The organism is Streptomyces sp. NPDC006372, assembly GCF_040612515.1.
Lineage (GTDB): Bacteria > Actinomycetota > Actinomycetes > Streptomycetales > Streptomycetaceae > Streptomyces.
Map to the genome: position 1 here is coordinate 54925 of NZ_JBEXQJ010000035.1, position 42603 is coordinate 97527.

The 42603-nt window shown below is 70.0% G+C and carries 41 protein-coding genes (1 of these 41 only partly in view); 14 read left to right on the forward strand and 27 right to left on the reverse strand.

Going from position 1 to position 42603, the window contains the following annotated elements; genetic code table 11:
* The 4 genes from mshB to ABZ016_RS35185 form a co-directional block, all read right to left on the reverse strand.
* On the reverse strand, positions 1 to 200 hold the beginning of the coding sequence (gene mshB, locus ABZ016_RS35170) for an N-acetyl-1-D-myo-inositol-2-amino-2-deoxy-alpha-D-glucopyranoside deacetylase (protein WP_356920768.1). The gene continues 661 nt to the left of window position 1, outside the view; the window shows 200 of its 861 coding nt (coding positions 1-200); it begins with the start codon at positions 198 to 200; its stop codon lies off the left edge, out of view.
* A 49-nt stretch (positions 201 to 249) separates the two neighbouring features.
* Positions 250 to 867 (reverse strand): Uma2 family endonuclease, encoded by a 618-nt coding sequence (locus ABZ016_RS35175; protein WP_356920769.1) that lies wholly within the window; start codon positions 865 to 867, stop codon positions 250 to 252.
* A gap of 52 nt (positions 868 to 919) precedes the next feature.
* The gene (locus ABZ016_RS35180; protein ID WP_356920770.1) at positions 920 to 1864 is read right to left on the reverse strand and encodes a helix-turn-helix domain-containing protein; all 945 of its coding nucleotides are present in this window, start codon (positions 1862 to 1864) and stop codon (positions 920 to 922) included.
* Between the two features lie 227 nt (positions 1865 to 2091).
* Positions 2092 to 2577, reverse strand: coding sequence for an ATP-binding protein (locus ABZ016_RS35185; protein WP_356920771.1), 486 nt, complete (start codon positions 2575 to 2577; stop codon positions 2092 to 2094).
* Between the two features lie 154 nt (positions 2578 to 2731).
* On the opposite strand from ABZ016_RS35185, the gene ABZ016_RS35190 reads away from it, so the two are divergent.
* Both ABZ016_RS35190 and ABZ016_RS35195 read left to right on the forward strand, forming a co-directional pair.
* Positions 2732 to 3616, forward strand: coding sequence for a helix-turn-helix transcriptional regulator (locus ABZ016_RS35190; protein WP_356920772.1), 885 nt, complete (start codon positions 2732 to 2734; stop codon positions 3614 to 3616).
* Entirely contained in the window at positions 3613 to 3822 is a 210-nt protein-coding gene (locus tag ABZ016_RS35195) for a DUF397 domain-containing protein (protein ID WP_356920773.1), read from the forward strand. The genes ABZ016_RS35190 and ABZ016_RS35195 overlap by 4 nt, the downstream gene beginning before the upstream one ends.
* Positions 3823 to 3891: 69 nt before the next feature.
* Here ABZ016_RS35195 and ABZ016_RS35200 read toward each other — a convergent pair whose 3' ends face one another.
* Positions 3892 to 4086, reverse strand: coding sequence for a hypothetical protein (locus tag ABZ016_RS35200; protein WP_003992731.1), 195 nt, complete (start codon positions 4084 to 4086; stop codon positions 3892 to 3894).
* Positions 4087 to 4263: 177 nt separating this feature from the next.
* Here ABZ016_RS35200 and ABZ016_RS35205 point away from each other — a divergent pair, with 177 nt between their 5' ends.
* A complete protein-coding gene (locus tag ABZ016_RS35205; RefSeq protein ID WP_356920774.1) occupies positions 4264 to 6390 on the forward strand; it encodes a prolyl oligopeptidase family serine peptidase in 2127 nt (708 codons plus the stop codon).
* Positions 6391 to 6557: 167 nt separating this feature from the next.
* Here the strand turns inward: ABZ016_RS35205 and ABZ016_RS35210 are convergent, their stop codons facing one another.
* The 7 genes from ABZ016_RS35210 to ABZ016_RS35240 all read right to left on the reverse strand — a co-directional run bounded on the left by ABZ016_RS35210 (position 6558) and on the right by ABZ016_RS35240 (position 17380).
* Positions 6558 to 7706 (reverse strand): dipeptide ABC transporter ATP-binding protein, encoded by a 1149-nt coding sequence (locus tag ABZ016_RS35210; protein WP_356920775.1) that lies wholly within the window; start codon positions 7704 to 7706, stop codon positions 6558 to 6560.
* Positions 7699 to 8757 (reverse strand): ABC transporter ATP-binding protein, encoded by a 1059-nt coding sequence (locus ABZ016_RS35215; RefSeq protein WP_356920776.1) that lies wholly within the window; start codon positions 8755 to 8757, stop codon positions 7699 to 7701. Before ABZ016_RS35215 ends, ABZ016_RS35210 begins: the two co-directional genes overlap by 8 nt.
* Positions 8758 to 8768: 11 nt before the next feature.
* On the reverse strand, positions 8769 to 9737 hold the full coding sequence (locus ABZ016_RS35220) for an ABC transporter permease (protein WP_356920777.1): 969 nt from the start codon (positions 9735 to 9737) through the stop codon (positions 8769 to 8771).
* Positions 9730 to 10656, reverse strand: coding sequence for an ABC transporter permease (locus ABZ016_RS35225; RefSeq protein ID WP_003992725.1), 927 nt, complete (start codon positions 10654 to 10656; stop codon positions 9730 to 9732). The genes ABZ016_RS35220 and ABZ016_RS35225 overlap by 8 nt, the downstream gene beginning before the upstream one ends.
* Before the next feature lie 146 nt (positions 10657 to 10802).
* Positions 10803 to 12443, reverse strand: coding sequence for an ABC transporter substrate-binding protein (locus tag ABZ016_RS35230; RefSeq protein WP_356920778.1), 1641 nt, complete (start codon positions 12441 to 12443; stop codon positions 10803 to 10805).
* 600 nt (positions 12444 to 13043) lie between these two features.
* Positions 13044 to 14951, reverse strand: a complete 1908-nt coding sequence (typA, locus tag ABZ016_RS35235; RefSeq protein ID WP_356920779.1) for a translational GTPase TypA — start codon at positions 14949 to 14951, stop codon at positions 13044 to 13046.
* A 197-nt stretch (positions 14952 to 15148) separates the two neighbouring features.
* Entirely contained in the window at positions 15149 to 17380 is a 2232-nt protein-coding gene (locus ABZ016_RS35240; protein WP_356920780.1) for an ABC transporter family substrate-binding protein, read from the reverse strand.
* A gap of 288 nt (positions 17381 to 17668) precedes the next feature.
* On the opposite strand from ABZ016_RS35240, the gene ABZ016_RS35245 reads away from it, so the two are divergent.
* The 4 genes from ABZ016_RS35245 to ABZ016_RS35260 are packed head-to-tail and all read left to right on the forward strand — an operon-like array spanning position 17669 to position 21580.
* A complete protein-coding gene (locus ABZ016_RS35245; protein WP_356920781.1) occupies positions 17669 to 17959 on the forward strand; it encodes a hypothetical protein in 291 nt (96 codons plus the stop codon).
* A 54-nt stretch (positions 17960 to 18013) separates the two neighbouring features.
* A complete protein-coding gene (locus tag ABZ016_RS35250) occupies positions 18014 to 18850 on the forward strand; it encodes a hypothetical protein (RefSeq protein ID WP_356920782.1) in 837 nt (278 codons plus the stop codon).
* Between the two features lie 16 nt (positions 18851 to 18866).
* The gene (locus tag ABZ016_RS35255) at positions 18867 to 20807 is read left to right on the forward strand and encodes a fumarate reductase/succinate dehydrogenase flavoprotein subunit (protein ID WP_356920783.1); all 1941 of its coding nucleotides are present in this window, start codon (positions 18867 to 18869) and stop codon (positions 20805 to 20807) included.
* Positions 20804 to 21580, forward strand: coding sequence for a succinate dehydrogenase/fumarate reductase iron-sulfur subunit (locus ABZ016_RS35260; RefSeq protein ID WP_356920784.1), 777 nt, complete (start codon positions 20804 to 20806; stop codon positions 21578 to 21580). The genes ABZ016_RS35255 and ABZ016_RS35260 overlap by 4 nt, the downstream gene beginning before the upstream one ends.
* On the opposite strand, the gene ABZ016_RS35265 is transcribed toward ABZ016_RS35260, so the two are convergent.
* The 9 genes from ABZ016_RS35265 to ABZ016_RS35305 all read right to left on the reverse strand — a co-directional run bounded on the left by ABZ016_RS35265 (position 21555) and on the right by ABZ016_RS35305 (position 31830).
* Positions 21555 to 22550: a phosphotransferase gene (locus ABZ016_RS35265; RefSeq protein ID WP_356920785.1), complete on the reverse strand. Its 996-nt coding sequence runs from the start codon at positions 22548 to 22550 to the stop codon at positions 21555 to 21557. The two genes, ABZ016_RS35260 and ABZ016_RS35265, sit on opposite strands and share 26 nt — an antisense overlap.
* A complete protein-coding gene (locus ABZ016_RS35270) occupies positions 22547 to 23692 on the reverse strand; it encodes a hypothetical protein (RefSeq protein WP_356920786.1) in 1146 nt (381 codons plus the stop codon). The genes ABZ016_RS35265 and ABZ016_RS35270 overlap by 4 nt, the downstream gene beginning before the upstream one ends.
* A 115-nt stretch (positions 23693 to 23807) precedes the next feature.
* Positions 23808 to 26444, reverse strand: a complete 2637-nt coding sequence (locus tag ABZ016_RS35275; protein WP_356920787.1) for a SpoIIE family protein phosphatase — start codon at positions 26442 to 26444, stop codon at positions 23808 to 23810.
* Positions 26445 to 26696: 252 nt separating this feature from the next.
* On the reverse strand, positions 26697 to 27128 hold the full coding sequence (locus tag ABZ016_RS35280) for an ATP-binding protein (RefSeq protein ID WP_356920788.1): 432 nt from the start codon (positions 27126 to 27128) through the stop codon (positions 26697 to 26699).
* 136 nt (positions 27129 to 27264) lie between these two features.
* On the reverse strand, positions 27265 to 27699 hold the full coding sequence (locus ABZ016_RS35285; RefSeq protein ID WP_356920789.1) for a (deoxy)nucleoside triphosphate pyrophosphohydrolase: 435 nt from the start codon (positions 27697 to 27699) through the stop codon (positions 27265 to 27267).
* A gap of 67 nt (positions 27700 to 27766) precedes the next feature.
* The gene (locus ABZ016_RS35290; RefSeq protein ID WP_356920790.1) at positions 27767 to 27961 is read right to left on the reverse strand and encodes an SPOR domain-containing protein; all 195 of its coding nucleotides are present in this window, start codon (positions 27959 to 27961) and stop codon (positions 27767 to 27769) included.
* 339 nt (positions 27962 to 28300) lie between these two features.
* Positions 28301 to 29053, reverse strand: a complete 753-nt coding sequence (locus tag ABZ016_RS35295) for a GntR family transcriptional regulator (RefSeq protein ID WP_356920791.1) — start codon at positions 29051 to 29053, stop codon at positions 28301 to 28303.
* Positions 29054 to 29200: 147 nt separating this feature from the next.
* A complete protein-coding gene (locus ABZ016_RS35300) occupies positions 29201 to 30331 on the reverse strand; it encodes a DUF4190 domain-containing protein (RefSeq protein WP_356920792.1) in 1131 nt (376 codons plus the stop codon).
* Positions 30332 to 30816: 485 nt separating this feature from the next.
* Positions 30817 to 31830, reverse strand: a complete 1014-nt coding sequence (locus tag ABZ016_RS35305) for a MerR family transcriptional regulator (RefSeq protein ID WP_356920793.1) — start codon at positions 31828 to 31830, stop codon at positions 30817 to 30819.
* Positions 31831 to 31991: 161 nt separating this feature from the next.
* On the opposite strand from ABZ016_RS35305, the gene ABZ016_RS35310 reads away from it, so the two are divergent.
* From ABZ016_RS35310 to ABZ016_RS35325, 4 genes are all read left to right on the forward strand, one after another.
* Complete coding sequence (locus ABZ016_RS35310; RefSeq protein ID WP_356920794.1) at positions 31992 to 32597, forward strand: sigma-70 family RNA polymerase sigma factor; 606 nt, start codon at positions 31992 to 31994, stop codon at positions 32595 to 32597.
* 119 nt (positions 32598 to 32716) lie between these two features.
* A complete protein-coding gene (locus tag ABZ016_RS35315) occupies positions 32717 to 33544 on the forward strand; it encodes a DUF4397 domain-containing protein (protein ID WP_356920809.1) in 828 nt (275 codons plus the stop codon).
* Positions 33537 to 34229 carry a class F sortase gene (locus tag ABZ016_RS35320; protein ID WP_356920795.1) on the forward strand — a complete coding sequence of 231 codons (693 nt, stop codon included), beginning with the start codon at positions 33537 to 33539 and terminating at the stop codon, positions 34227 to 34229. Before ABZ016_RS35315 ends, ABZ016_RS35320 begins: the two co-directional genes overlap by 8 nt.
* Positions 34226 to 34666 (forward strand): hypothetical protein, encoded by a 441-nt coding sequence (locus ABZ016_RS35325; protein WP_356920796.1) that lies wholly within the window; start codon positions 34226 to 34228, stop codon positions 34664 to 34666. The genes ABZ016_RS35320 and ABZ016_RS35325 overlap by 4 nt, the downstream gene beginning before the upstream one ends.
* A gap of 121 nt (positions 34667 to 34787) precedes the next feature.
* On the opposite strand, the gene ABZ016_RS35330 is transcribed toward ABZ016_RS35325, so the two are convergent.
* Positions 34788 to 35690: a helix-turn-helix transcriptional regulator gene (locus tag ABZ016_RS35330; protein ID WP_356920797.1), complete on the reverse strand. Its 903-nt coding sequence runs from the start codon at positions 35688 to 35690 to the stop codon at positions 34788 to 34790.
* 134 nt (positions 35691 to 35824) lie between these two features.
* Here ABZ016_RS35330 and ABZ016_RS35335 point away from each other — a divergent pair, with 134 nt between their 5' ends.
* Both ABZ016_RS35335 and ABZ016_RS35340 read left to right on the forward strand, forming a co-directional pair.
* Positions 35825 to 36145, forward strand: coding sequence for a carboxymuconolactone decarboxylase family protein (locus tag ABZ016_RS35335; protein WP_356920798.1), 321 nt, complete (start codon positions 35825 to 35827; stop codon positions 36143 to 36145).
* Positions 36146 to 36199: 54 nt separating this feature from the next.
* On the forward strand, positions 36200 to 36631 hold the full coding sequence (locus tag ABZ016_RS35340; RefSeq protein WP_356920799.1) for a cupin domain-containing protein: 432 nt from the start codon (positions 36200 to 36202) through the stop codon (positions 36629 to 36631).
* Positions 36632 to 36712: 81 nt separating this feature from the next.
* Here ABZ016_RS35340 and asnB read toward each other — a convergent pair whose 3' ends face one another.
* The 5 genes from asnB to ABZ016_RS35365 all read right to left on the reverse strand — a co-directional run bounded on the left by asnB (position 36713) and on the right by ABZ016_RS35365 (position 41851).
* Positions 36713 to 38548, reverse strand: coding sequence for an asparagine synthase (glutamine-hydrolyzing) (gene asnB, locus ABZ016_RS35345; protein ID WP_356920800.1), 1836 nt, complete (start codon positions 38546 to 38548; stop codon positions 36713 to 36715).
* 70 nt (positions 38549 to 38618) lie between these two features.
* Positions 38619 to 38807 (reverse strand): ferredoxin, encoded by a 189-nt coding sequence (locus ABZ016_RS35350; protein ID WP_356920801.1) that lies wholly within the window; start codon positions 38805 to 38807, stop codon positions 38619 to 38621.
* A gap of 41 nt (positions 38808 to 38848) precedes the next feature.
* A complete protein-coding gene (locus tag ABZ016_RS35355; RefSeq protein ID WP_356920802.1) occupies positions 38849 to 40060 on the reverse strand; it encodes a cytochrome P450 in 1212 nt (403 codons plus the stop codon).
* A gap of 34 nt (positions 40061 to 40094) precedes the next feature.
* Positions 40095 to 41144: a ketoacyl-ACP synthase III gene (locus ABZ016_RS35360; protein WP_356920803.1), complete on the reverse strand. Its 1050-nt coding sequence runs from the start codon at positions 41142 to 41144 to the stop codon at positions 40095 to 40097.
* On the reverse strand, positions 41105 to 41851 hold the full coding sequence (locus ABZ016_RS35365) for an alpha/beta fold hydrolase (RefSeq protein ID WP_356920804.1): 747 nt from the start codon (positions 41849 to 41851) through the stop codon (positions 41105 to 41107). Before ABZ016_RS35365 ends, ABZ016_RS35360 begins: the two co-directional genes overlap by 40 nt.
* Before the next feature lie 267 nt (positions 41852 to 42118).
* Here ABZ016_RS35365 and ABZ016_RS35370 point away from each other — a divergent pair.
* The coding region (locus ABZ016_RS35370) for an alcohol dehydrogenase catalytic domain-containing protein (protein ID WP_356920805.1) at positions 42119 to 42603 on the forward strand (485 nt) is incomplete at its 3' end.

Sequence of the window (42603 nt, forward strand, 5' to 3'; positions counted from 1 at the left end):
CGGTGCCGGCCCAGGGCGGCACCGGTCAGGTGGGCGAGCTCGGGCGGGATGACCTCGCCGCGCTCCCCCAGGGTGCAGGTGACCAGGGTGACGTGGGCACCCTCGGCCGCGTACCTGGCCATGGTGGCGCCGTTGTTGATCGACTCGTCGTCGGGGTGCGCGTGCACCAGCAGCAGACGACGTGAGGGCAGTTCCGTCATGGGACCACCCTATGAGGCACCGGCCCGCCGCCGGCCGCGCCCCGGGCCGTCACACCTCGCCGCCGGGCTCGTCGTCGCCCTGGTAGCGCGGCAGGCCACTCGTGGAGATGGTCCACTCACCGATGGTGACGTCCTCGCCGTAGACGAAGTTCTTGCGCACCGCGTAGCGGGGGCCGTCCGAGGTGGAGTGGATGTCGGTGAAGACGGCACCGCTGCCGGTACGGGGATCGAAGATCGCGTAGATCGGAATGCCGAGCAGCGGGTAGTCGCGCATCTTGCCCACCCAGTCGTTCTCCGGGTTGGACCGGGAGACGATCTCGATGGCCGCGACGACCGTGCGGGGGTCGATCGAGCCTTCGACGTCGAGGTCGGCCCAGGCGATCACCATCACGTCCGGGTGTCGCATGATGCCCTCGGGGACGTCTTCCACGTCGGGCGTGCCGTTGTGAGCCAGCAACTCGTCGGGCATCACTCTCTCCAGACGGCGGCTGACGTGCGCGGCCGTGACCTCGTGCGGTCCCCCCGGCGACATCATGTCGTGCACGATCCCTTCCTTGGTCACTTCGAACTTCCCGGGGAGGGTGTCGTCCATCGACTGCACGACATCCCTCATGGACCGGTACAGATGGGAGCCGTCCCGCCGCGCGTTGCCGGATGCGATGGCCATGGCGCTCGCTCCTCGTCGTCTGTGCCCAGGGGCAAGGATCGTCACGTTCATGCTAGGCGGCCTCCTGGAGGTCGGAGCGGCAGTCGCGGCAGCGGGTGCTGGGGGTGGGTGAGCGGAAGGCTCGGTCGCAGCCGTCGCAGTTCCGCATCGGGTACCGGGGCGGGGGCGGGTCGGCCGGTGCCCGGAACGGGGGCGGAGGCGGGAGCTGGGCGGCGAGGCGGTGGGCCAGGAGGGCGGCCGGGCGGCGTACGCCCTCGGGCGGCAGGTCGGCGGTCAGGGCACCGCGTACGGCTGCCGGGGTGACGTCCCGCTCCAGCCAGGCGGCGACACCGGGGGCCAGGTGGGCTGTGTCGCAGGCGGACAGGAGCAGCCGGGAGTCGTGGCGGCGGAGGTCCGCGAGGAGGTCGGTGGCGGCTTGGAGGAGTGCGGGGGCGGGGTGCGCGGGGGTCGGTACGGCGGGGAGGGGCTTGCGGGGCGTTGCCGCGGCCCCGTTCCGCCCTCGCTTCTCACGTGCCGTCGGGGGGTGGTGCGTCCCGCTGTCCTCGCACGCCTCACGCCGCTGCGGTACCGCCGTGGCCGGAGTTTCGGGACGGTGGTGGGCCGACGCCGGCTGGTTGCAGGAGATCGTGCGCGTGATGATGCGGCCGGTGGCGGTGCGGACGCGTTCGCGGCGCAGGTAGCCGTGGGCCTCCAGCTCGCGCAGGGCGGCGGCGATGCGGGTGGCGCCCTCGGGGAACCGGGCGGCGAGGGTCTTGATGTCGGCGGGGGCGCCTTTCGGCAGCGACTGGAGATGCGTGCCGAGCCCGATGGCGAGGAGCGAAAGCTCCCCGTGCTGGGCCAGGTGATTGCCGATCACCGTGAAGCGGGTGGTGTGACGGGTGTTGTCGTGCTGGAGCCCGCCGGTGCGGTGGACCGCGCCGGGCCGCCGGTTCGGGTGCTTGTTGCCCGCAACGCGGGTCTGGGCGTGCAGGGGCACGCTAGGGTTCTGGGTACCCATCGGGAAGCCCTATCTTCCTCGGTGGTCAGGCCCTCGCACTGGGATTGCCGTCCCGGCGGGGGCCGTCGCATGTCTGCGGTTGTGGTGGTGCGTTGGGCTGAGCGTCGGGCCTCGGGTGCTGTGAAATCCAGCCGGTTCGGGGAGGTTCACCCGCGCGAGTGAGCACGGGACGCGGGCGGGAGGGGTGGGGCTTGGCAGGGTTCTTTCCCCCGGAGGTTCTTCGCCTTTCAGTCGCCGACGGCACCGGAGCGCGAGGGCACGGGTTCCGGCGGCGTGAAGGTCAGTTCGGCCCAGACGGTCTTGCGCGGGAAACGCCCTTCGGTCACACCCCAGCGGTCGGCCAGCGCCTCTACCAGCAGCAGGCCCCGGCCCGACTCGGCCACGTCATCGACGGCTCGGAGCACGGGCAGCCGGTCGCCGCGCGTGTCGGTGACCTCGATACGGAGCGTGGCGCCGACCACGTAGAGGGTCAGGCGGAAGCTGCGGCCGGGCAGACGGCCGTGGGTGGCCGCGTTGGCCGCCAGTTCGGCGACGACGTGGCTCGCCCTCTCGTGCGGGAGCCCCCAGCTCCGGAGCGCGTCCACGGTGAGCAGGCGGGCGAGACGGGCACCGCGCGGAGTGGACGACAGCAGCACGGTGAAGTTGCGTACCTCGCCGCCGGATCCGGGGCGCGTCCCGGGCTCGGCGACGACTTCCTGAGTTTCCTGATTCACGTCACTCAGCGTGGCCGACCGGCCGTACCGTGATGCGTAATTGCCTCGCTACGTAGAGCTACCGTCCAAGGCTTGTCCGGTGCTGTCCGGACTGTCCACGCGGTTCCGGCGGGCGGGGCGCAACGGTACGAGGCGGCACCAAGGAGGGGCGCGCATGTCGGTGAACGGCGAGGCTGTGCGGGTCAGGACCGAGGCGGAGCAGACGGAGGAGCCGGGCTGGGAGGTGGACCCGGACGACGACTGGGCGCTCGCGGTGGTGGCCACCGTGGGACGGCAGTTGAGGCTCCGTCGGGAAGCGGCCGGCATCCGGGTCGGCGAGTTCGCACTGGCGGTCGGGTACGGCGAGGACCTCGTCTACAAGATCGAGAGCGGCAAGCGGATCCCCCGGCCCGAGTACCTGGACACGGCGGACGAGGTGCTGGGCGCCGGGGGGCTCGTCGCGGCGATGAAGGAGGACGTGAAGAGGGTCAGGTACCCCAAGAAGGTGCGGGACCTGGCGCAGTTGGAGGCTCGGGCGGTGGAGCTTCAGCTCTACGATCCGCTGCACATCCACGGCCTGTTGCAGACTCCGGAGTGCGCGCGCGCCCTGCTGTCGATGCGACGCCCGGCCTACTCGACGGAGGAAGTGGAGCGGTTCATCGCTGCACGCGTGGCCCGCAAGGCGATCTTCGAGCGGGACTCGGCACCCGACCTCAGTTTCGTCCTGGAGGAGTGGACACTTCGGCGGCCACTGGGAGGAAGGGCGGTCCTGCGCGGCCAACTTGAACACCTGCTTGAGGCAGGGCACATGCGTAACGTCGAGCTTCAAGTGATGCCGATGGAACGCGAGGAGCATGCTGGGGTGGACGGCAGCATCGAGGTGCTCAAGTTCGAGGACGGTTCAGCGATCGGACGTTCACCAGCAGTGGCCAACGGACGACCGGTTTCCGACCTGCGGCAACTCCGTATCCTGGAACTTCGGTATGGCATCATCCGGGCTCAGGCACTCACACCACGTGAGTCCACTGCCTTCATCGAACAACTGCTGGGGGAGACATGATCCGCAAGACCTGGTCCGGGGACGCCTCCGGCCTGTCGTGGTTCAAGAGCAGCTACAGCAGCGGCAGTGAGGGCGATTCCTGCGTGGAGCTCGCCACCCAGCCCGGCACCGTCCACGTCCGTGACTCGAAGGACGTCGAGGGTCCCCGGCTGGCCTTCACCCCTGCCGCGTGGGCCGACTTCGTGCCGTACGCGGTCGGGTCCTGAGGCGAAACGAGGCATGCGCTCCGGCCGGGGGCCCCGGGTCCCCGGGCTCTCGGCCGGAAGCCACGGCGCTCAGAACTTGATGCTGCCGATCATGCCCGCGATGTTCGTCGTCAGCTCGCTGATCGTGGGAGCGACGGTCGAGGAGGCGAGGTAGAAGCCGAGCAGCATGCAGACGATCGCATGACCCGCCTTCAGTCCTGATTTCTTGATCAGCAGGAAGACGATGATCGCCAGCAGCACCACCGCCGAAATCGAGAGTGCCACGGCGGTTCACCTCCAAAGATCCACAGGGGCGCGGGGGGTCGGACTATGGGGGCATTAAATCCGTACAGCAGCCAGCAGGTTCATACCCACTATGCGACATTGATCATAACTATCCGTCCGTGCGCATCGATCGGCGCATGGCCGCACAAGGGGGCGCATGGCCAATATGGTCAGGGCATGACGACCGAGCCTGACTCCTTCCCCCGACGGCACGCCCGTACCCAGCGCTTCACGCTCGGCGCGCCGCGTTCGTTCACTGTGGCGCCCGACGGTTCACGAGTCGTGTTCCTTCGCTCTGGTTCCGGTACGGACCGGGCGAGTTCGCTGTGGGTCCTCGACACGGAGCAGGGCCGCGAGCGCGTCGCCGCAGACCCGCGCGACTTGCTGGGCGGCGCCCCGGAGGATCTCTCGCCCGAGGAACGCGCCCGGCGGGAACGCAGTCGCGAGGGCGGGGCCGGCATCGTCGGGTACGCCACCGACACGGCTGTCGAGTTGGCCTCTTTCGCCTTGTCAGGGCGGCTTTTCGCGGCCGAGCTGCAGGCCGGGACGGCGCGTGAACTGCCCGCTCCGGGGCCGGTGATCGACCCGCGCCCGTCGCCCGACGGGCGGTACGTCGCCTATGTCGCCCAGGGTGCCCTGCGCGTCGTGGGCGCCGAGGGGGACGGCGACCGGGCGCTCGCCGAGCCGGATTCCGAGAATGTCTCATATGGACTGGCCGAGTTCATCGCGGCCGAGGAGATGGACCGGTCGCGCGGCTTCTGGTGGGCCCCCGAGTCGGACCGGCTGCTCGTGGCACGCGTGGACGACACGCCGGTGCAGCGGTGGTGGATCTCCGACCCGGCGCACCCGGAACGCGAGCCGCAGCGGGTGGCGTACCCGGCGGCGGGCACGGGCAACGCGGACGTACGGCTGTTCGTCATCGGCCTGGACGGGGCGCGTACGGAGGTCGCCTGGGACCGGGCGCGGTATCCGTATCTGGCGCGTGTGCACTGGTCAGCGGCGGGCGCGCCGCTGCTGCTCGTACAGGCGCGCGACCAGCGCGGTCAGCTGATCCTGGCGGTGGATCCGGAGTCGGGCGCGACGCGGATGGTGCACGCCGACGAAGATCGAATTTGGCTTGATCTTTTCCCCGGGGTGCCGTGCTGGAGTCCGGCGGGGCAGCTGGTCCGGATCGCGGACGAGGGCGGTGCGCGGGTGCTGGCGGTCGGGGAACGGCCGCTCACGGGTGCGCAGTTGCATGTCCGGGCCGTGCTGGACGTCTCCGACCACGACGTGCTGGTCTCGGCGTCGGCGGGTGAGGAGGCCGCGGAGGCGGAGACGGGCCAGGTGCATGTGTACCGGGTCAACGAGCTGGGTGTGGAGCGGGTGTCGCAGGAGCCGGGCGTGCACGCGGCGGTGCGCGCCGGGGGCGTGATCGTCCTGGTCTCGGCGACGCTGGATCGGCCAGGTTCGCGGGTGCGGGTCCTGCGTGACGGAAAGCCGATCGCGACTGTCCCCTCCTATGCCGAAGACCCCGGTATGTCCCCCCGCGTGACGCTCACCGAGGGGGGCGCACGCCGCATTCCGTGCGCCGTGCTTATGCCTCGGGACTACGCCGGTGACACCCCCCTGCCGGTACTGATGGACCCGTACGGCGGGCCGCACGGCCAGCGGGTGCTCGCGGCCCACAACCCGTACCTCACCTCGCAGTGGTTCGCGGACCAGGGGTTCGCGGTGATCGTCGCGGACGGCCGGGGCACACCGGGCCGCTCACCCGCCTGGGAGAAGGGGATCCACCACGACTTCACCCTGTCCCTGGACGACCAGGTCGAGGCCTTGCAGGACCTCGCGAAGCGGTATCCGCTGGACCTGAACCGGGTGGCGATCCGCGGCTGGTCCTTCGGCGGCTGGCTGGCGGGCCTCGCGGTGCTGCGCCGGCCGGACGTCTTCCACGCGGGGATCGCGGGGGCTCCGGTGACGGACTGGCGCCTCTACGACACCCACTACACGGAGCGGTATCTCGGGGACCCGGCGCAGCACCCGGAGTCGTACGCGGCGAGCTCCCTCGTCACGGCCGAGGGGCTGTCCTCCCCCGCCGAGCCGCACCGCCCGCTGATGGTCGTGCACGGCCTCGCCGACGACAACGTGGTCGTCGCCCACGCCCTGCGCCTCTCCTCGGCCCTCCTGGCCGCCGGCCGCCCGCACGAGGTACTGCCCCTGTCCGGGGTCACCCACATCACCCCGCAGGAACAGGTCGCGGAGAACCTGCTGCTCCTCCAGGTCGACTTCCTGAAGCGCTCCCTGGGCATCGGCCGCCCGTCCTGAGCACGGCAACGGGCCGGGGCGACATGATGCGCCCCGGCCCGCTTACGGCACCCGCACGGCCGTACGCTGACCAGCCTGACGCGTCCGTATATCGGGACCGGGTCAGCTAAGTTGCCTGCGTGTTAACGCAGTTCGCGCGGGTTTGTGCACGTGCGCGACCTCGTGGATCAGGCCGCGTGGACCACGTCCTTCTCCTCCGCGAAGTGGCAGGCCGACTCGTGGGCCGCCGGGGTGTCGGAGGACTGGAAGCGTTCCGGGATGGCCAGGAGAGGGGTCTCCTGGGCGCACTTGTCCTGGGCCTTCCAGCAGCGGGTGCGGAAGCGGCAGCCCGACGGCGGGTTGGCCGGGGACGGGACGTCGCCGGTGAGGATGATCCGCTCGCGGCCCTCGCGGGACTCCGGGTCGGGGACCGGGACAGCCGACAGCAGCGCCTGGGTGTAGGGGTGCGTCGGGTGCTCGTAGATCTCCGTGTCCGTACCGATCTCGGCCATCTTGCCCAGGTACATCACACCCACCCGGTCCGAGATGTGCCGGACGATCGACAGGTCGTGCGCGATGAAGAGATACGAGAGGTTGAACTCGTTCTGCAGCTTCTCCATCAGGTTGATGACCTGCGCCTGGACGGACACGTCCAGCGCGGAGACCGGCTCGTCACAGATGATGATCTCGGGGTTCAGGGCCAGGCCCCGGGCGATGCCGATGCGCTGGCGCTGACCGCCCGAGAACTGGTGCGGGTAGCGGTTGATGTACTCCGGGTTGAGGCCGACGACGTCCAGCAGATCCTGGACCTTGCGCCGCCGGTCGCCCTTCGGGGCCACCTCGGGGTGGATCTCGAAGGTCTCCCCGATGATGTCGCCCACCGTCATACGGGGGTTCAGCGAGGTGTACGGGTCCTGGAAGACCATCTGGATGTTGCGGCGTACGGCCTTCAGGGCGCGGCCGGACAGCTTGGTGATGTCCTGGCCCTTGTAGAAGATCTCGCCCGCGGTCGCCTTCTCCAGCATCATCAGCAGCTTGGCGACCGTGGACTTGCCACAGCCGGACTCGCCCACGATGCCGAGGGTCTCGCCCTGGTAGAGGTCGAAGGAGACCCCGTCCACGGCCTTGACCGCGCCGATCTGACGCTTGAACAGGATGCCCTGGGTCAGCGGGAAGTGCTTGACCAGGTTGCGCACCTGAAGGATGGGCTCACCACGCTCGACCGGCGCCTCGATGGCGGCGACGGCCTCCTCGTCGGTGGCGGCCTCGACCGTCTCGACCTCGGTGACGTTGGGGGTGGCGTCCATGGACTCGTCCGTCTTCTCCAGGTCAGCCATGGATCGTCTCCTTCCAGAAGTGGCACGCGCTGCCGCGGCCGGCCAGCTCGCTGCCGTCCCGCTCGGTGACCGGGAGCAGCGGCGGGACGTCCGTACGGCAGATGTCCTGCGCCATGGGGCAGCGCGGGTTGAAGGCGCAACCGGAGGGGATACGCGTCAGGTTGGGCGGCAGGCCCTTGATCGCGTACAGGTCCTGGCCCTTCTGGTCCAGGCGCGGGATCGACTCGAGCAGGCCCTTGGTGTAGGGATGCGCGGGCCGCTTGTACAGCTCGTGCACCGGCGCGGTCTCCACGATCCGGCCCGCGTACATCACCGCGATCTTGTCCGCGACGTCGGCGACGACGCCGAGGTCGTGGGTGATCAGGATCAGGCCCATGTTGTACTCGCGCTGCAACTCCGCGAGCAGGTCCATGACCTGGGCCTGGACCGTCACGTCGAGGGCCGTGGTCGGCTCGTCGGCGATGATCAGGTCCGGCTCCAGGGCGAGCGCCATCGCGATCATGATGCGCTGGCGCATACCGCCGGAGAACTGGTGCGGATAGTCGCCGACGCGCTCCTTCGCGGCCGGGATCTTCACGCGGTCCATCAGCTCGATGGCCTTGGCCTTGGCTTCCTTCTTGCTCAGGCCCTGGTGGACGCGGAACATCTCGCCGAGCTGGTAACCGACGGACAGCACCGGGTTCAGCGCGGACAGCGCGTCCTGGAAGATCATGGCGATCTTCCTGCCGCGGACCTTGCGCCGGGCGTCGCCCGACATGGTGAGCATGTCCTCGCCGCGGTACAGGATCTGGCCCTGCGGGATCCGTCCGGGCGGCATGTCGAGGATGCCCATGATGGCCTGGGCGGTCACGGACTTGCCGGAACCGGACTCACCGAGCACGGCGAGGGTCTCGCCGGAGCTGACGGTGTAGTTGACGCCGTTGACGGCCTTGGCCACACCGTCACGGGTGTGGAACTCGACGTGCAGGTCGCGCACTTCGAGCAGGGGGACGTCACCCTCGGCCGCGCCGCGCGGCTCGGGGACGTTCCGGGTCTTGTCGATGGTGGTCACGTACGCCCTCCTCAGCGCAGCTTCGGGTCGAGGGCGTCGCGCACCGCGTCGCCGAGCATGATGAACGCGAAGACCGTGAGGCTGAGCATTCCGGCCGGGAACAGCAGCGTGTGCGGGTTGTCCCGGATCACCTTGCTGCCCTCGGAGATGTCGATGCCCCACGAGATCGTCGGGTCGCTGAGGCCGAGGCCGAGGAACGACAGCGTCGCCTCCGCCGAGATGTAACCGCCGAGGGCGATCGTGGCCACGACGATGGTCGGCGCGACGGCGTTCGGCATCACGTGGCGGAACAGGATCCGCGTGGTGCCGGCGCCCAGCGCCCGGGCCGCCGTCACGTAGTCCGCCTGCTTGGCCGTGATCACCGAGCTGCGCATGACGCGGGCGATCGAGGTCCAGCCGAGGAAGGCCAGGGCCAGGATGACCACGTACACCTTGCGCTCGGTGAAGGCGTTCAGGACGACCATCGTGCCGAGCAGGAACGGCAGACCGAAGAAGATGTCGACGATCCGGGAGATCACCGAGTCGATCCAGCCGCCGAAGTAGCCGGCCAGCATGCCGAGCAGCCCGCCGATCAGCGTGACGGCCGCGGTGACGCAGACGCCGACCAGGATCGAGGCCCGGGTGCCGTAGATGACACGGGCGTAGATGGAGCGGCCCTGCTGGTCGTATCCGAACCAGTCCGGCTGGAAGAAGTGCCCCAGCTCCGGCTTGCTCAGGTAGTGGCGAACCAGGTCGCCGTCACGCGGGTCGACGCTGGTGAACATGCCGGGGAACGCGGCGATCACCAGCAGCAGGACCAGCAGCACCGAGGAGATCCAGAACATGGGCCGGTGCCGCAGGTCGTACCAGGCGTCACCCCACAGGGAGCGGGGCTTGTCGCTCTTCTGCGCGCTCTGCTTGCCGGGAGCGTCGACGGCCGGCGGGGCCACGGCGTCCACGGTCGCGGAGTCGGTGGTCTGGGCCTTGGTCACGTCAGGCATACCGGATCCTCGGGTCCAGGACCGCGTACAGCAGGTCGATGAGCAGGTTGATCAGGAGGATGACGAGGACGAGGACCGTCACCACACCCGTGACCGTCGAGCCCTCGCTCGTCTGGATCGCCCTGTAGAGGAGGTTGCCGACACCCTGGATGTTGAAGATGCCCTCGGTGATGACCGCGCCGCCGATGAAGCCGCCGACGTCGGTGCCGACGAAGGTGACCACGGGAATCAGCGAGTTGCGCAGCAGGTGGACACCGATGATCCGGCGCCGGGGCAGGCCCTTGGCGAGCGCGGTCCGCATGTAGTCGGCCCGCAGGTTCTCGGCGAAGGTCGTCCTAGTCAGCCGCGCCACGTACGCCATGGAGAGCATGGCCAGGACGAACGCGGGCAGGAACAACTGCGAGTAGTCCGTGGAGTCCTGCACGTTGGGCGGCAGCCAGCCGAGTTCGTCGGCGAAGATGAACCGGGCGATGAAGCCCAGCACGAACACCGGGATGGAGATCACCGTCAGGGTGAAGACCAGCACGCCGGTGTCGGCGGCCTTACCGGCCCGCAGACCGGCCCACGCACCCAGGCCGACACCGATGATGATCTCGATGGTGATGGCCAGCAGCGTCAGCCGCAGGGTCACCGGGAAGGCCTCGGCCATCAGGTCGGCGACCGGGCGTCCGGCGAGGTTGCTGCCGAAGTCTCCCTTGAGGAGATTCAGCATGTAGTGGAAGTACTGCTCGAGGACGGGCTTGTCGAAGCCGTACTCGCGCTTGATCTGCGCGATCTGTGCGGGATCGGGAGCCTTGTCCCCGTAGATGGCCCGGACCGGGTCGCCCGGCAGGATGTGGACCATCAGGAAGATCAACAGAGTTGTCCCGATGAAGATCGGGATCATCTGGAGCAGTCGCCTGGCGGCGTAGCGCCCCATCTTGCGCCTCCATGCCGTGAGGGGTCGGCGAGGCCTGCGCACTCATCTCTACCGCAGGTCGGGGGGTGAGGTGGAGGCCTGTGCCTACGGGCCGGTGCCACCGCTCCCCTGGTCGGGAGGGGCGGCACCGGCCTGCGGTCGTCTTCTTACTTCTGCTTGACCTGGATCGTGTCGAAGATCGGGTCACCGTCCTGGCCGTACTTGATCTTGCCCAGGATGTGCCTGGACTGACCGCTGTTGACCTTGTAGAACCAGAGCGGAATCGCCGGCATGTCCTTGGCGAGGAGCTGCTCCGCCTCCTGGTACTTGGCCACGGTCTCGTCGATCGAGCCGGCCTTGTCCGCCTCGGAGCTCAGCTTGTCGAAGTCCTTGTTGGAGTAGCCGCTGGTGTTGCCGGCCGACGTGGTGCCGTACAGGTCGCGCATGAAGTTCGAGTTGACCGGGTAGTCGAGCACCCAGCCACCGCGGTACATGGACTTGACTTGGTCCTTGTCACGGGCGTCGAGGTCGGCCTGGAAGGTCGGCTTCGGGTCGCCGGTGCACTCCACGCCGGTGACCTTGCGGATCGAGTTGCAGACCGCGTCGACCCACGGCTTGTGGTCCTGGTCGGCGTTGTACTGGATCTGGATCTTGTTGCCCGGGACGCCGCCGCCCTCCTGGACGAGCTTCTTGGCCTGGGCCGGGTCGAACTTGACGACGTCGCCGAGCGCGCCCTTCTTGTAGCCGAGCACGCCGGGGGCGACGTAGGAGTCGGCCGGGGTACGCGTGCCCTGAAGCACGGTCTTGGTGATCGTCTGGCGGTCGATCGCCATGGACAGACCCTGGATGACCTTGGGGTCGATGTCCTTGAACTGCTTGGTGTAGAACGCCGGGACGATCGACTGGACGGCCGAGTACGGCTGGTCGATGGCGCGGTCGCCGAGGTCCGACTTGTAGTTCGTCAGCGCGGTGGTGGGGACCTGCTCGATCCAGTCCACGTTGTCGGAGCGCAGGTCCGAGTACGCGGCGTCGGCGGTCGTGTAGTTCTTGAAGTCGATACCGCCGTTCTTGGCGGCGTTCGGGCCCTTGTAGTCCGCGAACTTGCGGACCTTGATGAGCTTGTTGTGCTCCCAGGACACGAACTTGTACGGGCCGTTGCCGATCGGCTTCTGGCCGAAGCCCTTCGGGTCCTTGAAGAAGGCCTCGGGCAGCGGCGCCCACACGTCGTAGCCCAGCTTGTACGCGAAGTACGAGACCGGCTGCGTCAGCTTGACGGTGAAGGTGTTGTCGTCGACGACCTTCAGGCCCGACATCTTGTCGGTCTTCGGGTCACCCTTCTCCGGGTGCACCTGGTCGAAGCCCACGATGTCGGCGAACCAGCTGGAGTTGGTCTGGTTGTTCTTGATGTTGGCCGACCAGTTCCAGGAGTCCACGTAGGACTTGGCGGTGACCGGGGTGCCGTCGTGGAACTTCCAGCCCGGCTTGAGCTTGACGGTCCACTCGGACGAGTCGTCGTTCGGCGTGACCGACTCGGCGTTGACGTACTCGAGCTTGCCGGTGCCGGGCTCGTAGTCGACCAGACCCGCGAAGATCGTGCGCAGGACACGGCTGCCCTGGCTCTCCTTGGCGTTGGCCGGCTGCAGCGGGTTCTGAGGCTCGCTCAGCTGCGCAGTGACGATGCCGTTCGGGTCGGCCTTGCCCTTGTTCATGTCGTCGCTGCCGCTGTCGTCGCCGCCGCCGCAGGCGGTGGCGGCCAGAGCGACGACTATCGCCCCCGCGACCCACTTGGCGCTCTTGGCACCGCGCATGGGTTCCTCCTATGAAGTCATTGGTTCACCGCGAAGGGAGCACAGGACGGATCACCGCCACAGCCCGTCGCCGGTGCCGGTTTCGTCAGGTGCCCCCGCGCTCGTGAGTCGGCGCCGCCTCCAGCGCATGACCCGTTCATCCGAGCTCTACGCGCCTAACTATCTGCCAAACGCCTGGACCGAACCACACTCTCGAGGTCTCGGTTCGATCACAGCTCTCGCCTACATCTTCCAAAATCCGGACAAAGGGTTTGGTGAAAGATCCCTGCGAAACGGACTTGTTACACATCTATCGGTGGGGGCTGTCCGCATTCCGGACGCGAGAGTGAGATAAACCGCTTGCGACGGGGCAGACTCCCGTGCAGGGTGCCCTGGTGCCTGTCGCGCGCTCAAGAAGCCTGTGCGGCAAGGCCGTTGCGCGAACCCCGGAGCCGGAGCGGCGCGGCGCTTCCGGAAAAGGGTAGTGGGAACAGGGCGTTCCGGACGCCGCTCCCGGGCAAATCGAGGGTTTTCCCTAACCCTGCCCTTGACGTTCTGTCTTCTTCACGACGACACCGGGCACCCCGCCTCGCGGGGTGCCCGGTGTCGTCGTGGTGCGTGTCAGCCGTGCTTGGCGCGGCTCGCGGCGCGGGCGCGCTCGCGGGCGTCCAGGTTCACCTTGCGGATGCGCACGGCCTCCGGGGTGACCTCCACGCACTCGTCGTCGCGGCAGAACTCAAGGGACTGCTCCAGCGACAGCTTGCGCGGCGGGACGATCGACTCGGTCACGTCGGCCGTGGACGACCGCATGTTGGTGAGCTTCTTCTCCTTGGTGATGTTGACGTCCATGTCGTCGGAACGGGAGTTCTCGCCGACGATCATGCCCTCGTACACCTCGGTGCCCGGCTCGGTGAACAGCACGCCGCGCTCCTGGAGGTTGGTCATCGCGAAGGCGGTGACCGCACCGGCGCGGTCGGCGACCAGGGAGCCGTTGTTACGGGTCTGGAGCGCGCCGAACCAGGGCTCGAAGCCCTCGTGGATGGAGTGGCCGATGCCCGTGCCGCGGGTCTGCGTCAGGAACTCGGTCCGGAAACCGATCAGACCGCGGGAGGGGACGACGAACTCCATGCGGACCCAGCCGGAGCCGTGGTTGGACATGTTGTCCATACGGCCCTTGCGCACGCCCATGAGCTGCGTGACCGCGCCCATGTGCTCCTCGGGCACGTCGATCGTCATGCGCTCGACGGGCTCGTACGTCTTGCCGTCGACCTCCTTGGTGACGACCTGGGGCTTGCCGATGGTCAGCTCGAAGCCCTCCCGGCGCATCGTCTCGACCAGGATGGCCAGCGCCAGCTCGCCGCGGCCCTGCACCTCCCAGGCGTCCGGCCGCTCGGTGTCGAGCACGCGGAGGCTGACGTTACCGATCAGCTCGCGGTCGAGGCGGTCCTTGACCTGGCGTGCGGTGACCTTGCGGTCCTTGACGGCCGCCTTGTTGTCGGCGCCCTTGCCGGTGGCACCGCGGCCGACCAGCGGGGAGGTGTTGGTGCCGATGACCATGGAGATGGCGGGCTCGTCGACCGTGATCAGCGGCAGCGCGACCGGGTTCTCCGGGTCGGCCAGGGTCTCGCCGATCATGATGTCGGGGATACCGGCCACGGCGCAGATGTCACCGGGGCCGGCCATCTCGGCCGGCTTGCGGGTGAGCGCCTCGGTCATCATCAGCTCGGAGATGCGGACGTTGCTGACGGACCCGTCGCGCTTCATCCACGCGACCGTCTGGCCCTTGCGCAGCTCGCCCTGCTCGACGCGGAGCAGCGCGATACGGCCGAGGAAGTTGTCGGCGTCCAGGTTGGTGACGTGCGCCTGGAGCGGGGCGGCCTCGTCGTAGGTCGGGGCCGGGATGTGCTCCAGGATCGTGGTGAAGAACGGCTCCAGGCTGGTGGAGTCGGACGGGACCGTGCCGTTGTCCGGCTTGGTCAGCGAGGCGATGCCGTCACGGCCGCAGGCGTAGACGATCGGGAACTCGATCTGCTCCTCGTCGGCGTCCAGGTCGAGGAAGAGGTCGTAGGTCTCGTTGACGACCTCGTCGATCCGGGAGTCCGGGCGGTCCGTCTTGTTGATGCACAGGATGACGGGCAGGCGCTGCTGGAGGGCCTTGCGCAGCACGAAGCGGGTCTGCGGGAGCGGGCCCTCGGAGGCGTCCACGAGCAGGACGACGCCGTCGACCATCGACAGACCGCGCTCGACCTCGCCGCCGAAGTCGGCGTGGCCGGGGGTGTCGATGATGTTGATGGTGATGACATCCCCCCCGTCCTTCGGGTGGTACTTCACCGCCGTGTTCTTGGCGAGGATCGTGATGCCCTTCTCACGCTCCAGGTCGTTCGAGTCCATGACCCGGTCGTCGACGGAGTCGAGCTGATGGGCGGCGAAGGCACCGGCCTGCTTCAGCATGCCGTCGACGATGGTGGTCTTGCCGTGGTCGACGTGGGCGACGATGGCGACGTTACGGATGTCGTGGCGCGTGGCCATATTGAGGCGTACTCCCGGAGTGGTGAGGAATGCCCTGCGCGTACGTCACTGGTGCGCGGGCCCTGCCGGGCTCAACATGCCACGGCCTCACCCCATGGTACGGGTATGCGCCCGATGGGGTGAGCCGGGATACGTCGGTGCAGGTCAGGCCTGGTAATGAGGTGCTCGGCGGCCGTGCCTGGGCCGGTCGGACCGCGTCAGCTGTTGCTCGCCGAGGGGCCTCCGGCCGCTTTCATGCCCTTCTTCAGGAAGCCCATGTCCTCGAAGGCCGGGGTGCCGAGGCCGAACGCGCCGGTGTTCACCAGGTTCTTGCGGGCCGCCATGAGCTGGGGGCGCTGGTAGAGGGGGATCGAGCCGGCCGCGGCCCAGATCCGGGAGTCGGCCTTGCGGATGAGGGAGCGGGACTCGCCCTCGTCGAGGGTGGCCACGGCCTGGTCGAAGAGCTGGTCGACCTGGTCGGTGCCGACGCGGGTGTAGTTCTGCTCGATGTTCAGCGAGCCGTCGGCGGCCGGGACCGGCTTGGCGTAGACGGGGCGGGCGTCGGTGGCGGGGAAGGCGGTGGTGGGCCAGGAGTACAGGGCGAGGTCGTACTGGCCGGACGCGATGTGGTCCTTGAAGTAGGACTCGTCGGAGACCTTGGAGATCTCCGTGCCGATGCCGACGCTTTCCAGCATGCGGGAGATGCGGTCGGCGACCGTGCGCAGCGTCTGGGAGCCGGGCCCGGAGGGGAGGACGAAGCGGAGCGTGAGGGCCTTGCCGTTCTTGGCGAGCGGGGCGGCCTCACGGCCCGCCGGGGCGGCGGTGCCCTGGGGGGCGTACGCGCCGGGGGCGCCGTCCTGGTACTGCTTGCCGTCCTGGGCGGGCCGGCCGGCCGGGTCGTGACGGCGGTGTGCCTTGCCGTCCTCGGCGCTGTTCTTCTCGGCGCTGTTCTTCTCGGCGCTCTTCTTCTCGCCGCCGTTCTCCTCGCCGCTTTCCTCCTCGCCGACGATGTACGTGCTGTCGTCGCCGTCCGACTCCTCGTCGGAGGACTTGCCGGCCTTCTTGCCCTCGGCGCCGGCCGCCTTCTCCCCCTTCTTCTTCTCCTCCTTCACGGGTCCGCCCCGTACCCATCCGGCGTCGGCGAGCAGGGCCTGCGCCTCCTTGGTGTCCTGGTCGCCGAGGGCGCCGCTGTTGTCGGCGTAGGCGGCCTGGCCGGACAGGGCCAGGTGGCTGCCGACCGGTACGGCGGGCAGGCCGAGCGGTTTGAGGACGGTGGCGACCAGTTCCTTGCGGTCCAGGGCCCGGGCGACGGCCCGGCGGACGCGCTCGTCGGCGAGGGGGCCCTCGGCGCCGTTCAGGGCGAGCTGGGTGTAGGCGGGTTCCAGGGACTTGCGCACCTCGAAGCCGCGCAGGGCCTGCTGCTGCCGGGCGTCCTTCGCGGCCGCCTTGCTCCGCTTCTCGTTCCTGTTCTTGTTCTTGCCGGAGGCGGTCTTCTCGTCGGAGCCCTGCTCCCCGTCCGCGGCGGAGGGGCTCGCGCTGGGGCCCATCACCGGGCTGCCGGAGCTGCGGGGCTGGGCGGTGACCGTGATGCGGCGGGCCGCGGAGGGGTCGACCTCGGCCAGGTCGAGGGTGCCGGCGGCCAGCTCGTCGGCCCGCTTGTCGCGCGGGACCGAGCGCAGCACGATCTCGGAGAGCTTGGCGGGCTCGCCCCACCAGCGTGCGTTGCGCGCGAGGGTGATCTCGTCGTCCTTGCGGTCGACCTTCTTCACGGTGAAGGGACCGGCGGTGACCTTGAGCTTCTTGCGCGCCCCGTCGTTGAAGGCGTCCGGGGTGCCCATGACGTCCTTCGGGTACAGCGGCGAGAACAGCGACCGCCAGTCGGCATAGGGGCGGCTGAAGGTGACCCTGACCTCCAGGGCGTTGTCGCCGCGCTCGATCTTCTGGACGCGGTCGTAGCCGGCGTTGCGGGCGGTCCAGTAGGCGGTGTCCTTGCCGGACAGGGCGCGCCACTGGGCGGCGAAGTCGGCGGCGCCGATCTCCCGGCCGTCGCTCCACACGGCCTGCTGGTTGAGCTTGTACAGGACGACCTGCTTGGGCTCGGTCTCGACGACCTCGGCGGACTCCAGGTAGTCGGGGTTGCGCTCGGGCCGGCCTTCGGCGTTCATCCGGAACATCGACGGCAGGACGGCCTGGGCGACGCGGGTGGTGGTGGCGTCGGCGTCCGACTGGAAGGTGTTCAGGGTGTCGGGCACGGAGTCCACGGCCCAGCGCAGGGTGCCGCCGTCGGCGATCCGGGCGCGGGCGGCGGGCTGGATGTCGGGGGCGGCGAGCGGCTTGCCGGCCGGGTCCTCGGAGCCGCATCCGGCGAGCGCGGGCACCGCGAGCACTCCCGCGGTGAGGAAGGCGACCGAGCGCGAGACCGCACGCGGGCCGACGCCGTGCTGGGACATCTGTGCTACCTCCGGGAAGCCGCGGGCGTTATGATCACTTTTGGCGGTATTTGGCTTTCATCTGATGTATGCCGCCACTGAAGAGGAAAGGGTTCGGCAACACAGGGCGACACGGCGGCCACAGGCGGGAAGTCACCCGACCGGCGCAATGCACGGCGCGGTGCACCCACACGCCTCGGCCAATCGATGCACATCCCTTCACAGCACAAGGTGTGACGCGCAACACTCGCAGGCGCATGAGCATTGCCGCCTTGGGCCTCGAAGGACCTGCGGAAGTGAGGACAAGTCATGTCCGTGCACGACGAACTGACGTCAGTCCAGCGCAGTCTCGACGAACTGTTCCGATCAGTGGGACGCCTCGAGAAGCAGCTCGGCACCGGCGGCCTGGAGATGCGCCGCGTCCGTGCCGACGCCAACCACCTGCGCGAGAGCGTCGCCCTGCTGCGCGACGCCGCCGCGTCACCGGCCGCACCGAAGCGCCCCGAGCTCGTCACGATCTCGGACGACCCGTACGACTCCGCCCTGTGGCGTGACTCGGACGACGAGGGGCTCGGCGCCCGGGACCGGCGCGCTCCCTGACCGGGGAGGAGTCGAACGACCGGCCCCTCCCCCGAACCCGACCGGAGTCGTCACATGACCACTGGTACGGAACCTCCCGCCACAGAACCCAGACACCCGAGCGGCGGCGTACGGGCGGGTACGCGCGCCGCGATCGACGCCCCGCACCTGCGTACCGACCGGTGGTGGCTGGCTCCGGCCTGCACGGCCGCCGGCCTGCTGGCCTTCATCGTCTACTCGACCTGGCGGGCCTTCGCGAACGCCGACTACTACGCGGCGCCGTACGTCTCGCCCTTCTACTCCCCCTGCCTGGCGGAGAACTGCGAGACGATGAGGGGCGGCCCGAACTGGGAGATCTTCGGAGGCTGGTGGGGCATCTCCCCCGCCATCATCATCCTGATCTTCCCGCTCGGCTTCCGCCTGACCTGCTACTACTACCGCAAGGCGTACTACCGGGGCTTCTGGGCGTCCCCGCCCGCGTGCGCGGTGGCCGAGCCGCACAAGAAGTACACCGGTGAGACCCGCTTCCCGCTGATCCTGCAGAACATCCACCGCTATTTCTTCTACGCCGCGCTCCTCGTCGCCGGGATCCTCACGTACGACACCGTGCTCGCCTTCCGCGACGAGCACTACGCGTGGGGCCACATGGGCCTGGGCACGATCGTGTTCCTGGTCAACATCGTGCTGATCTGGGCGTACACGATCTCCTGCCACTCCTGCCGGCACATCGTCGGCGGCAAGCTGAAGCACTTCTCCAAACATCCCGTGCGCTATCGGATGTGGCAGTGGGCGGGGAAGCTCAACGCCCGGCACATGCAGCTCGCCTGGGCGTCGCTGGTGAGCGTGGCGCTCGCCGACTTCTACGTCTACCTGGTCGCGTCCGGCGCCTTCGACGATCCGCGGTTCTTCTGATGAGTGGAGCGTTCTGATGTCCGTGGTCGACCGGCAGGAGTGGGACGTCGTCGTGGTGGGCGCCGGTGGCGCGGGCCTGCGCGCCGCCATCGAGGCCCGCGAGCGGGGCGCCCGTACGGCCGTGATCTGCAAATCGCTGTTCGGCAAGGCGCACACGGTGATGGCCGAGGGCGGCATCGCCGCGGCGATGGCCAACGCCAACGAGAACGACACCTGGCAGACCCACTTCCGCGACACCATGCGCGGCGGCAAGTTCCTCAACCAGTGGCGGATGGCCGAGCTGCACGCCCAGGAGGCGCCCCAGCGGGTGTGGGAGCTGGAGACCTGGGGGGCGCTGTTCGACCGCACCAAGGACGGCCGGATCTCCCAGCGCAACTTCGGCGGTCACGAGTACCCGCGCCTCGCCCACGTCGGCGACCGCACCGGCCTGGAGCTGATCCGCACCCTTCAGCAGAAGATCGTCTCCCTCCAGCAGGAGGACTACAAGGAGACCGGCGACTACGAGTCCCGGCTGAAGGTCTTCCAGGAGTGCACGGTCACCCGCGTGCTCAAGGAGGACGCCCGGGTCTCCGGGGTCTTCGCCTACGAGCGCGAGTCGGGCCGCTTCTTCGTCCTGGAGGCGCCCGCCGTGGTGATCGCGACGGGCGGCATCGGCAAGTCCTTCAAGGTCACGTCGAACTCCTGGGAGTACACGGGCGACGGCCACGCGCTGGCCCTCCTCGCCGGCGCTCCCCTGCTGAACATGGAGTTCGTGCAGTTCCACCCGACCGGCATGGTCTGGCCGCCGTCGGTGAAGGGCATCCTCGTCACCGAGTCGGTGCGCGGCGACGGCGGTGTGCTGCGCAACTCCGACGGCAAGCGGTTCATGTTCGACTACGTCCCCGACGTCTTCAAGGACAAGTACGCGGAGACGGAGGACGAGGCCGACCGCTGGTACGACGACCCGGACCACAACCGGCGCCCGCCCGAGCTGCTCCCCCGCGACGAGGTGGCGCGGGCGATCAACGCCGAGGTGAAGGAGGGGCGCGGCTCCCCGCACGGGGGCGTCTTCCTCGACGTGTCGACGCGCATGCCCGCCGAGGTCATCAAACGACGGCTGCCCTCGATGTACCACCAGTTCAAGGAGCTGGCCGACGTCGACATCACCGCGGAGGCCATGGAGGTCGGGCCCACCTGTCACTACGTGATGGGCGGTGTCGCGGTCGAGTCCGACACGGCGGCGGCGCGCGGGGTGCCGGGCCTGTTCGCGGCCGGTGAGGTGGCCGGCGGCATGCACGGCTCCAACCGGCTCGGCGGCAACTCGCTGTCCGACCTGCTGGTGTTCGGGCGCCGGGCCGGCTGGCACGCGGCCGAGTACGCGGCGGGCTCGGCCGGGGCACGCCCGGCCGTGGACGACGTCCAGATCGACTCCGCCGCCGCCGAGGCGCTGCGGCCCTTCTCGGCCGAGGCGGAGATCGAGGAACCGGCCGGCGGCCCGCCGGAGAACCCGTACACCCTGCACCAGGAACTCCAGCAGACGATGAACGACCTGGTCGGCATCATCCGCCGCGAGACGGAGATGAAACAGGCCCTGGAGAAGCTGGCCGAGCTGCGGGTACGGGCACGCCGGGCCGGGGTCGAGGGGCACAGGCAGTTCAACCCGGGCTGGCACCTCGCCCTGGACCTGAGGAACATGCTGCTGGTCAGCGAGTGCGTGGCGCGTGCCGCCCTGGAGCGCACCGAGTCGCGCGGCGGGCACACCCGCGAGGACCATCCGGTGATGGACCGCAAGTGGCGCCCGGTCAACCTGCTCTGTGCCCTCACCGACCCGACGGGCGGCCTGGCGGCGACGGACCCGGTCCGCGGCCAGATCACCCTCACCCGCGAGACCACCGAACCCGTCCGTGCCGACCTGCTCGCCCTCTTCGACAAGGAGGAGCTGGTCAAGTACCTGGCCGAAGAGGAGCTGTACGAATGAGCGGCTACACAGCCCACTTCAAGGTGTGGCGCGGGGACGCGGGCGGCGGCGGCCTGGAGGATTTCAAGGTCGAGGTCAACGAGGGCGAGGTGGTGCTCGACATCATCCACCGCCTCCAGGCCACCCAGGCGCCCGATCTCGCCGTGCGCTGGAACTGCAAGGCGGGCAAGTGCGGTTCCTGCTCGGCGGAGATCAACGGCCGGCCGCGGCTGATGTGCATGACGCGCATGTCGGTGTTCGACCGGGAGGAGACCATCACGGTGACACCGCTGCGGGCGTTCCCGGTCGTCCGCGACCTGGTCACCGACGTCGGCTTCAACTACATCAAGGCCAGGGAGGTCCCGTCCTTCGTGCCGCCGGCCGGTGTCGCTCCCGGCGAGTACCGGATGATGCAGGAGGACGTGGACCGTTCGCAGGAGTTCCGCAAGTGCATCGAGTGCTTCCTGTGCCAGGACACCTGCCATGTGGTCCGTGACCACGAGGAGAACAAGCAGGCGTTCGCGGGTCCCCGTTTCCTGATGCGGGTGGCGGAGCTGGACATGCACCCGCTGGACGCGGCGGCGGAGTCGGGCCTGGACCGCAAGACCACCGCCCAGGACGAACACGGTCTGGGCTACTGCAACATCACCAAGTGCTGTACGGAGGTCTGCCCCGAGGGCATCAAGATCACGGACAACGCGCTGATCCCCCTGAAGGAACGGGCGGTCGACCGCAAGTACGACCCGCTGGTGTGGCTGGGCTCGAAGATCAGGAGACGGTCCTCAGCAGGCTGAGCGCCTCCTGGAGGTTGTGTTCGGCGATCTCCCGCATCCGCTCCGGGTGCGGGAAGTCGCCCTCGATGAGGGTGAGCGGGCCGGAGACGAGCCCGATGTGCATCGACAGCCGGTACAGGTTCAGGCGGGCCTCGTCCAGCCCCGGGGCCCGCAGGGCGTCGTAGTGGGGGCCGAAGCGGAGCCGGAGGAAGACGTGCTCCTGCTCCACGTCGAAGTACATCAGGCCCTCGATGTCGATGAGGGCGGGCTGTCCGTCGGGGGCGAGCAGGACGTGGTCCGGTCCGAGTTCGCCGTGGACGAGGGTGTGGCGGTCACGGGGGCGGACCTCGGCGGCCAGGACCTGGATCATGCCCTCCAGCTCCCGGCGTACGGCGGCGACCCGGGGTTCGCGGCGGGCCGCTTCGGCGATGCCGCGCAGGGCGCCCTCGGTGACGCGCTGCTCGCAGGAGGCGGCGTCGGAGGAGCCGCCGCTGTCGACGAGGGCGACCTTGCCGAGGCGGGGCCCGGTGCGGGCGTGCAGGGTGGCGAGCAGCTCCGCCATCCGCTCCATGGCCCGCGGTGCCTGGTCCGGGTCGCGGGCCAGGGCTTCTTCCAGGCTGCCGCCGGTCAGGTCCTCGACGACGGCGGCCTCCGCCGGGAGGTGGGTGCGCGTGGCGTCGGCGTACCGGAGCCCGGGCGTACGGACGCCGGCCGCGGCCAGCCGGTCGTGGGCCGCCGTGAACAGGTCGAGGCCGGTGCCGTGGGAGAAGGGGTCGCGGGGGTCGGAGGGACCGGAGTCCCAGTAGTCCTCGCCGGCCGACCACACGTAGGCGACGGCCGTGGAGTCGTCGTCCAGGGTCAGGCGGTAGACGCCCTTCTTGGTGCCGCCGCGCAGGCGTTCCACGCCGGTGAGGGTGCGGCCGGGGCCCAGCGCCGCGCGGGCGAGGGGGGCGAGGTCGGTGCGGGTGAGGGGGCGCCGGGTCGTGGTCACCGCACCCAGTCTTCCTTGTACGCACGCCAGTCCGCCTCGGTCGCGGCGAAGTCGATGTACAGCGCGACGCCGAAGTTGGCCCGGTCGGCGTCCGTGCGGGACAGGCCCAGGCGGACGCCGCGGACGGCGGCGGGCACGGTCTCGGCGTGGTTCCAGTGGCCGAAACGGTTCTCGTGGAAGAAGGGCAGGCCCATCAGCAGGTCGGTGGAGGGCGGGGTGACCTCCAGGGCGAGCGAGGTCTGCTGGGCGACGTAGCCGCCGTAGGTGCTCTGCAGCGGCTGCATGGTGTCGTACGACATCACGGCGATCTGGTCGACGCGGCGGGCGACCTGGCCGAAGAACTCCTGCGACCACCACTTGGGGTGGCCGGTGACGCCGCCCCACACGGTGTGGAAGGCCGGGAGCGGGTCGATCTGGTGGGCGGCGACGGAGAGTTGTGCGTCCCGGGAGCGGGTTTCGCGGCGCAGCGAGTCGAGGAGGGTGAGGTAGTCGCGGTCACCGGAGTGCAGGGGTTCCAGGTCGAAGTGGATGCCCTCGTAGCCGGTGTCCAGGACCTGGCGGGCTGAGCGGACGACTGCGGCGCGGGTGTCCGGGTTCTCCAGGCGCATGCCGTCGGGGGTCTCGGTGGCCAGGACATCACCGAGGAAGGCCTGGACGCGGATGCCGGGCAGTTTCTCGTGCACGGCGTCGATGAACCAGCGGGCCCTCGGATAGACCGACTCGGGGAGGGTGCCGTCGTGCTCCAGCGGGCCCGAGTGGACGTACAGGTCACGGACGCCGGTGCCTCGCAGGCGGCGGGCCAGGGCGGTGACGTCGGAGTCCTTCTTCCGGCCGTCCACCCAGGCGTGGCCGAGCCAGAGGGCGTCGCGGTCCCTGGTGTACGTGCCGTCGGCCGGATCGCCCGTGTAGTTGACGCGGAGAACTGCGAGGGCGGCCAGGAGCGGGACCAGGAGCACCAGCAGCAGAGCGACCACCGCACGCCTGACCCAGCGCCGACGGCGTCCCTTCTCGGGGGTGGTGTCTTCCGTTTCGGGGGTGGTGTCCTCCGTTTCGGGGGTCGTGTCACCCTTCTCAGAGGCCGTGTCCCCCGCCTCAGGGGTCCTGTCCTCCGTCTCGAGGGTCGTGTCCTCCGTGTCTTCCATGCCGTCTTCCCCCCGGTGGTGCGATCGGTGTTGCCGGGGATGACGATCAGCACGGACGTTCGGTTGCGATCACAGGGGGTCTTCGGTCAGGTGCCGTAAGGGACGCCGGTCCCCGTCAGAACAGGCTCAGCAGGGCCTCCGCCGGGTCTGTCAGGGTCGTTTCGCCGCCCGGGAGGGGGAGTTCGAACCAGACCGTCTTGCCGCGGGGTGTGCGGCGGGAGCCCCACGCGGCGCTGAGGAGGCCGACCAGTTGGAGGCCGCGGCCGCCCTCGTCCGTGTCGCGGGCGCGGCGGCGGCGGGGCTGGACCAGGCCCGAGTCCCAGACCTCGCAGACCAGCGTGCGGTCGAGCAGGAGGCGGAGCCGGATCTCGCCCTCGCCGTACCGCAGGGCGTTGGTGACCAGCTCGCTGACCAGGAGCTCCGTGGTGTCGACCAGGGGTTCCATGTCCCAGCTGAGCAACTGGGCGCGCGCGTACTCGCGGGCCCGGCCCACACTGCGCGGCTCGCGCGGCAGGGTCCAGTCACCGACGGACTCGGTGGGCAGGCCCTGTACACGTGCCATCAGCAACGCGATGTCGTCCTCGCCGTGATGGGTGTCGAGAGTGTTGAGGACGTGGTCGCAGACGTCCTCCAGCGGCTGGTTGGGGTCGGACAGGGCGCTGACGAAGGCCTGGAGTCCCTCGTCGAGCGGGTGGTCGCGGCTCTCGACCAGCCCGTCGGTGTAGAGCGCGAGCAGCGCGCCTTCGGGCAGTTCGACCTCGACCTCCTCGAAGGGCTCGCCGCCGACACCGAGCGGCATGCCCGGCGGCACGTCCAGCATGAGCGCCGGTTCGCCCGGTTCGACCAGGACGGGCGGCAGATGACCGGCGTTGGCGAAGGTGCAGCGCCGGGTGACCGAGTCGTAGACGGCGTAGACACAGGTCGCCAGGTAGACCTCCGAGAGGTCCGCCTCCCGGGGGCGGCGGGCCGCCCTGGTCGCCTGCTGGACGCCGCCGGGGGCGCCCAGGCCGCGGGCGATCTCGTCCAGTTGGGAGAGCACCTCGGCCGGTTCGAGGTCGAGCTGGGCCAGGGTGCGGACCGCCGTGCGGAGTTCGCCCATGGCGACGGCTGCGCGCAGGCCACGTCCCATGACGTCGCCGACGACCAGCGCGGTGCGGTGCCCGGGGAGCTCTATGACGTCGAACCAGTCGCCGCCGACCTCGCTGGGCCGGCCGGTGTTGGCGTTGCCGGGCAGGTAGCGGCAGGCGATGTCGAGGCCGGAGGCCTCCGGGTCGCCGGGCGGGAGCAGGGACCGTTGCAGTATCAACGCCCGTTCGTGCTCGCGCCGGTAGAGGCGGGCGTTGTCGATGCAGACGGCCGCGCGTGCCGCCAGCTCGACGGCGAGGTCGCGATCCCGGTCGCCGAACGGCTCACTGCCCTTCGTCCGGGCGAACTGCACGAGTCCGACGACGGTGTCGTGGGCGACCATCGGCACGGCGAGGGTGGACTGCACGAGTCCCCCGTCCTCGCCGGGGACGTTCTGCGGCCGGGCCGTGCGCAGGGCGTCCGCGCAGGGCGAGTTGAACGGGTAGTGGTGGACGGCGCCGACCGAGACGGGCACCCCGGCACCGGCGAAGGGCTCGTCGGAGACGGCACTGGCGAAGGCGACCCGGCGCAGTTCGGCGCTGCCGTCGGCGAGCCCGGGCGGGGTCTCGTCGCCGGCCAGCAGCCCCTGGTAGAGGTCGACGGTGGCCAGGTCGCAGAAGCCGGGCACGACGACGTCGAGGAGTTGCCGGGCCGTGGTCTCCAGATCGAGGGAGTTGCCGATGCGGGCACCTGCCTCGTTCAGCAGGGCCAGATTGCGCCGGGCGGCGGCGGCCTCGCGGGCGGCGGCGCGACGGGCGGTGATGTCGATGCCGAGCCAGGCGATCCCGATGGGCCGGCCCGAACCGCTGTGCACCCGATAGAGGTTGACGGACCAGTGGCGGCGCTCGTCGGAACCCGGCACGAAGCCGGTGACGTGCATGTCGGTGATGGAGCTGCCGGTCTCCAGCACCCGGCGCAGCGTGGCGGCGACCCGGTCGGCCTCACCGCGCTGGAGGTAGTCGTGGACGCCCTTGCCGCGGTGGTCGTCGGGCTCGCCGCCGAAGATGGACGCGAACCGCTGGTTGACGCGGCGGACCCGCAGGTCGGGGTCGATCAGCAGGAATCCGAACGGGGATTGACTGAAAATGGCCTGCGAAGCGGCGAGGTCGGTCTCGATGCTGCGCAGCGTGCGGACGTCGACGACGATGCAGACGGCGGCCTTCTCACCGTCCTCGGTGCGCGTCGGCATGACGTACACCTCGGCCAGTCCCTCGTGGCCGCACTCGCCCTCGGCGCCCTTCGGCATCCGGAAGGGCACCACGCCGGTCCACTCGCGGCCGTCGAGGATCTCGGCCATCTTGCGCATGCCCCGCTCGCGCAGACGCGGGTCGATGAAGGCCTCGATGGGGTCCATGCCGACGGCGCGTTCGGCTGGGATGCCGAAGAGGTGCTCGGCGCGCAGGCTCCACTGGTCGACGAGCCCGTCCGGGCCGATGGAGAAGGACGCGACCTTGATGTAGTCGTAGATGGACCCGGGGGGACTGCTCTGCCACACGGCGTCCCCGGTCTCGACCCCGTCGGCCGCGAGCGCACCTCCCACGGTGGAGGCCAGGCCGTCCACAGCCCTCGTCCTCGCTCCCTCCGACGGGTCCTCGGACTCCGTGGACTTCGCTGGTATCTCGCTCACGCGAACCGTCCCCTCCAGCTCACCGCGTCCGGCACCAGTCACCAGGGGCGGCTGCCCGCAGTATCCAGCACTACGGTGCCGCACAACACGGTGTTCACGATCACAGCACGGTCCCGATGGTTTTCGGTCCGGACCGTGAGAACACTCCCAGTCTTCTAACCAGGGGACACCGCGTCGAATCCCGTCCGCCCCCAACCGCCACTGGCCGGAAGCAGTCGCTCTACAGGGGCGGTCGGTACGTACACCGTTTTTTCACTCCGGTACCGCGAGTTCGAACCACACGGTCTTGCCCGCGGCGCCGGGGCGGGTGCCCCAGCGGCGGGAGGAGGAGGCCACGAGTTGCAGTCCGCGGCCGCTCTCGTCCTCGGGCCGTGCGGTGCGTTCGCGGGGCGGGTCCGGGAGCGGGTCGGAGACCTCGACGAGGAGGACGCCGTTCAGTTCGGAGGGGCGGACCAGGCGGACACCGATGGGGCCCGTGGCGTGCCGCAGGGCGTTGGTGACCAACTCGCTGACCAGCAGCGCCGCGAGGTCGGTGAGGTTGTCGAGGCTCCAGCTGCGGAGTTGGCCGCGGACGGCCTGACGGGCGGTCCGCACGACGCCCGGCTCGGCCGGAAAGGTCCACTCGGCGCGGTCACCATCGGGATCGATCACGCCGATCACTTCCCAGACTGCGGGCCCACCCATGTCCGGTTTCATGGGGTTAATTGGCACATACCCGATATCCGGGGCGGAGTATCGCGCGGGGCAGCGCGCGGTGGCACGAAAGGCGTACGCGGCGCCCGTACGACAGCCGTCCGACTGCACGCGCCCCCGCCGCGCCTCAGGCGCCGGACGCTCCTCCCGCGCCGGCCCCGAGGTGTCCCAGGTGGGCGAGAGACTGCCGCACGGCGGGCACGTCCTGATCGAGCCAGTCCACGTCCCAGATCTGGCCGGGGCCGAGCCAGCGCAGTTCGTCGTGGTCCTGGAGGGGTTCGGGGGCGGCGGAGCCGGGCTGCAGCCGCGCGGTCCACACCTGCAGGACGTAGGGCGGCCTCAGGGGCCACTCCCCCGGAACGCGCTCGCCGGCCTCGGCGTCGACCCCGAGTTCCTCGCGCAGTTCGCGCACGAGTGCGGCGTCGGCCGTCTCCCCCGGCTCGACCTTGCCGCCGGGCAACTCCCAGCGCCCGGCCAGCTCGACGGGCGCACTGCGCCGAGCGGCCAACAGCCGCCCGCCGTCGACCAGCGCGGCACCCACGACGACGATCCGCTCACTCATGCGGGGAGCCTACGGGACCGGTCCACGGGCATTGCGGGCCGACCGGTCACCGCACCGGTACCCGAGGTCAGTCGTGCGCGGCGGCCGCGCCGTTCGCCCCGAGTCGCTCGACCCAGTACAGCTGCTTGTGGCCGCGACCGTCGAGGCTGTCCGCGATCTTCTGGGCCTCGGCCCGGGTCGCGTACCGGCCGACCCGGTAGCGGTTGCCGTTGTCGTCCTCTCGTATCACGAGCCAGGGAAGAGTGATCGTGCTGTCGTTCATCGCGCCCCTCCACTTCCCACCCGCGGCCTGTGCCGTGCCCCACCCGCTAAGGAAACCGCAATGCGCATATGCCCGACCCTACGCCTAACCTTCACGCAGCGAATACGGCTTTGCACAAAGAGGTACGCAACCAGCCAGAACGCAGGGGGCGCACGGCAAGAAACGCGCCGTCGGAGTACCTCGACGCACCGGCCCGGGGCACACCACGGACGCCGCTGCCGACCTGCGCGAACGACATTCCCCTACGGGCCATGGACCGCCCGGACCGTGACGGCCGTCACGGCGACCGCGTGAGCGGGGCGCACGGGGAGCGCGCTCCGGGACTGATGTGAGCGTTCGCTACTTGACCGGAAGGTGGTAGGCGACCCGGTACCGATCGGCCGGAATGACCACGTCGGCCGTCTCGACCGGGCGGCCGGAGGCGTAGAACGTGCGTGAGACGACCAGGACCACGTGGCCGGGAACGCCCCCGAGGACGAGCAGCTCCTCGGCGAGACCGGGCCGGGCGCCGACCTCCTCGGTGACGTTGTCCACGATCACGTCGATCGCGCGCATGCGCTCGACGACGCCCATCCCGCCGAGCGGCCCCTCCTCCGGCAGCATCACGGGCGTACGGCCCGTCACGGAGAGCGGCTCCCAGGACGTGGAGAGCATCATCACCTCACCGCCCTCGCGGAAGAGGTACTTCGTGCACATCACCCGCTCGCCCGGCTCGATGTCCAGCCGCTCGGCGACCGCGACACTCGCCTCGGCCTGCTCACTGCTGGACTCCCAGGTGCCGCGGCCCTCGCCGTCGGCCTGTTCCTGGCGGAAGGGGGTGGCCCCGCCGGTCGGGCGGTATCCGGAGCGGGAGATGCGCCGGGGCACGGGCCGCTCACGCACATACGTCCCCGAACCGGAGCGGCCCTCGACCAGCCCCTCCGCCATGAGCACCTTGCGGGCCTCCAGCGCGACGGTGTCCGAGACGCCGTACTCCTGGCGGATTCTCGCCTGCGACGGGAGTCGGGTGTGCGGTGGCAGCTGACCGTCGACGATCTTCTTGCGGAGATCACCCGCGACACGCAGGTACGCCGGCTGCTCACCGAATGTCACTGGCCGCTCCCATCAGGTTGTACAGACAGCAACAGCGTGGCAACCGTAGGTTGTGCGGTGCAAGCAAAGGCCAGAGAATCACTCGATGTGATGACATGGTGGCCCTGAGGGCTTTACGCAGGCACTTTCTCCCCGCTATAGGCGCCGTCACACCTGCGCTTCGGAGTCTCCGCCCGTGCGCCCCGCGTACGACGGTGGCGCGGTGGCCAGCCCGAGAGCCTTGCGGGCCGTGACGGTGGCCGGGCCGTCGACGTACGCGTACGCCTTGTCATGGTGCGTGGTGTACGTGTCCACGTCGGTGGCCGCGCTCGCCCGCGCCCACTCGTCCCGGGCGTCCTCCAGGTCCCCGGCCAGGTCGGCGACGGGCTTCTCGGCGCTTGACGGCCAGGGGTGCCCGCGCAGCGCCTCGATCTGCTCTCCGAGTACGTCACGCACCTGCGCGGCCCAGGCCCGGTGGCCGGCGAGGTCGTCCTCGGGGGTGTCCTCGGGCGCCTCGTACAGCGCGGCGTCGACGGCGTTGGACGCCGCCAGGAAGACGACCTGGTCGGTGTCGAGCGTCGTGGGGTCGCCGCGCAGCGAGCCGGTCAGCCCGGCCTTCTCGTCGGTGTTGCCGAAGACGCAGGTGATCGCGCGGTCGCCGTAGCGCCAACTGTCCCGGGACGGCATGAGGTAGTAGACGTCGACGTCGCCCGGTATCGCCCAGGCGTCCATGGCGTACTGGTCCTGGAGCGCGTAGCACTTCTCGTCGGCGATGCCGGTGACCTTCGTGTCCCCCGGGAAGGTGCCGCCCGGCAGCGTGACGACCGCGAACACCTCGCCGTCGTGCCTGCCCGCGCAGGAGACGGGATCGACGTCGTAGGTGTCGCCCTCCAACCCGCCGGGCGCGTCGAAACAGTCACCCTTGCGGAGGGACAGGCTCTCGTTGCCCCGCGCGCCGTCCTTGACCCCCTCCCAGGCGTCGGACGCGACACCGGTGGACAGCGTCACCACCCACAGCACGATCCCGACGGACGACAGCACCACCCCCGCGATCGCCATGCCCCGGCCGCTCTGCCCGCTCCGCCTGATCTGCCACAACGCGACCAGCCCCAGCACGAGCCCGGCGGCCGGCAGGAAGCAGAGCACACCGAGCACGAGCGCGGCGACGGCGAGCGCGTTGACGGAGACCGGGGGGTGCCCTGCGGGGCCGTACGGGCCGTATGGCTGAGGCCAGTTGGCGGAGGGCGGGCCGTACGGGCCCTGGGGCTGCCGGCTCCCAGGGGGCGGGGGTGTCGACACGGGTGCGGGGCTCCTGGGCGAGGCGGTGGGCGGGGGCGGGGGCGGGGGCGGGGGACCGTCGTACGGCTGGGCGCATCGTAAGCGGCGGAGTCACGGGGCGGCGCACGGGCGACGACGAGCACGGTGGCACCGAAGCCAACGGCCTGACGGCCCGGCGATTGCCCGGGCTGTCCGGGGCGGGGCGTCCGGGGCTCCGGGGGCTTCCGGGACTCCGGCCACCGGGACCCCCCGGAACTTCCGGGCTTCCGAGGCTTCCGGGGCTTCCGGCCACCGGGGCCCGCGGGGCTTCCGGCCGCCGGGTCATCTGGCCTCCCGGCCTCCGGAGCTTCAGGGCTCCCGGACTTCCGGGCTCCCGGGCTCCCGGGCTCCCGGAATCCGGGAACCCGGGAATCCGGGCGTTCGGCGAGGTCGTGTTCTCGGCGGTGAGTGTCTGTCCAGCCCCGGGCGACCCGGCTTCCGGCCGTTTCGGAGGCGGCCGGCCGGTGCTACGGCGAGACGACCGACTCCAAGAGCGCGACGGCCTCCGCCAGGCCCGTCGGGCGTGGCAGCCCGGTCACGGTCCGGCCGGTCCAGCCGGGCCCGATCGTCAGGACGACCGGTCTGCGGCGGGCGCCGCGCACCCCCCACTCCATCGTGGCCACGTGCTGGGCCAGCGGCCGGGTGGCGGTCGCACGGGACTGCGCCCACAGCGCCACCGCCGCCGGCCCGGTCCTGCGGACGGCCGTGACGAGCGACTCCACGGGCAGCGCACCACCGAACATCCGCACCGGCACGCCGCGTTCGGCCAGGGCGGCGGCCAGTACCTCCAGCGGCAGCGTGTGGTTCTCCCCCGGCACGCAGGCGAGCACCGTGACGGCGCCCGGACGGTCGGGGACCGCGATGGGCGCAGCGCGCCGCAGCGCGCCGGACACGTGCCAGGACAGGAAGTGCTCCACCTCGACGTACTTCTCGCCCGAACTCTCCCACTTGCGGCCGACCGCCTGGAGCGTCGGCATGATCACCTCGGTCCAGGCGGGGATCAGCCCGTGCTCGTCGATCGCGGCCTGGAGCAGTTGCTCCAGTAGGGCGGCGTCGAGCCGCAGGGCGGCACGGGCGATGCCCTTGCACTCCTGGCGCGCGTCCCCCATGCGCAACCCGCTGCCGGCCCGGCTGCGGGCCCGGCCGGTCGGGCGCGGGGGCGCTTCGCCGGCCCGCCCGGCCGGGACGGACTCGGGGGGCGCTTCGCCGAGCACCGTACGCGCTGCCTCGGCAGGCGGTATCCCGGTCGCCGTCAGGGCGCACATCCGCTCCAGCCGTGCCACGTCCGCAGCGGTCCACCGCCGGTGCCGGCCGCCGGTGTGCGCGTCGGGCCCGAGGCCGTAGCGGCGGTCCCAGGTGCGGACCGTGGTGGGCGCCACACCGAGCCGCCGGGCCACCTCACCGGTGGTCAGTCCACCGCCCGTCGGCACGTCACCCCGGTCGCCGCCGTCCCGCTCGTCCCGGTCGTCCACCACATCCATACCTCCGACTGTACGACGCACAAACGACGCATGTTGAATTGCGTCGTTTGTGCTCCGAACACTGGCTTCGAGCGCACGGTCGCCGCTCCGCGCAGTGCGGCTGGTGCGGTTGGCGCAAGGCCTTCCGCCCCCGCGCGACGCCCGGCAGGAGGAGCCAGACCATGATCAGCGACATACGACGCACCACCTCCGCCCCGCCCGTGGACGAAACGGACTACGAGGAGGAGCTCGCCCGTGGCCTGGTCGCCGCGGACGAGGAGGCGTTCGCCGCGATCTACCGGCGCTGGGGCTCGCTCGTCCACACCATGGCCACCCGGCTGCTGGGCGACACCCACGACGCCGAGGACGTGACCCAGCAGGTCTTTCTCGGTGCCTGGCACGGACGGGCCGGTTTCCGCCCGGAACGAGGGCCGCTCGGCGCCTGGCTGGTCGGCATCACGCGCCGAAAGATCGTCGACGCGCTGGCGGCGAGGACGCGGCGTCTGACGCTGGTCGCGTCGGCCGCCCACGACGCGGTCCCGCCACCGCACGACGCGGAGGCAGTGGACCGGGTCCTGGACCGAGTGCTGCTCATCGACGCCCTGGCACGGCTGCCACGCCAACAACGGGAGGTGCTCTGCATGGCGTTCTACGAGGACCTGACACAGGCGCAGATCGCGGAGCGGACCGGCATGCCCTTGGGGACGGTCAAGAGTCACGCCCGCCGCGGCCTGCACCGGCTGCGCCAGGCGATCGAAGAGCCCCCGGCCCACGACACGGACGGGTAGCCGATACGCGGCGGACTCGCCGTCCGCGCATCCGGGGCGGCCCTCGGACTCGAAACAGGACCGAGACTCCGCGTCGTGCGGAGGTTCCGTTCAAAGGAATTGTTCCCATGACCATGCCCATGACCCCCCGCCTCCGCCTCACCCTCGCCGCCTCGGCCGGTGCCTGCGCCCTGGCCCTCGGCACGGCCGCGCCCGCCCTGGCCGGCGATTCCGACAAGGCCATGGTGTCCGTCTTCCACGGCATCCCCGGGATGACAGTGGACGTGTACGCCAACGGCGACAAACTGCTCAGCGACTTCAAGCCCGGCACGGTGACGGCCCCCCAGTCCCTCGCCGCCGGCACCTACGACATACAGATCTTCGAAGCGGGCCAGAGCCCCGACGGCACTCCGGCCCTGGAGAAGAAGGTGGAGGTGCCCGAGGGCGGGAACGCCACGGTGGCCGCCCACCTCTCCGCCCGCGGTGATCCGCAACTGACGGCCTACACCAACGACGTCTCCCAGGTGGACCCCGGCAAGGCGCGCCTGACCGTACGCCATGTCGCGGCCGCACCGGCCGTCGACGTCCGGGCCGGCGGACAACCGGTCTTCAGCGACCTGACCAACCCGAAGGAGGACACCGCCGAGGTCGACGCGGGCACGGTCAACGCCGACGTGGTGCTCGCCGGTACGGACACCGTGGCCATCGGCCCGGCCGACCTGAACCTGAAGGACGGCACCAGCAACGTCGTCTACGCCTGGGGCAGCGCCGCGGACAAGAACCTCGCCCTCGCGACGCAGACGTTCAGCGGCATGGAGTCGGCGCCCCGCGCCGTTCACGCGGGCGGCAGCGGCGCCGCCGTCACCCCGAACAACCCCGATGCGTGGCCCGCTTGGGCCGCCGCGGCGGGCGTCCTCACGGTGACGGGCGTGCTGGTGGCCCGCCGGGCCGCCGGCCGGCGTGGCTGACGGCCCACGACGGCTGACGACCGGACTGACCGTGGCGGCTGCCGCCCTGGCAGCCGCCCTCGGCTTCCCGGACACGCCGTCGGACCGGGCCGGCCCTCCGTCCGACGTCGTGGCCGCGTCCGCGCGGAACGGAACGGTCCCGAAGGCAGCGCCCGACGCGCGACACAGGGACGAGGCGGGCCCCATGACAGCGGTCGGCACGGCGCAGGACCCGCGGCCCCGGCGTGTGCTGGTGCGCGACGTCGGCCTCGACGCCCGTGTCGAACCGGTGGGCGTGACGAACCAGGGAGACATGGCCGTCCCCGACGCCCCTTCCGTGGCCGGCTGGTACCGCCACGGCCCCGCGCCGGGCAGTGCGCACGGCTCCGCCGTACTCGTCGGACACGTCGACACCGATACCGGTGACCTGGGCGAATTTTCCGCGCTGTACGACGTGCGCCAGGGCGACCGCGTCGAGGTCCGGCGCTCCGGGGCCGAGCCGGTGCGCTACCGCGTCGTGGCGCGGGTCACCGTGCCGAAGGAGGAACTGCCGCCCTCGGCCTTCCGCCGGACCGGCTCCCCCGTCCTCACGCTCATCACCTGTGCGCCGCCGTTCGTCGCCGAGCGCGGAGGCTACCTGTCCAACCTAGTGGTCACGGCGGAGCCCGTCGAGTCCCGGAGTCCGGGGAACGGGAGGGCGCGGTGACCCACGTGGAGCCCTCGCACCTGGTGGAACTGGCGCTGGGGAACGCCGCCCCCGGCGCGGAACTCGCCGACGCCCTGCGGCACATCGAGCAGTGTGACCGGTGCCGCGCCGACCTGCGGGGGATGACCCGGGTGGTGACGGCCGCCCGCGCCGCGAAGCCGGTGGACCTGTCGGCCGCACCCCCGGAACGCGTCTGGCAGCGGATCATCCGGGACCTGTCACGTGAGACGGCCCCGCCCCGGCCGCCTGCCGGAGCCCTCGGCCCCGGCAGGCGAAAACTCTTCGCCCTGCTCGCTGTCGCCGCGATCGCCGCCGCCGCGGCGGGGGCCCTTCACTGGTCCCGGCACGAGAGCACCGAGGCCGGGACGGGGCTCCTCGGGCGAACTCACAAGCCGCGCGCGATGTCCGCATCGGAGAGGGCCCGCCCCTGGGCCTGACCGGGCAGGCCGCCGACCGCCTCGCTCAGGCGACCGCCTCGCTCAGGCGACCGCCTCGCTCAGGCGACCGCCTCGCTCAGGCGACCGCCTCGCTCAGGCCCGCGAGACCCGCGAGGCGCTTTCACTCGCCCGGACCCGGCGAACGCCATGGCACGGGCTCACCGGCCGGACGGGGCGCCTCGGTGGCGGCCCAGGCGGCGAGCAGCCGGAGGGCGTCGTGGTCGGGTGTGCCGGGGGCGGCGCTGTAGGCGGTGAGGGTGAGGCCGGGCCGGGCGGACAGGTCCATGGCGTCGAAGTCGAGGGTGAGGACGCCGACGGCCGGGTGGCGGAAGGACTTGCGGCCGGTGTGGTGCAGGCGCACGTTGTGCTTGGCCCAGGCGGTGCGGAACTCCTCACTGCGGGTGACGAGCTCGCCGATCAGACCGGTCAGACCGGTGTCGTGCGGGGCCCGTCCGGCCTCGGTGCGCAGCAGGGACACGGTGGTGTTGAGGGACTCCTCCCAGTCGGGGAAGAAGTCGCGCCCGCGCGGGTCGAGGAACTGGAACCGGGCGATGTTGGCCGTCTCGGTGGTGTGGTCGGGGAACAGCGGGGAGTACAGGGCGCGGCCGAGGTGGTTGGTGGCGAGGATGTCCAGGCGGCCGTTGCGGATGAAGGCCGGGGAGTCCGTCATCGACCGCAGGACCCGCAGGACGCTGTCCGGCAGCGGTTCGCGGGCGCCGCGGGTGCGTCGGGCGGGGCGCTTGGCGGCGGCACGGGCCAGGTCGAACAGGTGAGCGCGTTCGGCGTCGTCCAGCTGGAGGGCTTTCGCGACGGCGTCGAGCACCTGCTCCGAGGCACCCGCGAGACGACCGCGTTCGAGGCGGACGTAGTAGTCGATGCTGACACCGGCGAGCAGGGCGACCTCTTCGCGCCGCAGGCCCGGCACCCGCCGGTTGCCGCCGTAGGCGGGCAGCCCCGCCTGCTGCGGGGTGATCCTGGCACGGCGGGAGACCAGGAACTCGCGAATGTCGCTCTCGGTGCTCACACGCTCCAGGCTAGGCCGGGCGGTGCACGTGTGGGGGGTTCTGTCAGTACCTGTAACGGCAGTCCCTTCTCCACCACTTCCGGCTGAGGTTTCCTCGACACCGGCACCCCAGACCCGACCGAGGAGCAGCAATCATGCCGAAGCAGTCCGCGCCCCAGGAACTGGCCGGGATCGCGCCCAAGCTCGTGGAGGTCACCGACGAGGTCCTGTTCGGTGACGTCTGGGAGCGCCCCGGGCTGTCCCCGCGCGACCGCAGCCTGGTGACCGTGAGCACGCTGGCCGCCCTGTACCGGGGCGAGCAGCTGGCGTACCACCTCGGTGTCGCCCTCGACAACGGCCTGAGCGTCGAGGAACTCTCCGAGGCGATCACGCACCTGGCCTTCTACGCGGGCTGGCCCAACGCGATGACCGCGATCACGCAGCTCAAGCGGATCGCCGACGAGCGCGGCGCCTGAAGCGACGTCACGGCGCACCGCACACCCGTAGCACCTGCGACAAGGAAGAGACTCGTGGAACACGTCCCCAGCACCCCCACCCTCAAGGCCCCGGCCGAGCGTTTCACCGGCGACGTCTACCTCAACATGATCGCCACCCCCGCCGAACCCGCCCGCCTGGCCGCCGCCCTGGTGCGCTTCACCCCCGGCGCCCGCACCAACTGGCACTCCCACGCGCTGGGCCAGACTCTGCACATCACCGACGGCGTTGGCCTGGTGGGCACCCGCGACGGCGCCGTGATCCGCGTCAGTGCCGGTGAGACCGTGACCTGCCCGGCGGGCGAGGAGCACTGGCACGGCGCCGTCGGCACCAACCTCATGGCCCACATCGCCATGGTCGTCGGTGACGGCATCGGCGACGGCACGATCTGGCTGGAGCCGGTCACCGACGAGCAGTACGCCGCCGCCCTGGCGACGGTCGCCGAGGGCCACGCCGGCCGTTCATGAACACCTCGTTGCACGCCGCTCCCGTGCCCCTCCGGGCCGCCGTGACGTTCCGTACCCGGGGGTTCCCCGACGACGGCCGGATCAGTCCAGCTTCAGCGTCGGGTTCCGCTGGTCGAGCCACGTCGCCAGGTCGAGCGAGCGTTCCAGTACCGTCCGTTGCTGGAGGCTGATGGTGTCCCGGTCCGCCTTCATCGCCTCACTCAGACGGTCCCGGCTGCACAGTGCCAGCGCCGGGTGGTCGCCGTTGAGCAGGTCGGACACCTGGGACTGGATCGCCGCGAGGTACTGCGGGTCGAAGGTACTGGGGTAGCCGCTCTTCTTGCGGTCGGCCACGGCCGGCGGCAACATGTCGCGCGTGGCTGCGCGCAGAAGGCTCTTCTCCCTGCCGTCGAACGCCTTCAGCGACCACGGGGTGTTGAACACGTACTGCACCAGACGGTGGTCGCAGAACGGGACACGCACCTCGAGCCCGGCCGCCATGCTCATCCGGTCCTTGCGGTCGAGCAGCGGCTGCATCTTCCGCGTCACGTTCAGATAGCAGACCTGGCGCATCCGCTTCTCCAGGCCGGTCTCGCCCTTCTTCAGCGGCACCTCCTTCAGGGCGCTGACGTAGTGGTCCTGGACGTAGGTCCCCAGGTCGAGCCGGCGTGTCAGGTCGTCGTCCAGGAGGCCGCCCGCCTCGAAGAGGGAGCCCTTGCCCGCGAGCCAGGGAAAGGTGTCCGCGTAGCGGTACCTGTCTTCGTGGAACCACGGGTAGCCCCCGAACAACTCGTCCGCCGACTCTCCGGAGAGCGCCACCGTCGACTGCTCACGGACGGCCTTGAAGAGGAGGTACATCGAGTTGTCGCGGTCGCCGATCCCGTTGGGGAAGTCCCGTGCGCCGACGGCCGCCTGCCGTACCGCCGGGTCGGCCAGCTCGCTGCCGTGGAGCACGACGTCCCGGTGGTCGCTCCGTACGTGCTCGGCCACCGCGTGCGCGTACGGGGTGTCCCGGGTGGGGGCGAGGTCGATCGCCTTGAAGTTCTCCTCCTGGTTCGGGAAGTCCACGTTGAAGCTGCGCACCGTCTCCCCCCGCTCCCTGAGCTGCTGGGCCGCGAGGGCGGTGATGACGGAGGAGTCGAGACCGCCGGAGAGCAGCGTGCAGCGGGGTACGTCCGCGACGAGCTGCCGGGAGATGATGTCGTCCAGCAGGTCCCTGACGTGCGCGACGGTGGCCTGCTGGTCGTCCGTGTGGTCGCCGGACTCAAGGCGCCAGTAGGCGTACTCCCGCGAGCCGTCGGCGTCGGTCACGGCGACGTGACCGGGGCGCAGCTCGCGCATCCCCTCCCAGATCGCGTGCCCCGGGGTCTTGGCGAAGGAGAACATCTCCCGCAGCCCGTCCAGGCCGACGACGCCGGAGCAGAGCGGGTTCGCCAGGATCGCCTTGGGCTCCGAGCCGAAGAGGATGCCGTCCTCGGTCTCGTAGTAGTAGAAGGGCTTGACGCCCAGCCTGTCCCTGACCATGACGAGCTTCTCGGTGCGCGCATCCCAGATGGCGAAGGCGAACATGCCGTTCAGGTGCTCGCCGATCGCCTCGCCCCACTCCACATAGCCGCGGAGCACGACCTCGGTGTCCGAGTCGGTGGTGAAACGGTGCCCGCGGCGTCGGAGTTCGTCGCGCAGTTCGGTGTAGTTGTAGGTCTCTCCTGAATAGACCATCACCACTTCGCCGTCCGCGGTGTCCACACTCATCGGTTGCGCCCCGCCGGCCAGGTCGATGACGGCGAGCCGCCGATGGCCAAGGGCGGCGTGCCGGTCCGCCCACGTGCCTCGTGCGTCGGGACCGCGGCAGGCCATGGTCTCGGTCATGGCGTCGAGGACCTGCGACTGCTGCGTCAGATCCCGACGGTACGAAACCCAGCCGGCAATACCGCACATGGGGACCAACCCTTCCCTCGAAAACAGTTGCATCGAGTGCAACCTCAGTGACCAGTGCCGCCCTTCGGTGTCATTCCACCTGGATCACATCCGCGGGGCAGATGGCAATGGCGTCCTGGACGGCGTCACGCAGATCGTCGGAGGGGGCGGGGTCCAGAAGGACCACGATCCCGTCGTCGTCCTGGTCGAATATCTCCGGCGCGACCAGGACGCACTGTCCTGCGCCGCAGCACTTCTCCGTGTCGACAGAAATCTTCATGGTTTCCTCTTCAGGTTCCCGGGTCGGTGGGTGCTCACCGGTCACCAGGTGACCGGGAGTTCATGACAGCCGTAGACCAACATGTCGCGACGGAACGGGACGTCCTCGAATTCCACCGCCAGACGCAGCTCCGGAAATCGGGCCAGGAGCGTGTTCAGGGAAATCTCCAGCTCAGCACGCGCCAAGGACTGACCGAGGCACTGGTGCACGCCGTACCCGAAGGCGATGTGATGCTGGGCGTTCCGACGCGTGATATCGAATGTGTCGCCGTCAGGGAACTGCTCGGGGTCTCGATTGGCGGAGGCGACGGCACATACGATTCCCTCACCCGCCTTGATGAGCTGGCCGCCCACTTCCACATCGGCCGTCGCGGCTCGCCGCGGCCCGCTGCGCGTGATGCTGTGGAAACGCAGCAACTCCTCGACGGCTCCCGGCATCAGGGAGGGATCCTCGCGCAGCTCGTCCGCTGCCCGCGGATTGCGGATCAGCGTCAGCGCGCCGAGCCCGATCATGTTCGCGGTGGTCTCGTGACCGGCGATCAGCAACAGCGTGGCTGTTCCCGTCACCTCTTCCCGGGTCAACTCGCCTCCGCGCATCCGCTCGTGGACCAGTTCGCTGAGGATGTCGTCGCCCGGGTCCCCCTCCTTGCCGGCGACCAGGTGGTCCAGGTAGGCGCGCAGTTCCTTGCGGGCTGTGGTGCGCTCGTCCTCCGTGTTCACCCGGGAGAGCACGGTGGCAGTGATCGACTGGAAGAGGTCCCGGTCTTCGTACGGCACACCGAGTAGCAGGCTGATGACCAGTGAGGGAAGCGGGAGTGCCAGGGACCTCACCAGGTCCACGGACCCCTCCTTGTCCTTCTGTTCCCGCAGCCCGTCGCACAGCTGGTCGGTGATCTGCTGGATGCGAGGGCGCAGCGCGGACACGCTCTTCACGGTGAAGGGGCGCGTCAGCATCCTGCGACGGCGACTGTGCTCAGGAGGATCGGTGCGGATGAGACTGCTGCCTTCGCCTGCGGTCACCATTCCGCTGCGGGGAAATCCTGGAGCGTTTACGTCGGAACTGAACCGGGGATCCGAAAGAGCGCCACGGATATCCGCATAGCGCGTCAGCAGCCACGCCCAGCTCCCGTCGGGCAGCGAGACGCGACTGACCGGATGTTCAATACGTAGTCCCGCGTATTCCTGCGGCGGGGAGAAAGGACAGCCCGGCGGCGGCTCGGCGGGCAAGGGGGCGAGTGTATTCGACTTGTCCATGTTGGTCCTCACGTCGTTTTCGTCCTTGCGCGGGCTAGCGATTGCCCCAGGAAATCAAGGAAGTTCCCATGGTCATTCCGCCACCGAATCCTGCGAGCAGGACCAGGTCTCCGGCCGCCAGCCGGCCCGAGCGGTGTGCGTGGTCCAGAGCGACAGGGATGGAAGCCGCCCCGGTGTTGCCGTGCCGGGCGACCGGCATGTGCAGGTGCGCATGAGGCAGGCCCAAGTGGCCCCATATGTCCCGGAGCATCGCTCCGTTGGCCTGATGCGGGATGAAGTGGCGGATCTCTTCCGGCGGTACGGACAGGTCCGTCAGCAGGTCATGGACGGCACGCGGGAGTTCCCGTGTCACGTAGTCACGGACCTCGCGCCCACGCATGCGGAAATACTGCCCGCCAGAGGCGAGGGTGCCGGGGGAGGACGGCTGCCGGCTGCCGCCTGCCGTGATGCCGATGAGATCGAGCAGTCGGCTGTCCGTCGCCACGCTGCCACCGAGGATTCCGCCCGCCTCAGCGACCGGCCCGAGCACCACGGCTCCTGCCCCGTCCCCGAAGAGCGGAGCGGTCCGGCGATCCGATGGGTCGACGATGCGCGAATACACGTCACTGCCGATCACCAGCGTGCGGCCACCGGGCCGCCCGTCCTCCAGGGTCATGGAGGTCCCCGCCCGCAATGCGACGACGAATCCCGCGCACACGGCGTTCACGTCGAAGGCGGCGGCACGGTCGGCGCCGAGCAGACGCTGTACGGCGGCGGCCGTAGGGGGTTGAGGCTGGTCGGGTGTGGAGGTGGCGACGATGATCCAGGTCAGCTCGGCGGGACGGACCCCCGCGTTCTCCAGGGCTCGGCGACCGGCTTCCGCCGCCAGGTCCGACGCCGCTTGGTCATCCTCCGCGTAGCGGCGCTCAAGAATGCCCGTCTTGCGTTCGATCCACTCCGGGGTGACACCGGTCGAGGCCGCTATTTCCTGGTTCCCGACCTTACGCTTCGGCAGGAACGAACCCGTTCCCAATATCCCGACACGCGCTGCGGTTACCCGATACGTCACAATCCCATGTTTCCTTGCAGGTTCCCGGCGCCACACAGGGTGCGCTCAATTTCACCGGCGATGTCTTCCTGCTCGTCAACGAGATAGAAGTGACCTCCCGAGAAGACATCCAGCGTAAAAGATCCTTCCGTGTGATCGCCCCAATGGTGCAGTTCACTGACTTCCACCCGCGGATCCGAGAACCCCGTGAAGCCGCGGATGGGGCATTTCAGAACGGTGCCGGGCGCGTATTCATATGTCTCCGCAGCGTGATAATCGCTGCGAATCGCCGGGAGGAACATTTTGAGTACGTCCGCGTCGCCGAACATCTCCGAGCCGGTGCCGTCGAGTGCCCGGATGTCCTCGGCTATCTCCTCGTCCGAGAGCCGGTGCAGCCCCTTGTCGACGTTGCGATGGGGGGCAGGCCGACCCGAGACGAAGAGGGCCTCGGGATGCCGGCCGCTCGACTGCAACCTCAGCGCGACCTCGTAAGCGAGCGTTGCGCCCATGCTGTGCCCGAACAGGGCGTAGGGGCCGTCGAGTCGCGGGCCCACCGCCTCGACGACGCGGTCAGCCATCTCGTGAATGTGCGGAACATTGGGTTCGGACCTGCGGTCCTGACGCCCCGGGTACTGCATGGACCACACGTCGATCTCCGGGGCCAGCCGCTGCGAGAACGGAAAGAAGAAGCTGGCGGATCCGCCTGAATGCGGGAAACAGAGCAGCTGGTATCGCGCCTCAGGTGAAGGGTGAAACCTGCGCACCCAAGAAGTTTCTTTAACGGGCTTACCAACCACGCCGCATACTCCAAATCGTCCTTCGCAATGAACCGGGCGAAGCCTCACGTTTGCACATGATGCCCGGGTGACGCGACCGCGGCAATCCCCTACTTTCGCCATCCCGGCCGGTAGGGGGGGGCAGGCGAACCGGTCGTCGACGGTAGGGGATTTCCGCGAGAAAGGAGCACGCCTAATCTCTGGCGAGAAGGGCGTGCACTGCCCCACCTCGCACTCGCCCCCGGAGGAAACCACGTGAAGGAAATAGTCGATGCCATCGTCTCCACCGAGGCGACGTCCGACGACTACGCGGCGCTGCCACTCCCGGACAGCTATCGAGGCATCGCCGTCCGCAAGGCTGACACCGGAATGTTCGATGGGCTGGACTCGGGTGTGAAGGACCCACGCAAGTCCCTTCACCTCATGGAGGCTCCGGTGCCCGAACTCGGCCCGGGCGAGGCGCTGGTGGCCGTCATGGCCTCCTCCGTGAACTACAACACGGTGTGGACCTCGATCTTCGAGCCGCTGCCGACGTTCGGTTTCCTGGAGCGCTACGGCCGCACCAGCGAGCTGGCCAAGCGCCACGACCTGCCGTACCACATCATCGGCTCCGACCTCGCGGGCGTCGTCCTGCGCACCGGCCCCGGCGTCAACGCCTGGCGGCCCGGTGACGAGGTCGTCGCGCACTGCCTCTCCGTCGAGCTGGAGTCCAGCGACGGCCACAACGACACGATGCTCGA

Excerpts from the sequence above, each read along its gene's own strand:
- ABZ016_RS35205 (WP_356920774.1), top strand. The coding sequence starts at position 4,264 with ATGACGACCGAGCCTGACTCCTTCCCCCGACGGCACGCCCGTACCCAG.
- ABZ016_RS35240 (WP_356920780.1), bottom strand. The coding sequence starts at position 17,380 with ATGTCCCAGCACGGCGTCGGCCCGCGTGCGGTCTCGCGCTCGGTCGCC.
- ABZ016_RS35305 (WP_356920793.1), bottom strand. The coding sequence starts at position 31,830 with ATGGATGTGGTGGACGACCGGGACGAGCGGGACGGCGGCGACCGGGGT.
- ABZ016_RS35315 (WP_356920809.1), top strand. The coding sequence starts at position 32,717 with ATGACCCCCCGCCTCCGCCTCACCCTCGCCGCCTCGGCCGGTGCCTGC.
- ABZ016_RS35175 (WP_356920769.1), bottom strand. The coding sequence starts at position 867 with ATGGCCATCGCATCCGGCAACGCGCGGCGGGACGGCTCCCATCTGTAC.
- ABZ016_RS35225 (WP_003992725.1), bottom strand. The coding sequence starts at position 10,656 with ATGGGGCGCTACGCCGCCAGGCGACTGCTCCAGATGATCCCGATCTTC.
- ABZ016_RS35180 (WP_356920770.1), bottom strand. The coding sequence starts at position 1,864 with ATGGGTACCCAGAACCCTAGCGTGCCCCTGCACGCCCAGACCCGCGTT.
- ABZ016_RS35355 (WP_356920802.1), bottom strand. The coding sequence starts at position 40,060 with ATGGACAAGTCGAATACACTCGCCCCCTTGCCCGCCGAGCCGCCGCCG.
- ABZ016_RS35255 (WP_356920783.1), top strand. The coding sequence starts at position 18,867 with ATGTCCGTGGTCGACCGGCAGGAGTGGGACGTCGTCGTGGTGGGCGCC.
- typA (WP_356920779.1), bottom strand. The coding sequence starts at position 14,951 with ATGGCCACGCGCCACGACATCCGTAACGTCGCCATCGTCGCCCACGTC.
- ABZ016_RS35190 (WP_356920772.1), top strand. The coding sequence starts at position 2,732 with ATGTCGGTGAACGGCGAGGCTGTGCGGGTCAGGACCGAGGCGGAGCAG.
- ABZ016_RS35280 (WP_356920788.1), bottom strand. The coding sequence starts at position 27,128 with ATGGGTGGGCCCGCAGTCTGGGAAGTGATCGGCGTGATCGATCCCGAT.
- ABZ016_RS35245 (WP_356920781.1), top strand. The coding sequence starts at position 17,669 with ATGTCCGTGCACGACGAACTGACGTCAGTCCAGCGCAGTCTCGACGAA.
- ABZ016_RS35270 (WP_356920786.1), bottom strand. The coding sequence starts at position 23,692 with ATGGAAGACACGGAGGACACGACCCTCGAGACGGAGGACAGGACCCCT.
- ABZ016_RS35310 (WP_356920794.1), top strand. The coding sequence starts at position 31,992 with ATGATCAGCGACATACGACGCACCACCTCCGCCCCGCCCGTGGACGAA.
- ABZ016_RS35250 (WP_356920782.1), top strand. The coding sequence starts at position 18,014 with ATGACCACTGGTACGGAACCTCCCGCCACAGAACCCAGACACCCGAGC.
- ABZ016_RS35230 (WP_356920778.1), bottom strand. The coding sequence starts at position 12,443 with ATGCGCGGTGCCAAGAGCGCCAAGTGGGTCGCGGGGGCGATAGTCGTC.
- ABZ016_RS35210 (WP_356920775.1), bottom strand. The coding sequence starts at position 7,706 with ATGGCTGACCTGGAGAAGACGGACGAGTCCATGGACGCCACCCCCAAC.
- ABZ016_RS35285 (WP_356920789.1), bottom strand. The coding sequence starts at position 27,699 with ATGAGTGAGCGGATCGTCGTCGTGGGTGCCGCGCTGGTCGACGGCGGG.
- asnB (WP_356920800.1), bottom strand. The coding sequence starts at position 38,548 with ATGTGCGGTATTGCCGGCTGGGTTTCGTACCGTCGGGATCTGACGCAG.
- ABZ016_RS35290 (WP_356920790.1), bottom strand. The coding sequence starts at position 27,961 with ATGAACGACAGCACGATCACTCTTCCCTGGCTCGTGATACGAGAGGAC.
- ABZ016_RS35335 (WP_356920798.1), top strand. The coding sequence starts at position 35,825 with ATGCCGAAGCAGTCCGCGCCCCAGGAACTGGCCGGGATCGCGCCCAAG.
- ABZ016_RS35220 (WP_356920777.1), bottom strand. The coding sequence starts at position 9,737 with ATGCCTGACGTGACCAAGGCCCAGACCACCGACTCCGCGACCGTGGAC.
- ABZ016_RS35350 (WP_356920801.1), bottom strand. The coding sequence starts at position 38,807 with ATGAAGATTTCTGTCGACACGGAGAAGTGCTGCGGCGCAGGACAGTGC.
- ABZ016_RS35195 (WP_356920773.1), top strand. The coding sequence starts at position 3,613 with ATGATCCGCAAGACCTGGTCCGGGGACGCCTCCGGCCTGTCGTGGTTC.
- ABZ016_RS35260 (WP_356920784.1), top strand. The coding sequence starts at position 20,804 with ATGAGCGGCTACACAGCCCACTTCAAGGTGTGGCGCGGGGACGCGGGC.